The 53,614-nt window shown below is 59.9% G+C and carries 64 protein-coding genes, 1 tRNA gene and 2 pseudogenes (1 of these 67 running past the window's edge); 22 read left to right on the top strand and 45 right to left on the bottom strand.

Annotation, left to right across the window (positions count from 1 at the left end):
• The 5 genes and pseudogenes from FX982_RS24860 to FX982_RS17105 form a co-directional block, all read right to left on the bottom strand.
• Window positions 1-648 (bottom strand): annotated as a pseudogene (locus FX982_RS24860) (cache domain-containing protein) (its annotated part extends 12 nt beyond the left edge of the window); the annotation flags it as partial.
• A gap of 287 nt (window positions 649-935) precedes the next feature.
• Window positions 936-1,673 (bottom strand): siderophore-iron reductase FhuF, encoded by a 738-nt coding sequence (gene fhuF, locus FX982_RS17120; protein WP_172611744.1) that lies wholly within the window; start codon window positions 1,671-1,673, stop codon window positions 936-938.
• Window positions 1,674-1,715: 42 nt separating this feature from the next.
• Window positions 1,716-2,549, bottom strand: a complete 834-nt coding sequence (locus tag FX982_RS17115) for a N(5)-hydroxyornithine transformylase PvdF (protein ID WP_172611743.1) — start codon at window positions 2,547-2,549, stop codon at window positions 1,716-1,718.
• An 11-nt stretch (window positions 2,550-2,560) separates the two neighbouring features.
• Window positions 2,561-3,553: a TauD/TfdA family dioxygenase gene (locus FX982_RS17110; RefSeq protein ID WP_172611742.1), complete on the bottom strand. Its 993-nt coding sequence runs from the start codon at window positions 3,551-3,553 to the stop codon at window positions 2,561-2,563.
• Between the two features lie 37 nt (window positions 3,554-3,590).
• The gene (locus FX982_RS17105) at window positions 3,591-3,791 is read right to left on the bottom strand and encodes an MbtH family protein (RefSeq protein ID WP_122538284.1); all 201 of its coding nucleotides are present in this window, start codon (window positions 3,789-3,791) and stop codon (window positions 3,591-3,593) included.
• A gap of 345 nt (window positions 3,792-4,136) precedes the next feature.
• On the opposite strand from FX982_RS17105, the gene mltA reads away from it, so the two are divergent.
• Both mltA and FX982_RS17095 read left to right on the top strand, forming a co-directional pair.
• Window positions 4,137-5,294, top strand: a complete 1,158-nt coding sequence (mltA, locus tag FX982_RS17100; RefSeq protein WP_122538282.1) for a murein transglycosylase A — start codon at window positions 4,137-4,139, stop codon at window positions 5,292-5,294.
• Window positions 5,295-5,413: 119 nt separating this feature from the next.
• On the top strand, window positions 5,414-6,625 hold the full coding sequence (locus tag FX982_RS17095) for an MFS transporter (protein ID WP_172611741.1): 1,212 nt from the start codon (window positions 5,414-5,416) through the stop codon (window positions 6,623-6,625).
• A 75-nt stretch (window positions 6,626-6,700) separates the two neighbouring features.
• On the opposite strand, the gene FX982_RS24560 is transcribed toward FX982_RS17095, so the two are convergent.
• Both FX982_RS24560 and FX982_RS17085 read right to left on the bottom strand, forming a co-directional pair.
• Window positions 6,701-7,099 (bottom strand): DUF2934 domain-containing protein, encoded by a 399-nt coding sequence (locus FX982_RS24560; RefSeq protein ID WP_240356686.1) that lies wholly within the window; start codon window positions 7,097-7,099, stop codon window positions 6,701-6,703.
• Between the two features lie 10 nt (window positions 7,100-7,109).
• Window positions 7,110-7,442 (bottom strand): DUF883 family protein, encoded by a 333-nt coding sequence (locus tag FX982_RS17085; protein WP_172611740.1) that lies wholly within the window; start codon window positions 7,440-7,442, stop codon window positions 7,110-7,112.
• Between the two features lie 169 nt (window positions 7,443-7,611).
• Between FX982_RS17085 and pseH the strand changes: the two genes are divergently transcribed.
• Window positions 7,612-8,166, top strand: a complete 555-nt coding sequence (gene pseH, locus FX982_RS17080; protein ID WP_172611739.1) for a UDP-4-amino-4,6-dideoxy-N-acetyl-beta-L-altrosamine N-acetyltransferase — start codon at window positions 7,612-7,614, stop codon at window positions 8,164-8,166.
• Window positions 8,167-8,225: 59 nt separating this feature from the next.
• Here pseH and FX982_RS17075 read toward each other — a convergent pair whose 3' ends face one another.
• The 5 genes from FX982_RS17075 to FX982_RS17055 all read right to left on the bottom strand — a co-directional run bounded on the left by FX982_RS17075 (window position 8,226) and on the right by FX982_RS17055 (window position 10,238).
• Window positions 8,226-8,444 (bottom strand): hypothetical protein, encoded by a 219-nt coding sequence (locus FX982_RS17075; protein ID WP_122538275.1) that lies wholly within the window; start codon window positions 8,442-8,444, stop codon window positions 8,226-8,228.
• Window positions 8,445-8,591: 147 nt separating this feature from the next.
• Complete coding sequence (locus FX982_RS17070; protein ID WP_172611738.1) at window positions 8,592-8,813, bottom strand: hypothetical protein; 222 nt, start codon at window positions 8,811-8,813, stop codon at window positions 8,592-8,594.
• 63 nt (window positions 8,814-8,876) lie between these two features.
• The gene (locus tag FX982_RS17065) at window positions 8,877-9,167 is read right to left on the bottom strand and encodes a hypothetical protein (RefSeq protein ID WP_172611737.1); all 291 of its coding nucleotides are present in this window, start codon (window positions 9,165-9,167) and stop codon (window positions 8,877-8,879) included.
• A gap of 614 nt (window positions 9,168-9,781) precedes the next feature.
• Window positions 9,782-9,958, bottom strand: coding sequence for a hypothetical protein (locus tag FX982_RS17060; protein ID WP_163023176.1), 177 nt, complete (start codon window positions 9,956-9,958; stop codon window positions 9,782-9,784).
• Window positions 9,959-10,040: 82 nt separating this feature from the next.
• Window positions 10,041-10,238: a hypothetical protein gene (locus FX982_RS17055; protein WP_172611736.1), complete on the bottom strand. Its 198-nt coding sequence runs from the start codon at window positions 10,236-10,238 to the stop codon at window positions 10,041-10,043.
• Window positions 10,239-10,747: 509 nt separating this feature from the next.
• On the opposite strand from FX982_RS17055, the gene FX982_RS17050 reads away from it, so the two are divergent.
• Window positions 10,748-11,020, top strand: coding sequence for a hypothetical protein (locus FX982_RS17050; RefSeq protein ID WP_254074813.1), 273 nt, complete (start codon window positions 10,748-10,750; stop codon window positions 11,018-11,020).
• An 862-nt stretch (window positions 11,021-11,882) separates the two neighbouring features.
• Window positions 11,883-12,203 (top strand): annotated as a pseudogene (locus FX982_RS17045) (integrase); the annotation flags it as partial.
• A gap of 88 nt (window positions 12,204-12,291) precedes the next feature.
• Here FX982_RS17045 and FX982_RS17040 read toward each other — a convergent pair.
• The 9 genes from FX982_RS17040 to thrS all read right to left on the bottom strand — a co-directional run bounded on the left by FX982_RS17040 (window position 12,292) and on the right by thrS (window position 19,764).
• A tRNA-Pro gene (locus FX982_RS17040) sits at window positions 12,292-12,368 on the bottom strand.
• A gap of 107 nt (window positions 12,369-12,475) precedes the next feature.
• A complete protein-coding gene (locus FX982_RS17035) occupies window positions 12,476-12,832 on the bottom strand; it encodes a MerR family transcriptional regulator (RefSeq protein WP_172611735.1) in 357 nt (118 codons plus the stop codon).
• Window positions 12,813-13,115 (bottom strand): integration host factor subunit alpha, encoded by a 303-nt coding sequence (gene ihfA, locus FX982_RS17030; RefSeq protein ID WP_002553164.1) that lies wholly within the window; start codon window positions 13,113-13,115, stop codon window positions 12,813-12,815. The genes FX982_RS17035 and ihfA overlap by 20 nt, the downstream gene beginning before the upstream one ends.
• Before the next feature lie 3 nt (window positions 13,116-13,118).
• Complete coding sequence (gene pheT / locus FX982_RS17025; protein WP_172611734.1) at window positions 13,119-15,497, bottom strand: phenylalanine--tRNA ligase subunit beta; 2,379 nt, start codon at window positions 15,495-15,497, stop codon at window positions 13,119-13,121.
• Between the two features lie 32 nt (window positions 15,498-15,529).
• Window positions 15,530-16,546 carry a phenylalanine--tRNA ligase subunit alpha gene (pheS, locus tag FX982_RS17020; protein WP_172611733.1) on the bottom strand — a complete coding sequence of 339 codons (1,017 nt, stop codon included), beginning with the start codon at window positions 16,544-16,546 and terminating at the stop codon, window positions 15,530-15,532.
• Window positions 16,547-16,650: 104 nt separating this feature from the next.
• Window positions 16,651-17,007, bottom strand: a complete 357-nt coding sequence (rplT, locus tag FX982_RS17015; RefSeq protein ID WP_007905879.1) for a 50S ribosomal protein L20 — start codon at window positions 17,005-17,007, stop codon at window positions 16,651-16,653.
• A 28-nt stretch (window positions 17,008-17,035) separates the two neighbouring features.
• On the bottom strand, window positions 17,036-17,230 hold the full coding sequence (gene rpmI / locus FX982_RS17010) for a 50S ribosomal protein L35 (protein ID WP_003442181.1): 195 nt from the start codon (window positions 17,228-17,230) through the stop codon (window positions 17,036-17,038).
• Window positions 17,231-17,290: 60 nt separating this feature from the next.
• A complete protein-coding gene (infC, locus tag FX982_RS17005; RefSeq protein WP_172613086.1) occupies window positions 17,291-17,842 on the bottom strand; it encodes a translation initiation factor IF-3 in 552 nt (183 codons plus the stop codon).
• On the bottom strand, window positions 17,842-19,764 hold the full coding sequence (gene thrS / locus FX982_RS17000) for a threonine--tRNA ligase (protein WP_122538259.1): 1,923 nt from the start codon (window positions 19,762-19,764) through the stop codon (window positions 17,842-17,844). Before thrS ends, infC begins: the two co-directional genes overlap by 1 nt.
• Before the next feature lie 389 nt (window positions 19,765-20,153).
• Between thrS and FX982_RS16995 the strand changes: the two genes are divergently transcribed.
• Window positions 20,154-20,468, top strand: a complete 315-nt coding sequence (locus FX982_RS16995; RefSeq protein ID WP_172611732.1) for a hypothetical protein — start codon at window positions 20,154-20,156, stop codon at window positions 20,466-20,468.
• Between the two features lie 297 nt (window positions 20,469-20,765).
• Window positions 20,766-20,978, top strand: coding sequence for a cold-shock protein (locus tag FX982_RS16990; RefSeq protein WP_065991529.1), 213 nt, complete (start codon window positions 20,766-20,768; stop codon window positions 20,976-20,978).
• A gap of 71 nt (window positions 20,979-21,049) precedes the next feature.
• Here FX982_RS16990 and FX982_RS16985 read toward each other — a convergent pair whose 3' ends face one another.
• The 10 genes from FX982_RS16985 to FX982_RS16940 all read right to left on the bottom strand — a co-directional run bounded on the left by FX982_RS16985 (window position 21,050) and on the right by FX982_RS16940 (window position 29,556).
• The gene (locus tag FX982_RS16985; protein WP_172611731.1) at window positions 21,050-21,388 is read right to left on the bottom strand and encodes an I78 family peptidase inhibitor; all 339 of its coding nucleotides are present in this window, start codon (window positions 21,386-21,388) and stop codon (window positions 21,050-21,052) included.
• A 207-nt stretch (window positions 21,389-21,595) separates the two neighbouring features.
• Window positions 21,596-21,901 carry a hypothetical protein gene (locus FX982_RS16980; RefSeq protein WP_172611730.1) on the bottom strand — a complete coding sequence of 102 codons (306 nt, stop codon included), beginning with the start codon at window positions 21,899-21,901 and terminating at the stop codon, window positions 21,596-21,598.
• A gap of 63 nt (window positions 21,902-21,964) precedes the next feature.
• Window positions 21,965-22,993 (bottom strand): nucleoside hydrolase, encoded by a 1,029-nt coding sequence (locus FX982_RS16975; protein WP_172611729.1) that lies wholly within the window; start codon window positions 22,991-22,993, stop codon window positions 21,965-21,967.
• Window positions 22,994-23,035: 42 nt separating this feature from the next.
• Window positions 23,036-23,440 (bottom strand): D-ribose pyranase, encoded by a 405-nt coding sequence (gene rbsD, locus FX982_RS16970; RefSeq protein ID WP_172611728.1) that lies wholly within the window; start codon window positions 23,438-23,440, stop codon window positions 23,036-23,038.
• A complete protein-coding gene (gene rbsK / locus FX982_RS16965) occupies window positions 23,437-24,381 on the bottom strand; it encodes a ribokinase (protein WP_172611727.1) in 945 nt (314 codons plus the stop codon). Before rbsK ends, rbsD begins: the two co-directional genes overlap by 4 nt.
• A gap of 47 nt (window positions 24,382-24,428) precedes the next feature.
• On the bottom strand, window positions 24,429-25,451 hold the full coding sequence (locus FX982_RS16960) for a LacI family DNA-binding transcriptional regulator (RefSeq protein ID WP_172611726.1): 1,023 nt from the start codon (window positions 25,449-25,451) through the stop codon (window positions 24,429-24,431).
• A gap of 1 nt (window position 25,452) precedes the next feature.
• A complete protein-coding gene (locus FX982_RS16955; protein ID WP_122538241.1) occupies window positions 25,453-26,448 on the bottom strand; it encodes an ABC transporter permease in 996 nt (331 codons plus the stop codon).
• Entirely contained in the window at window positions 26,448-27,998 is a 1,551-nt protein-coding gene (locus FX982_RS16950) for a sugar ABC transporter ATP-binding protein (RefSeq protein WP_172611725.1), read from the bottom strand. The genes FX982_RS16955 and FX982_RS16950 overlap by 1 nt, the downstream gene beginning before the upstream one ends.
• 91 nt (window positions 27,999-28,089) lie before the next feature.
• Window positions 28,090-29,049 (bottom strand): sugar ABC transporter substrate-binding protein, encoded by a 960-nt coding sequence (locus FX982_RS16945; RefSeq protein ID WP_172611724.1) that lies wholly within the window; start codon window positions 29,047-29,049, stop codon window positions 28,090-28,092.
• Between the two features lie 243 nt (window positions 29,050-29,292).
• Complete coding sequence (locus FX982_RS16940; RefSeq protein WP_172611723.1) at window positions 29,293-29,556, bottom strand: DUF1652 domain-containing protein; 264 nt, start codon at window positions 29,554-29,556, stop codon at window positions 29,293-29,295.
• A 372-nt stretch (window positions 29,557-29,928) separates the two neighbouring features.
• Here FX982_RS16940 and FX982_RS16935 point away from each other — a divergent pair, with 372 nt between their 5' ends.
• A complete protein-coding gene (locus FX982_RS16935) occupies window positions 29,929-30,600 on the top strand; it encodes a lipopolysaccharide kinase InaA family protein (RefSeq protein WP_172611722.1) in 672 nt (223 codons plus the stop codon).
• Window positions 30,601-30,668: 68 nt separating this feature from the next.
• On the opposite strand, the gene FX982_RS16930 is transcribed toward FX982_RS16935, so the two are convergent.
• Window positions 30,669-33,290, bottom strand: a complete 2,622-nt coding sequence (locus FX982_RS16930; RefSeq protein ID WP_172611721.1) for a PAS domain-containing protein — start codon at window positions 33,288-33,290, stop codon at window positions 30,669-30,671.
• Between the two features lie 138 nt (window positions 33,291-33,428).
• Window positions 33,429-33,653: a YgdI/YgdR family lipoprotein gene (locus FX982_RS16925; protein WP_037010898.1), complete on the bottom strand. Its 225-nt coding sequence runs from the start codon at window positions 33,651-33,653 to the stop codon at window positions 33,429-33,431.
• Between the two features lie 268 nt (window positions 33,654-33,921).
• Between FX982_RS16925 and FX982_RS16920 the strand changes: the two genes are divergently transcribed.
• The 4 genes from FX982_RS16920 to FX982_RS16905 all read left to right on the top strand — a co-directional run bounded on the left by FX982_RS16920 (window position 33,922) and on the right by FX982_RS16905 (window position 36,314).
• Window positions 33,922-34,122 (top strand): DUF1654 domain-containing protein, encoded by a 201-nt coding sequence (locus FX982_RS16920; protein ID WP_074887522.1) that lies wholly within the window; start codon window positions 33,922-33,924, stop codon window positions 34,120-34,122.
• A 46-nt stretch (window positions 34,123-34,168) separates the two neighbouring features.
• Window positions 34,169-35,245 (top strand): endonuclease/exonuclease/phosphatase family protein, encoded by a 1,077-nt coding sequence (locus tag FX982_RS16915; protein WP_172611720.1) that lies wholly within the window; start codon window positions 34,169-34,171, stop codon window positions 35,243-35,245.
• 491 nt (window positions 35,246-35,736) lie between these two features.
• Window positions 35,737-35,961, top strand: a complete 225-nt coding sequence (locus FX982_RS16910) for a DUF6555 family protein (RefSeq protein ID WP_172611719.1) — start codon at window positions 35,737-35,739, stop codon at window positions 35,959-35,961.
• An 83-nt stretch (window positions 35,962-36,044) separates the two neighbouring features.
• Complete coding sequence (locus FX982_RS16905) at window positions 36,045-36,314, top strand: hypothetical protein (protein ID WP_122538689.1); 270 nt, start codon at window positions 36,045-36,047, stop codon at window positions 36,312-36,314.
• A gap of 229 nt (window positions 36,315-36,543) precedes the next feature.
• Here FX982_RS16905 and map read toward each other — a convergent pair whose 3' ends face one another.
• The 5 genes from map to FX982_RS16880 all read right to left on the bottom strand — a co-directional run bounded on the left by map (window position 36,544) and on the right by FX982_RS16880 (window position 39,848).
• Entirely contained in the window at window positions 36,544-37,329 is a 786-nt protein-coding gene (map, locus tag FX982_RS16900) for a type I methionyl aminopeptidase (protein WP_172611718.1), read from the bottom strand.
• On the bottom strand, window positions 37,326-37,580 hold the full coding sequence (locus FX982_RS16895; protein ID WP_172611717.1) for a ParD-like family protein: 255 nt from the start codon (window positions 37,578-37,580) through the stop codon (window positions 37,326-37,328). Before FX982_RS16895 ends, map begins: the two co-directional genes overlap by 4 nt.
• Before the next feature lie 85 nt (window positions 37,581-37,665).
• Window positions 37,666-38,016 carry a helix-turn-helix domain-containing protein gene (locus FX982_RS16890; protein WP_122538217.1) on the bottom strand — a complete coding sequence of 117 codons (351 nt, stop codon included), beginning with the start codon at window positions 38,014-38,016 and terminating at the stop codon, window positions 37,666-37,668.
• Window positions 38,017-38,405: 389 nt separating this feature from the next.
• On the bottom strand, window positions 38,406-38,771 hold the full coding sequence (locus FX982_RS16885; protein ID WP_172609165.1) for a hypothetical protein: 366 nt from the start codon (window positions 38,769-38,771) through the stop codon (window positions 38,406-38,408).
• Window positions 38,772-38,816: 45 nt separating this feature from the next.
• On the bottom strand, window positions 38,817-39,848 hold the full coding sequence (locus tag FX982_RS16880) for an Ldh family oxidoreductase (protein ID WP_172611716.1): 1,032 nt from the start codon (window positions 39,846-39,848) through the stop codon (window positions 38,817-38,819).
• Between the two features lie 169 nt (window positions 39,849-40,017).
• Here FX982_RS16880 and FX982_RS16875 point away from each other — a divergent pair, with 169 nt between their 5' ends.
• The gene (locus FX982_RS16875) at window positions 40,018-41,256 is read left to right on the top strand and encodes an NAD(P)/FAD-dependent oxidoreductase (protein WP_172613084.1); all 1,239 of its coding nucleotides are present in this window, start codon (window positions 40,018-40,020) and stop codon (window positions 41,254-41,256) included.
• 18 nt (window positions 41,257-41,274) lie between these two features.
• On the opposite strand, the gene FX982_RS16870 is transcribed toward FX982_RS16875, so the two are convergent.
• From FX982_RS16870 to FX982_RS16860, 3 genes are all read right to left on the bottom strand, one after another.
• Window positions 41,275-41,706 carry a GNAT family N-acetyltransferase gene (locus FX982_RS16870; RefSeq protein ID WP_172611715.1) on the bottom strand — a complete coding sequence of 144 codons (432 nt, stop codon included), beginning with the start codon at window positions 41,704-41,706 and terminating at the stop codon, window positions 41,275-41,277.
• A gap of 166 nt (window positions 41,707-41,872) precedes the next feature.
• Window positions 41,873-42,139, bottom strand: a complete 267-nt coding sequence (locus FX982_RS16865; protein ID WP_037010913.1) for a PepSY domain-containing protein — start codon at window positions 42,137-42,139, stop codon at window positions 41,873-41,875.
• Window positions 42,140-42,289: 150 nt separating this feature from the next.
• The gene (locus FX982_RS16860; protein WP_065991502.1) at window positions 42,290-42,478 is read right to left on the bottom strand and encodes a hypothetical protein; all 189 of its coding nucleotides are present in this window, start codon (window positions 42,476-42,478) and stop codon (window positions 42,290-42,292) included.
• A gap of 274 nt (window positions 42,479-42,752) precedes the next feature.
• On the opposite strand from FX982_RS16860, the gene FX982_RS16855 reads away from it, so the two are divergent.
• On the top strand, window positions 42,753-44,585 hold the full coding sequence (locus tag FX982_RS16855) for a monovalent cation:proton antiporter-2 (CPA2) family protein (RefSeq protein ID WP_172611714.1): 1,833 nt from the start codon (window positions 42,753-42,755) through the stop codon (window positions 44,583-44,585).
• A 38-nt stretch (window positions 44,586-44,623) separates the two neighbouring features.
• Here the strand turns inward: FX982_RS16855 and FX982_RS16850 are convergent, their stop codons facing one another.
• Window positions 44,624-45,838 carry a molybdopterin molybdotransferase MoeA gene (locus tag FX982_RS16850; RefSeq protein ID WP_254074812.1) on the bottom strand — a complete coding sequence of 405 codons (1,215 nt, stop codon included), beginning with the start codon at window positions 45,836-45,838 and terminating at the stop codon, window positions 44,624-44,626.
• Window positions 45,839-45,844: 6 nt separating this feature from the next.
• Entirely contained in the window at window positions 45,845-46,384 is a 540-nt protein-coding gene (moaB, locus tag FX982_RS16845) for a molybdenum cofactor biosynthesis protein B (RefSeq protein WP_172611713.1), read from the bottom strand.
• A 78-nt stretch (window positions 46,385-46,462) separates the two neighbouring features.
• Between moaB and mobA the strand changes: the two genes are divergently transcribed.
• A complete protein-coding gene (gene mobA / locus FX982_RS16840) occupies window positions 46,463-47,053 on the top strand; it encodes a molybdenum cofactor guanylyltransferase MobA (protein WP_172611712.1) in 591 nt (196 codons plus the stop codon).
• A gap of 83 nt (window positions 47,054-47,136) precedes the next feature.
• Window positions 47,137-47,361 carry a YgdI/YgdR family lipoprotein gene (locus FX982_RS16835; RefSeq protein WP_122538201.1) on the top strand — a complete coding sequence of 75 codons (225 nt, stop codon included), beginning with the start codon at window positions 47,137-47,139 and terminating at the stop codon, window positions 47,359-47,361.
• A gap of 109 nt (window positions 47,362-47,470) precedes the next feature.
• Here FX982_RS16835 and FX982_RS16830 read toward each other — a convergent pair whose 3' ends face one another.
• Entirely contained in the window at window positions 47,471-48,361 is an 891-nt protein-coding gene (locus tag FX982_RS16830) for a pseudouridine synthase (protein ID WP_172611711.1), read from the bottom strand.
• A gap of 409 nt (window positions 48,362-48,770) precedes the next feature.
• On the opposite strand from FX982_RS16830, the gene FX982_RS16825 reads away from it, so the two are divergent.
• Window positions 48,771-49,037: a hypothetical protein gene (locus FX982_RS16825; protein WP_172611710.1), complete on the top strand. Its 267-nt coding sequence runs from the start codon at window positions 48,771-48,773 to the stop codon at window positions 49,035-49,037.
• A 43-nt stretch (window positions 49,038-49,080) separates the two neighbouring features.
• On the opposite strand, the gene FX982_RS16820 is transcribed toward FX982_RS16825, so the two are convergent.
• Window positions 49,081-49,320 (bottom strand): glutaredoxin family protein, encoded by a 240-nt coding sequence (locus FX982_RS16820; RefSeq protein WP_172611709.1) that lies wholly within the window; start codon window positions 49,318-49,320, stop codon window positions 49,081-49,083.
• Between the two features lie 261 nt (window positions 49,321-49,581).
• Here FX982_RS16820 and FX982_RS16815 point away from each other — a divergent pair, with 261 nt between their 5' ends.
• From FX982_RS16815 to FX982_RS16795, 5 genes are all read left to right on the top strand, one after another.
• Window positions 49,582-49,896, top strand: a complete 315-nt coding sequence (locus FX982_RS16815) for a DUF883 family protein (RefSeq protein ID WP_122538194.1) — start codon at window positions 49,582-49,584, stop codon at window positions 49,894-49,896.
• 5 nt (window positions 49,897-49,901) lie between these two features.
• Window positions 49,902-50,288 carry a phage holin family protein gene (locus FX982_RS16810; RefSeq protein WP_122624202.1) on the top strand — a complete coding sequence of 129 codons (387 nt, stop codon included), beginning with the start codon at window positions 49,902-49,904 and terminating at the stop codon, window positions 50,286-50,288.
• Window positions 50,285-50,626, top strand: coding sequence for a hypothetical protein (locus FX982_RS16805; RefSeq protein WP_065991490.1), 342 nt, complete (start codon window positions 50,285-50,287; stop codon window positions 50,624-50,626). The genes FX982_RS16810 and FX982_RS16805 overlap by 4 nt, the downstream gene beginning before the upstream one ends.
• Before the next feature lie 143 nt (window positions 50,627-50,769).
• On the top strand, window positions 50,770-51,933 hold the full coding sequence (locus tag FX982_RS16800) for an EAL domain-containing protein (protein ID WP_172611708.1): 1,164 nt from the start codon (window positions 50,770-50,772) through the stop codon (window positions 51,931-51,933).
• Between the two features lie 95 nt (window positions 51,934-52,028).
• Complete coding sequence (locus tag FX982_RS16795) at window positions 52,029-53,360, top strand: deoxyguanosinetriphosphate triphosphohydrolase (RefSeq protein WP_122538188.1); 1,332 nt, start codon at window positions 52,029-52,031, stop codon at window positions 53,358-53,360.
• Window positions 53,361-53,614 lie beyond the last annotated feature (254 nt).

Here is a 53,614-nt window from a genome sequence, read left to right as displayed (position 1 = left end):
ACGGTGGGTCAGGTCACCGTCGCCGGCAGCGATGTCGTCCAGATTGCTTTTGAGAATGCGCAGGGGCCGGACGATCCCGTTGGCGGTCCAGAGGCCGGCCGCCGCCGTGAGCAGCAGCAAGACCAGGGTCACCACAAAGACGCTGCCGAGAATGTTGCGGCTGCGGCTGGTGACGGCGGCCTGCTCCAGGACCATGGCGGCGTCAATGTCGTCCATGTTGATCGCGCTGCCCAGCACCATGTCCCACTTTTCCAGGTACACGGTGTAACCGAGCTTGGGCACCTGCACCGCTTCATCGCCGGGTTTGGGCGCAGCGTAATCGACGTAATGTTTCCCGTTTTTCGCCACTTCCACGAAGGTCTGGTAATGGTAAGTGCCGTCAGGGTCGCGGGTGTCCCAGAAGCTTTTGCCGACGCCCGCCGCGCTGTCGCCGCGAAAAACCCGCACACCCTTGGTGTCATACCCGAAGAAGTACCCGTCTTCGCCGTATGTCATTGGCTTGAGCAACGCCAGGGCCCTGTCTCGTGCGGCCATGTCGCCGGGTGCGGAGGCGTCGTGCAAAGGCTTGATGGTGGTGAGCGCCACGTCGACGTAGTTCTTGAGAACGTCGCGATTGCGCTCGACGAGCTTTTCACGGGTTTCCTGCATTTCCTGATCCGCGCTGCGCTGTAGCACCCAGGCGGCGACGCCGCTGAGAATCAGTGCAAACAACAGGGCAGGAATGATGGCAAGACAGAGCAGCTTGCTCTTGACGGTAAGCTTCATGGGACGGGTCACCTCCTGGTCGTTAGTCCCCCACTATCGGCCAGAGATCGTACAACTTAAAGATTTTGATAGCGATTTGACCTCACACTTATGGCGACCACCTATGCATATGGATATGCCAAAAGCCACAGCCCAGAGACCGCGCGGCTTTTGGACCGACCAGTCAGGAGTCAACTTGTGAGATCGGGTCTGCGATGGAGCAACGGACAGTTGTCACACAACTCTACTCCGCTGACTCGATAACGAATGCAGCAGATACGGCGTTGGCGTTTCAGCTCGGGTCGCCCGTCGACCTCGATATACCGCACGGGCTGGAAGAGCGGGTTACGACGTCCGTCAGGCAAATGTCCGGCGTTGAGCAGCTGGTGACCATGGGTCAGATCGGCGTGAGACATGGCGTTCGCCAGCACGCCCAAGAGCCACTCGAAATAGTTGCCAGCGTTGCTCCACAGCACGTTTGGGGACAAGCGCACGGTGCGGGCGATGGCATCAATGAAGGGCCGGAGGTGGTGTTCAACCACGTCGTCGAAACGCGCAAAGGCGTCCACCGGGGCAGGCGTCCAGTGCTGGCCTGGGTCAGGCAGCTTGAAGGCCGCAGGCAGGCCATTGTCATCGAGGATCAATTGCAGATGATCGAGGTGCAGTGGCAAGCGGTGGTCGAGGATCAGCGACGCGGCAACCACCGGAGGAATCAGCTTGATGAAGTAGTGCTTGCTCCACAGCGACGCCAGTCCTCGAGGGTCGCTGGGCGGATAGGCGCTGCCGAATCGCGTGAGCACGTCGCTTAAACCGTCGCCGGTCAGAATCGTACGCAGCGGCACGCTGGCGCGGGGATCGTCGGGCAGCACCAGGACATCGCGATAGTGCTGGAAATCGGCAATTAATAAAGGCGCCAGCGCAGGAATCATGGAACGACTCGCTGCGCCGACGACCTGTTCAACCGCGTACGATCAATAAGACCGCTGCCGCGCCAGCACCCACAACCCCTGCTCCAGCGCCGGAAACAGGCTGTTGTTAAAGTTGTTCCAACGCAGTTCGAGGATGGTGTCGTCCGCCGCGATGGGCGTGTCGAGCACATCGAACACCACTTCACCGGAGTCGATGCCGGTGTCGACGAAATGGAAGGACGCGCCGGTCATGTTCACCACCGGAATGTCGATCATCTCCCGCGTGTTCCAGTCGACCACTTTCTTGCCCCGGGCGCCGTACAGCGCGTCAAGGGTGGCGTACGCGCCGCGCCGCTCGTAAGGCGATTCCAGGCGCGTGATGCCCGGGTGCACGTTGAAGATGCGGCGATGGAAATCAGCGCCTTCACGCACCAGTTCATCGAGGATCACCAGCAGCCCGTCGAGCACCACGATGTCGGCGCCCAGCGCGTGCAGGCGCTCGCCGAGACGTCGCTCGAAATCCGACTTGCCGGCCGGCCGCGCGCTGTCGCCCAAAGGCAAGGCGCGGTAGCTCGACGGCACGTTTTCAAGCAGGTCATCGACCTTGCGTCCCTGAACCGCCAGGCCCGGCGGGTAGAACCAGTGGGCGCCCTGCCCCGGCGCGAAACCGTAATCCTTGATGCTCTCGCGATCCCGTGCCGACTCGGAGTTCTCGTCGTAGATGATCGCTTCCAGGGAATAGTGATCGCCGAGGGCAGTCTCATTGAGCGCCTTGACCAGGTACTCCAGTGGCGAGGTCATGTAACGCTGTTCGCCGTGGTAATCGACGTATTGACCGGCCTTGTCCGCCGCTGCGTTACGCAACGACCAGACGTAAACAAGCTTGGTTTTCTGCATGAATATCGGACTCAGGAAAGGGTGTGCAGGGTGTTGCCACTGACGCCTTCGGCCATGGCAACCACGACTTTGCGCTCACCGCTGAACGGCTTGCGCGAGTGCGCCGTGAGCATGTTGTCGAGCATCAGCACGTCGCCGGTCTGCCACGGGAAGACCACTTCGCATTCGCTCAGCACGCCACGAATTTCCGCCAGCGCGTCGGCCTCCAGCGGGCTGCCGTCGCCGTAATAGACGTTGCGTGGCAGGCCTTCTTCGCCAACGGTGTCGAGGAGGATTTCCTGCATTTCTTCATCCAGGTTCGACAGGTGAAACAGGTGTGCCTGATTGAACCAGACCCAGTCTCTGGTACGCGGATGCTGGGCGACGCCTTGCACCAACTGCCGGGTGCGCAGGTCGCCGTCCTCGTTCCAGTCGCACTGGATACCCCGGCTGCGGCAGTAATCCTCGACGTCGCTGTGACGGTCGGTGTTGAAGACCTGCTGCCAGGTCAGGTCGAGGCCGTTGCCATAGTTGCGCACGTACATAAGCCGCTTCTCTTCGAAGCGTTTGCGCAGGGCCGGACTGATGCGCTGGAACACGCGGCGGCTGTCGGCAATCGGCGTTTCGCCTCCGCTAACAGCGGCTTTGGCGCAGTAGAAGAAGATGCGCATGGGCCATTCGGTGGTGTAGGCCTGTTCGTTGTGCAGGGGGATCGAGCGGTGGGCCGGGTATTCGGTGGAGGTGTAGACGCCTTTGCCATCGACCTGGCTGCGCGGGGTGGAGCCGAATTCGTAGTTGAGCAACGGATGGCCGAAGGAGGCGGCAAATCGCTGGAAGCCTTCGACCCCTTCAGGGGTGAATCCGCTGAAGAGGATGGCGCCGTCGCGCTCCAGGGAGTGGTTGACGATGCTGCGCAGGGCGTCGATTTCGGCGGCCAGGGAAACCCCGGCCTGGCCGGGCTGGACGCGCAGGGGAAAGCCGGCTTCGAGGCGCAGGCGTTCGGGGGTGAGCATGCGCATGTTCATGGGCGGTACGCTCCTGATGTGGCTGAAGGGGGTGGATTCAGGCCATGGCCTTGCGCAGGCTGAGGGGACGCATGTCGGTCCAGACGCTTTCGATGTGGTTGAGGCAGGTCTGTTTGTCGCCTTCGACGCCGACGCTTTTCCAGCCGTCCGGGATGGCTTTGTAGTCGGGCCAGATGGAGTACTGTTCTTCGTGGTTGATGACGACCCGGAACTGTGTGCTTTCGCTGTCGAAGCTCATGTGTAAACCCTCATGGTGTTGGAACGGCGCAGGTAAGCGCGCCTTACCTGAAAGACGAATGAGGGGACGAAGTGGTTAGTCTTTTTTTAAAAACCTTCAAAGCTGATCAAGCGCGGATGAGGTGCGACGGACACGGTGAAGCGAATGTGTCCACCTAGGGGTCGGTACACCCACCGAATATCGGGGTTTGAGATAAAGCATTCGCGCGCAAATCCGCCGCGCATTCAAGGCGCTGGCGCCGCCACGTGAGCTTTCATGCAAATCATTCCCTCATCCATTTGACGCAGCCCTCGGCTTTCACCAAGCTAGCCGCCTTCGCATGATTCTCAGGAAACACCCCGCGTGATGACCACAAGCCTGCACTGGCGCCGTTTCGTATTCTGCCTCGCTCCATTGATCGCTCTGCTCGCTGCCTGCGACGGCGGCGCGCCAAAGACCAAGCCTTCCGAAGCGACGACCTACGTCAGCGTCGAGTGGGACAAACTGCCGGCGGTGAACGACACCGACCTGATGGCCGGCTACAACAGCTGGTTCTCGGCGTGCAAGCGTCTGGCCAAGGACCCGGTCTGGGGCGGCACCTGCGCCCTCGCCGCCCAGGTGCCGCAGAACCCGGCTGCCGTGCGCGACTTTCTCAAGAATCAACTCCAGGTCTACAGCCTGCGCTCCTCCGAGCACGGCGCCAACGGGCTGATCACCGGCTATTACGAACCGATCTACAAAGGCAGCGAGCAACGCAACGACGCACACCCGGTGGCGGTGTACGGCGTGCCCGATGACCTGATCATCGTCAACCTCGACAGCATCTATCCCGAACTCAAGGGCAAACGCCTGCGCGGACGCCTAGATGGCCGTGTGCTGCGTCCCTACGACGATGCCGCAACCATCGGCAACAAAGGCGCCAATGCCCCCGTACTGGCCTGGCTGGAAAACCCCATCGACCTGCAGTTCCTGCAAATCCAGGGTTCGGGTCGGGTTCAGCTGGAGAATGGCCGTCAGTTGCGCATCGCCTACGCCGATCAAAATGGCTACCCCTACAAGCCGATCGGCCGATGGCTGGTGGAGCAAGGGCAATTGACCAAGGACGAAGTGTCGATGGGCCGCATCCGCGACTGGGCGATCGCGCACCCCGAACGCGTGAATGAACTGCTGGGCAGCAACCCGAGCTATGTGTTCTTCACCCTGCGCCCGGACAGCACCGAAGGGCCGCGCGGCTCGCTGAATGTGCCGCTGACCGCTGGCTACAGCGTGGCGATTGATCGCAAGGTCATCCCCCTCGGCAGCCTGTTATGGCTGTCCTCGACCCGCCCCGACGGCACGCCGCTGGTGCGCCCGGTCGCGGCGCAGGACACCGGCGGCGCCATCGCCGGCGAAGTCCGCGCTGACATGTTCTGGGGCACCGGCGATGCGGCTGGCGAGCTGGCGGGCAACATGAAGCAGCAAGGCCAGATCTGGATGCTGTGGCCCAAGGGCGCCGCCCTGCCCGATGCCAAACCGAAGGACTGATCAAGCTAAACCGCCGACTGATGCGCCACCCGCATCAGCCGGCGTGTATCGCGGGTTGAACTGAAATCGGTTTCAAGCATCACAGCATGCTTCTTCCCGGAAACCCTCCTCGATCTCCCATGACTACTTCCCACACTCCCCCGGCCTTCAATATGGGCTGGCTGCTGTTCGCCCTTGCCATGGGCGCGTTTGCCATCGGCACCTCCGAATTCGCGTCAATGACCTTGCTGCCTTTTATCGCCAATGACTTTCAGGTGACCCAGCCCCTCGCCGGGCATGCCATCAGCGCCTACGCGCTGGGCGTGGTCATTGGTTCGCCGGTGATCATGGTCCTCGGTGTGCGCCTGCCCCGTCGCGCCTTGCTGGTGGCGCTCGCCGCCTTCATCGGAATCGCCAACGCGCTGAGTGCCATTGCGCCTTCGCTCCCATGGCTGGTGTTCTTCCGCTTTCTCAGCGGCTTTCCCCATGGCGCGTATTTCGGCGTGGCCATGCTGCTGGCCGCGTCGCTGGTGCCGAAGAACCGTCGCGCCCAGGCGGTCTCCCGCGTGTTCCTGGGGCTGACCATCGCCACTATCATCGGCGTGCCGTTCGCCACTTGGATCGGCCAGACCCTCGGCTGGCGCTGGGGTTTGGCCATTGTCGCCGGACTCGCCGCGATCACGGCGGTGCTGATCCGCTGCCTCGCGCCCGCGTCGCCTGCCGAAGCTGACGCCAGCCCGTTGCGCGAACTCAACGCGCTGCGCTCGCGGCAAGTCTGGCTGACCCTGGGCATCGCCGGCATCGGCTTCGGCGGGATCTTCTGCGTGTACACCTATCTGGCGGCCACGCTGATCGAGGTCACCCACGCTTCCGATTTCATGATCCCGGTGGTGATGGCCGTGTTCGGCGTGGGCACCACGGTGGGAAACCTCATCTGCGGATGGGCCGCCGACCGCGCAACCATGCTCGCCGCAGGCGTCTCGCTGGGCTTCACCGCGCTGGTGCTGGCGCTCTACCCGTCGGCCACCGATAACCTGTGGCTGCTCATTCCGCTGGTGTTTTTCATCGGGTGCGGTGTGGGCCTGGCAGCGATTCTGCAAACCCGCCTGATGGACGTTGCCCCCCACGCGCAATCCCTGGCGGGCGCACTGGTGCAAAGCGCATTCAACGTGGCCAACGCCATCGGGCCACTGGTGGGTGGCTTGGTGATTGCGGCCGGTTACGGTCTGCCGGCCACGGGCTATGCGGCAGCGGCGCTGACCCTTGGCGGGTTGGGCATGTGGTATTGGGCACTGATGGATGCGCGGCACGCGGAGCGCCGCGTTGTCAGGCATCCGACCGGGTCAGTTTGAACGCAGAGCGCTGCCTGATCGCCACGTTGATCCGAGCGTCGCCCTGACACTGCGCCCGGGCGCGCTCTGGACCTCTCATGCGTCGGGGCCTGACTCGTCGGGCGACGGGAACAAGGTATCGACCTTGTGCTTGCTGGAAGTGCGGACCGGCGCCATGGCAGCGGACTCCGCCAGGCGCGTGGCCATTTCCCAGTGACGGGATTCCTGCCCTTCCGGCTTGCCTTCGGTCTCCCAGATCAACTGGGCCAACTGACGAACAGTGTCTTCGTCGACATTCATGCGTATCCCCCATTTATGCTTGCGCAAGACATTGGCCGGCGCCAAAGCGGTGCCGAATCCATCGTCCGCTACGGTACCCGCCATGAACAGTACCAGCCGGTAACGAGGGTAAATGACGGGCGTGCAGAGGCCGGCGAACGCCAGCCGGCCGCTGGTCGGACTTAACGGATCCACCGGAAATCGACGGCGAACCACAATGGCCTCCTCAATCCCTGTTGCGTTTGAGCAGCAGGCTGGCCACCAGGCCCAGTCCCGCAGCCACACTGACGGCCGCCCATGGATGGGTCGTCACGTAGGACTTGGCAGTGCCCACCGCTCGGGTCAGCGCGGGTTGGGCGTCCATTTCGATTTCGGTCACCGCAGTGGTGCCACGGGCAAGGAAATCCTTGAGCCGCTCATGGGCCTGAGTGGTGCGATCCTCGTTCAAGGCATCCCCTGCCGCCAGCAAGGCATTGGTCTCATCGAGAAAAGTGTTCAGCTCGGAACGCGTTTTCTGATAAAGATCTTCACGCAGTTGTTCAGTGATATCGCTTGCCATAATAATTCTGCCTCCTGGGGTGTGAGAAAGGTTGACTGAAGCGCGAATCGATTCGTTCCAGTGACTTTTAAAAAACCGCCTTTCGCAACGCCTGGCGTGATGAGCATCGCTCGCCGACCGGCATGGGGCGGGACTCAATAGCCTTATGATCTGTTTAGAAAGAGACTCCATGAACATCGTGCCGATCCTCGAGCTGCCCGTTGACCAGCAAGCCCACGTCCGGCAACTGCGCAATCAACCCGACGTGCGTAAGTTCATGTACACGGACCATGAGATCAGCGAGGCCGAGCATCTGAGCTGGCTAGAAACGCTTCGTGCCAGTTCGCGGCAGCAAGTCTTCGTCGTGCTGATTGAGGGCGCGGCGGCAGGCGTTGTCTCGCTGAGCGCCATCAACACCACCCACCGCACAGCAGATTGGGCCTTCTATCTCGACACCACGCTGCAGGGCAAAGGCCTTGGCAGTCAGGTGGAGTTATGGATGCTCGACCACGCGTTCGGCGCCGTGGCGCTGGAGAAACTCAACTGCGAAGTGCTGGAGATCAATCCGGCAGTGATCAAGATGCATCAGAAATTCGGTTTTGTGATCGAGGGCGTTCGACGTGAAAACATCATTCGCGATGGCAAACGCGTCGGCGTGGTGCTGTTGGGCATCACCAAAACCGAATGGCAAACACAGCGGCCCAAGGTGCTGGCTGCAGTTGAGCGTATTGCCGGGCGTCGGTAGAGAGTCGCCCGAGCTGCGCAGCTAAGAGCGAGCAGGATCGCCCAGCAGAAAGGCGCGCGTCAGGCGATATTCATCAGCCGGACAGCGGGACGTTCATCAGCCTTGCAGTACAAATAGTCGCGCCACTTTCTGAAGGCGCTCTGCTGCCTGACAAACGCCTCTTCCCACTGCGTTCCTCCGACGTGCTCAACAGGGATAGACATCATTTGCTCGGTAGCCTGATCCAGCTCGCTGATCAGGTCGAGGGCGTTAGGAATATCGAAAGTCTGAGGTCGCATAATCGATCCGTTTTTTTTTGGCTACTGAATGGAGTAGCCAACGCGTTGATAGTGCGCGCATCCCGACGAGTGGCTCATTTATGTTACACATTGGCCGTCATGAAAGAAAAACCCCACGCGGAGTGGGGTTTGGTGCGACGTCAGGCGCTAGCTGTTGCCAAGAGAGGGCTCTTCGTCCTCGTCGACGGGAGGATTCTCAGGGATTTCCATCTCATCCAGCCCTTTGTTACGGGCGGCGATGGCTGCGTCCTCTTCATTGTCGATGCCTTCAGCCGAATCAGCACTTGCGTCGGGATAGACCTCTTCTTCGCTACCCGGCTCGGCAGGGCCTGGATACGCGTTCTCTGGCCCGTTGTCTTCAATACCCATGATGACCTCCAGTACGAGACGCAGGAAATCTGCGCTTATAGGACAGAGGTGGGTTGAGGGGAATTAGTGCCGGGTGATTGATGAGCGGTTTGTCGGCGTGCTGTTTGACCGGTGCTGAAATACAGGGTCTTTTCTGATGTACAGCAGCCACGCGGCAAATGCAGCTTGCTGACGACGATGCGCCAGCTGCCATTGCTCACGCCCGAAAGCGGCACTGTCCATGGACATCAGCTCTGCCGTGGCTCGGTTGAGCTCATCCAGCAGGCGCCCGCTATCTTCGGCGATCATATCTGAGGCAAGCATATCTTTGCTCGTTACGAAGGGATAACTCTGACCCCGTAATTGACGCTTCATTGCGAAACGCCACGAAGGCCGGACGGGCGGTAGCCATTGGCTGTCATTTGAGGGCGAGTATGGCGGTGAGTTGAGAAGTTTGGTCAGGGATTCGACCATGTACGCTGGAATGTTGTAGTAATAGGGCTTCAACGACTTCGTCGGGACGGGGTGATTCGAACACTATACCCCTAGCACCCCCATGCTCCGATATTTCCAAGCTGTTGATTCGCTGGGCGGTGGGAATCAATCAACGGCGCCGACGCGTGGGATGCGAACTCATGGGTACGGGTCGTCGAGTTCAAACGGATAAGGGCATTTGCGGACCAGGTGGGATGAGGCTCAGTCCCCTTCGCCTCTGCGCCGGTCCGCAATCTTTGCACCTCCGAGAAGCACGAATACAAATGCGGCCTTCATTGCGATACCCGGCATCTTCGACAGGTCCCAAAATAACGCAGCCGTAAGGTCGGCGACAAAGACAGCAACTAAGAACCACTTCGCGATTTGAATATCGCGCTTCCTCAAAAGAAACACTGGTCGACTCCATCCATAGATTTCATGCTCTGGAATCTACCATGCCGTCCAGGCTCAGCCACCCCTTCCCATCTATCCACATGCCTGCCGACATACAGCTTTTACTTATTGCGCTGCATCCACCCTATCAGCATGAAGACCAAGCCAGGTATCAGCAGGCCCGGCGCCATATCGGCAAAGGTTCTCTCGGTGATTAGCCCGTTGATGCCGAAACAGAATCCGCAGACTGCTAGCGGTATACCCGTTACAAACAGCGGTTGCTTGAAAGCCTTTTCCATAAAACCTCCTTCCTACTAATCACAACATTTAACCACATGCCTGCCGGTGTACGGCCGGGTAGAGAGCTTGGCGCACCGGTCCTCAGAGCCAGCCCCTCAAAATTATTTTCAAAGACTCGTACCAACTTACGAAGCGGAAATTACCGGCGCGACCGTAGAAAATGCTTGGCCAAATCATAGCCAGGCCGAAAAGGAACAGGGCTGCTGCTGAACCCTCCAGGTCAAGTGACAGCAAGTAGATAGCCATCGCCCATAGCGCAACTCCCAGCAGCACGAACATCGCAACCCACCGAATTCAATTACGTTTCTGACGGTAGTGCATTGTCACCGCCGCCGTCCACCCCTCCACATTGAAGCCAGCCTGCATACGGCGGGCGAGGAATTCCATGCTCGAAATAAACGGAGGCTACGGCCACGCTACTCATGTCAGCACGCCGCAGTGGATTGAGCTGCTCACCCTTGACCAGATGCGTCGAGCTGATGAGCGAAAAGATAACCGCCGCCGAGGTCCAGCCCAAGCGAGTGATCTGGCGGGTATGTCGCGGCGGAATTTGCCTCGCCAATTATCGCGAGGATTGATACGAGGCAGCCGCCGACCACTTCCAACGCATCTACAAAGAGTCGTTCATGGAGGAAGCCATGCTGACGCGAGGAGTGCGACTGAAGCGCCGCCATTCATGAGCAAGGCGGTTTTCAGGGCGTTTTGAACTGACTGGATGGCAGTTCCGAACATTTCAAGGCTTGATAGGTGGTTGCAAGGCGAACAAGGTAGCCGCGATCGGTCGGCTGGTGAGTCGCATCTCATCGCCAGGTCCGCAGCTGTTCAATTATAAGGCGCTGACGGCTTGGGCCATCCTGAAGCTCAGAGGCGCCCAGGCTGGCAAGCGCTCCACGGACATGATCGTGCTGCCCGCCGAGTTCTACGAAATGAACACCCCGGAGCGTACCCGCCGCAATTGGAAAGGCGGCATCCACAAGCGCCTTGAACAGCTGGAAGAGTCGGCAGTCATTCATGCGACCCACATCTTCGACGCCGAACAAATATTCATCGATGCCGCTTGACCATGATGGCCGGTTGGCCGTAATTTGGCCCCATCATGTCGATCTTGCGTGCGGTGATACGCAGCGACCAACGACATACAACCCGACCATCTCGTCGGGTTTTTTTTAGAGTTCGGAAAACATAAGGACATGGGCATGCGGCTGGTCATTTTCGCAAGTTTTATAGCTGGGGCACTTTCCGGCTGCTCTGGAATACCCTCAGTCCCCTACGACGAACCCTCTCAAACTGAGAACTTGGCTCGAGTTCGGGTCATCACTAACTCAGATGCGTTTGGTGATAGCGTCATCGGCAGTTGCGCTCCCGCTATCCGTCATGAAATGGCTCGGGCCGGGCGTTTTGGGCGTGACGGACAGCCCAGCATCAATTATGTGCAATACCCGTTAAACCCGAAAAAAATAGGGATACCCGGAAGAGTTGCTCCCGACCTTGCTGAGTACGTTCCTGCAACTCGAATGGCTGAAGGCGTCCACAAGGAGGTCGTGACCGAGTATCGGGTCAGGGCTGATCTGCCGTTCCAGCTTGCAACTAGGGGCGCAACTTTTGGTAATAATGGCCGCTCTTTCTCGTCATGCCCTGGCCAGGCCCTCATTTACCATCTGGAGCCTGGGAAGGACTACGAAGCGTTGATAGGGCTCCGGTTCAGCATTAATGCAAACGGAGCGCCAGCTCCTACTTGTGTATTCGGAATTGCCGAGCTCGTATCTCTCCCTGGTACTAAGATCGTGATACCTAAAAGAATGGAGCCTGACGCGCCTCCGCAGACGCTTTGCAAGAAGTGACAGCTTAGCCAGCAATGGGATTCGTAGATATTTTGGGTGGTTTGCAAGCCATCGGTTTCGATGTGTCGCTTTGTGTCCGGGCAGACCTGATCGGAAGAGGCAAAAGCAGGCTGAGACCAAAGAGCACTGGACCAAGAAGGTTGAGGAGCGTTACCTGACGCTCGCATTTAGCGACGCCAGGGAGGCGGCGGATTGCTACAACGGATGGAAAGAAGAAGAGATGCCAGGCTTCCACGAAGTCAGGGCACTTTCACAGCACCTGTACAAGAAAGCCGGGAAAGATGGGCAGAAGATCGCCGGGCACGCAAGCGAGGAGATGACCAAAAACTATCAGAAGGAGCACGCCGAGGTGATCTGGTCAGAGGCCATTCCGGACCTCGATATCAGCGAAATCGCCGGATAGTTTTGCGCCAGTTTTGCGCGGTTTTTGCGCACGCCAGAAATGAAAAAGGGAATCAAGCCGGTAAGTGGCTGATTCCCTTTACAAAATATGGTCGGGACGGAGTGATTCGAACACTCGACCCCTAGCACCCCATGCTAGTGCGCTACCGGACTGCGCTACGCCCCGACTAGGCGTTACTCTGTGCTGCTTCTTCGTCGCTTCTCTTGCGAGAGCGTCGAGGAATATACCCTAAGCTTTTGAATGATGGAAGTATTTCGACGCACCGCGCGATCTCACTTGCGCAGCACGACCAGCACATCTTCCAGCTCGACAATCATCTGTTTGATCAGGTGCTTGTACTGCAGCGAATCATCCTTGACCTCATCGCTGGACATGCGCAAACGCGCGCCGCCAATGGTGAAGCCCTGATCGTAAAGCAGCGCGCGAATCTGGCGGATCATCAGCACGTCCTGTCGCTGATAATACCGGCGGTTTCCGCGGCGCTTGACCGGGTTGAGTTGAGGAAACTCCTGCTCCCAATAACGCAGAACGTGCGGTTTGACCGCGCAGAGCTCGCTAACTTCACCAATGGTGAAGTAGCGTTTGCCGGGGATAGGCGGTAGCTCGTCGTTATGACTTGGTTCCAGCATAAGCCTCAACTCGGGCCTTCAGTTTCTGCCCTGGGCGAAAGGTGACCACACGGCGAGCGGTAATCGGGATTTCTTCCCCTGTCTTGGGATTCCGGCCCGGTCGCTGGCGTTTATCGCGCAGATCAAAATTGCCGAATCCGGACAACTTGACCTGCTCGTTATCTTCCAGAGCGTGCCTGATTTCCTCAAAGAACAGCTCGACCAGTTCCTTGGCTTCTCGTTTATTCAGGCCTAGCTCTTCGTACAGACGTTCGGCCATCTCAGCTTTCGTCAGAGCCCCCATACGCTACATCCTTAACGTGGCGTTTAACCTTGCCTCTAGCGAGGTGAGAATTTGCTGCGTCGAAGCGTTTACCTCATCGTCGGTAAGAGTGCGCGATGGATGTTGCCAGGTCAAGCCGACTGCAAGGCTTTTTCTAAGCGGATCAATGCCTTTACCCTGGTAAACATCAAACAGCCTGAGGTCTGTGAGCCATTCCCCTGCATTCTCTCGAATAACGTCCAGCACGGCAGTCGCCGAAACATCACGAACGGTCAGCAGCGCCAGGTCGCGACGCACTTCCGGGAAGCGAGAAAGCTCATGGAATTTCGGCAGGCGGCCTGTCGCAACTTCAGCCAGAACCAGCTCGAAGACGAACACGGGACGATCAAGGCCCAGGGTTTTCGACAGTTCCGGGTGGAGTGCGCCGATGTAGCCGACTTCACGCCCGTCACGCTCGATACGTGCGGTCTGACCCGGGTGCAACGCGGGATGGCTACCGGGTACGAAACGGAAGTCATCCTGCGCACCGGCGAAGCCCAGTACTGCCTCGACGTCGGCCTTGACGTCGAAGAAGTCGACGACATCACGGCCCTGCGCCCAGCCTTCCGGCAGACGGCTGCCACAGATCACACCGGCCAGCATCGGCTCTTGCTTCAAGCCTTCCAGTTGACCGACGAAGCGCAGGCCACTCTCGAACAGGCGCACGCGGTCCTGCTGTCGATTGAGGTTGTGTTGCAGCGACTTCACCAGGCCCGGCCACAGGGACGAACGCATCGCCGACATGTCAGCCGAAATCGGATTGGCCAGCAACAGCGGCTCAACGCCAGGGCTGAACAGCTCAAACCATTTCTGGTCGATGAAGCTGTAGGTAATTGCTTCCTGATAACCGCGAGCCACCAGCAGACGACGCAACGCTGGCAGATCACTCCGAGCCTCGGCACGCGGTTGCGGTGCCAGACGCGCCTGCGGGTAGCGAACCGGCAAACGGTTGTAACCGTGAAGGCGGGCCAGCTCTTCGATCAAGTCGACTTCGAGGGTGATATCGAAGCGGTGGCTCGGCACTTCGACGCGCCACTGCTCGCTGGCGTGAGGCGCGACGGTGAGGTCGAGCGCTGTGAGCAGACGCTCGATTTCCGCTGCGTCCATCTTCATGCCCAGCATCTGCTCGATACGCTCGGCACGCAGGATGATCGGCTCAACGGAGGGCAAATGCTGGTCACTGACAGTCTCGATGACCGGACCGGCTTCGCCACCGATGATTTCCAGAAGCAGGCCAGTGGCGCGCTCCATGGCTTCGCGGGCCAGCTGCCAGTCAACGCCACGCTCGTAGCGATGGGAAGCGTCAGTGTGCAGGCCATACGAACGGGCCTTGCCGGCAACGGCGATCTGATCGAAAAAAGCGCTTTCGAGGAAGATATCGCGGGTCGTTGCAGACACACCGCTGTGCTCGCCACCCATGACACCGGCGATGGCCAGGGCACGCTGGTGGTCGGCAATGACTAGGGTATCGGCGCGCAGGCTGACTTCCTGACCGTCCAGCAAGACGAGCTTCTCGCCCTCCTCCGCCATGCGCACACGAATGCCGCCATTGATTTCGGCAAGGTCGAACGCGTGCAGCGGCTGACCCAGTTCAAGCATCACGTAGTTGGTAATATCGACTGCGGCGTCGATACTGCGAACGTCCGAGCGACGTAGGCGCTCAACCATCCACAAAGGTGTAGGGCGTGACAGGTCCACGTTACGCATGACGCGACCCAGATAACGAGGGCACGCCGCAGGCGCGAGCACTTCAACCGGACGCACTTCATCGTGCACGGCCGGAACCACGGCAACCTGAGGACGCGTGACGACTGCATCATAGAGCGCGCTCACTTCACGGGCCAAACCAGCCACCGACAGGCAGTCACCACGGTTGGGCGTCAGGTCGACTTCGATGCTCGCGTCGTCCAGTTCCAGATACACGCGCACATCCTGGCCCACCGGCGCGTCGGCCGGCAGCTCCATCAAGCCGTCGTTGCCCTCGCCCACCTGCAACTCGGCTTGCGAGCACAGCATGCCGTTGGACTCGACGCCCCGCAGCTTGGCTTTCTTGATCTTGAAATCGCTCGGCAACTCGGCGCCGATCATGGCAAACGGGATCTTCAGACCGGGGCGCACGTTCGGCGCGCCGCACACAACCTGAAAGGTCTCAGCGCCATTACTGACCTGGCAAACGCGCAGCTTGTCAGCGTCCGGGTGCTGTTCGGTGCTCAGCACCTCACCCACCACAACACCTCTGAAAACGCCCGCTGCCGGGGTGACGCTGTCTACTTCAAGGCCAGCCATCGACAGACGAGCAACCAGCTCGTCGCGGGACACTTGCGGGCTAACCCAGCCGCGCAGCCATTGTTCACTGAATTTCATCCTGCTCTCCTAAAGAATTCGTTACGGGCGACCTAGCGAAATTGCGCGAGGAACCGCAAGTCGTTGTCGAAGAACAGGCGCAAGTCGTTGACGCCATAGCGCAGCATCGCCAGACGTTCTACGCCCATGCCGAAGGCGAAGCCCTGGAATTCTTCCGGATCGATGCCCGACATGCGCAGCACGTTCGGGTGGACCATGCCGCAGCCCATGACTTCAAGCCAGCCGGTCTGTTTGCACACGCGGCAGCCTTTGCCACTGCACATCACGCACTCCATGTCGACTTCGGCCGAAGGCTCGGTGAACGGGAAATACGAAGGACGGAAACGCACTGCCAGCTCTTTTTCAAAGAACACGCGCAGGAACTCCTCGATGGTGCCTTTCAGGTCGGCGAAGTTGATATCGCGGTCGACCAGCAGGCCTTCGACCTGGTGGAACATCGGGGAATGGGTGATATCGGAGTCACTTCGATACACACGGCCGGGGCAGACGATGCGGACCGGAGGCTTCTGCGATTCCATGGTGCGGACCTGAACCGGCGAGGTATGGGTGCGCAGCAACATGTTCGCATTGAAATAGAAAGTGTCGTGCATCGACCGGGCCGGGTGATGGCCTGGGATGTTGAGCGCTTCGAAGTTGTGGTAATCGTCTTCCACCTCAGGGCCTTCGGCGATGCCGTAGCCGATGTGGGTGAAGAATTGCTCGATTCGTTCCAGAGTGCGGGTAACCGGATGCAGACCGCCAGTGGTCTGGCCACGGCCAGGCAGGGTCACGTCAATGGATTCGGCCGCGAGCTTGGCCGCAAGATCGGCCTCCTCAAACGATGCCTTCCGCGCATTGAGAACCTCTGTGACACGTTCCTTGGCTTCGTTGATCAGCGCGCCGACTTTCGGACGCTCATCGGCAGGCAGATTCCCCAGGGTCTTCATCACCTGAGTCAATTCGCCTTTCTTGCCAAGGTACAGAACCCGGATTTGCTCCAGGGCATTGATATCTTCAGCGCTTTGCACAGCCTCAAGTGCTTGAGAGACCAGCGCGTCCAGGTTTTCCATGTACAGACTCCAGATACAAAATAGGGGAAGAGCTTACAAGGCTCTTCCCCTATTTATGACGTTTAACACCAGACCCCGAGCGGGGTCCGGTGATTGCCGGGGACTTAGGCCAAAGTGGCTTTAGCTTTCTCGACAATCGCAGCAAACGCCGCTTTTTCGTTCACTGCCAGATCAGCCAGAACCTTACGGTCGATCTCGATCGACGCTTTTTTCAGGCCAGCGATGAAACGGCTGTAGGACAGACCGTTGATACGCGCACCAGCGTTGATACGAGCGATCCACAGAGCGCGGAACTGACGTTTTTTCTGACGACGGTCACGGTAGGCGTATTGGCCAGCCTTGATTACCGCTTGCTTGGCAACACGGAATACGCGTGAACGCGCGCCGTAGTAGCCTTTAGCAAGTTTCAGAATTTTTTTGTGACGCTTACGGGCAATGACGCCACGCTTTACACGAGCCATGAGTTAATTCCTCTGTTCTTGATCAAAATTAGCAAAGGCGCAGCATGCGCTTGACTTTTGCCACGTCGGACGGATGCAGCAAGCTGCTTCCACGCAATTGACGCTTACGCTTTGTCGACATTTTGGTCAGGATGTGGCTCTTGAAAGCGTGCTTGTGCTTGATGCCATTCGCGGTTTTCAGAAACCGTTTAGCTGCACCACTTTTAGTCTTCATCTTTGGCATGTTCGGATACTCCGCATTCAGTTGATAAACATAACCGCAAGGCCTGCCGTGCCCTGGTGGTTATTTCTTCTTTTTCGGGGCGATGACCATGATCAGCTGGCGTCCTTCCATCTTAGGATGCTGTTCGACCGAGCCGTATTCGAGCAGGTCAGCTTCAACCCGCTTCAACAGCTCCATCCCCAGCTCCTGGTGGGCCATCTCACGACCGCGAAATCTCAAGGAAATCTTGGCCCTGTCCCCGTCACTCAGGAAACGTACCAGGTTGCGTAGTTTTACCTGGTAATCCCCTTCCTCCGTCCCTGGACGAAACTTGATTTCTTTTACCTGGATCTGCTTCTGATTCTTCTTGGCGGCAGCAACCTGTTTCTTCTTCTCGAAGATCGATTTGCCGTAGTCCATCAGTTTGCAAACAGGGGGTACTGCATCGGCGGAAATTTCCACCAGATCCAGTTTGGCCTCTTCAGCCTTAAGAAGCGCGTCTTCAATTGACACAATCCCAAGCTGCTCACCCTCAGCCCCAATTAAACGAACCTCACGTGCCGAGATATTCTCGTTGATCGGGGCTTTCGGTGCAGCTCGTTTATCTTGTCTCATTTCACGCTTAATAATAATTACTCCGAATCTTGGCGACCACGCCGGGAAACCGCTTGTGCAAGGAACTCCGAGAACTGGGCGACCGGCATCGAGCCAAGGTCTGCGCCTTCACGTGTACGCACAGCGACAGTTTGTGTTTCAACCTCCCGATCCCCAATCACGAGGAGATACGGAATTTTGAGCAACGTATGCTCGCGGATTTTAAAGCCGATCTTTTCATTTCTCAAGTCGGACTTGGCACGGAATCCGCTTTGCGCCAATGTTTTTTCCACCTCAAGGGCAAAATCAGCCTGTTTGTCAGTGATATTCATGATCACTGCTTGAGTTGGAGCCAGCCACGCAGGAAACGCGCCTTCGTAATGCTCGATCAGGATTCCGATGAAGCGCTCGAAGGAGCCAAGAATTGCGCGGTGCAACATGACCGGGTGCTTGCGACCGTTGTCTTCCGACACGAATTCGGCGCCCAGACGGATCGGCAGGTTGAAATCGAGCTGCAGAGTACCGCATTGCCAGACGCGACCCAAGCAATCCTTGAGAGAAAATTCGATCTTCGGACCGTAGAACGCACCCTCGCCCGGTTGCAGATCGTACGGCAGGCCAGCACTGTCAAGGGCTGCAGCGAGTGCGGACTCGGCGCGATCCCATAACTCGTCGGAGCCGACACGTTTCTCCGGCCGGGTCGACAGCTTCATTTCGATGTCTTTGAACCCGAAATCGGCGTAGACGGCCATGGTCAGCTTGATGAACGCGGCGGATTCAGCCTGCATTTGTTCTTCGGTGCAGAAGATATGCGCGTCGTCCTGAGTGAACGCTCGAACACGCATGATGCCGTGCAGTGCGCCCGAAGGTTCGTTGCGGTGGCAAGCGCCGAATTCGGCCAGACGCATCGGCAACTCGCGGTAGCTTTTCAGGCCCTGATTGAACACCTGCACGTGGCAAGGGCAGTTCATCGGCTTGATGGCGTAGTCGCGGTTTTCCGACTCGGTGGTGAACATGTTCTCGGCGTAGTTCGCCCAGTGCCCGGACTTCTCCCACAGGGAGCGGTCGACGACCTGAGGCGTTTTGATCTCCAGGTAGCCGTTCTCGCGCTGGGTCTTGCGCATGTACTGCTCGAGAACCTGGTAGAGCGTCCAGCCGTTCGGGTGCCAGAAGACCATGCCCGGCGCTTCTTCCTGGGTATGGAACAGGCCCAGACGCTTGCCGATCTTGCGGTGATCGCGCTTTTCGGCTTCTTCGATGCGCTGAATGTAAGCCGCCAGCTGCTTCTTGTCGGCCCAGGCCGTGCCGTAAACGCGCTGCAATTGCTCGTTTTTGGCATCGCCGCGCCAGTAGGCGCCGGACAGCTTGGTCAATTTGAATGACTTCAGAAAACGGGTGTTCGGCACATGCGGACCGCGGCACATGTCGACGTATTCTTCGTGGTAGTACAGGCCCATGGCCTGCTCGTTTGGCATGTCTTCGACCAGACGCAGCTTGTAGTCTTCGCCACGGGCCGTAAACACGTCGATCACTTCCGCGCGCGGCGTGACTTTTTTGATGACGTCGTAATCCTTTTCGATCAGCTGTTGCATGCGCTGCTCGATCGCCGCCATGTCGTCCGGCGTGAAAGGACGCTCATAGGCGATATCGTAATAGAAGCCATCATCGATGACCGGGCCGATCACCATCTTTGCAGTCGGATAGAGCTGCTTGACGGCGTGGCCAACCAGGTGCGCGCAGGAGTGACGAATGATCTCCAGGCCTTCCTGATCCTTGGGGGTGATGATTTGCAGGCTCGCATCGGTGTCGATGATGTCGCTGGCATCAACCAGTTGACCGTTGACCTTGCCGGCCACGGTGGCTTTGGCCAGGCCCGCACCAATGGATGCTGCGACCTCGGCAACGGATACCGGGTGATCGAAAGAACGTTGACTGCCGTCGGGAAGAGTAATAGTTGGCATGGCGCCTCCTCTCCTAGTGGTGACCCCTACCAAAGGTCACGTGGGTGGGATAGAGCCAGTACGCGATTCGGTGGTATGCCTGCCTCACAGTGGCAGGAGCCCGAAGGCCAACGTGAAGACCGAACCAGAGTGACTGGAACTTACGAAATCGACAGAACTTGCAGCAGGGCACCGGGGCCCCGCGAGACGCGAGCTAATCTGCAGGCGCGCATGCTATCACAGCGTTACGGCAGGGTCAGCTAAACGGTGGTTGGCGTCGCACGCGGATCACCAATTGCACCAAGCCGCAGCAGCGCCACGGAACTGGTGCGCTTCAAGGACCTCAGATTATCCGTAGTACATGTTCAAGGCCTGACACCTCGACGGCCACCGACAAAAAGGAAATCACCATGAAGCTTCTACGCGTTGCCGCCCTTCTCGCCCCGCTGGCCCTGACACTGCCCCTCAGCGCTCACGCCGCGATGGATGCGAAAACCAAGACCAGCTACATGAACGAATGCACCACCGCAGCCACCCAGAGCAATCCATCGATGGACGCCAGTGCAGTCAAAGCGCACTGCGAGTGCGGCGCTCAACAGATCAACAAGAACTTCTCCGACAAGGAGATTGCGTCGCTGAATGACAAAACGACGCCTCCCAGTACCGATATGACCTCTCGCCTGCAGGCTGCGGTGAGCAAAAATTGCCTGAACGGCAAAAAATAAAAAATTTACATTTCCTTGATGCCCCACACCGGGGCGTAAAGAAACGGGTCAAGGCTGACACGCTGAAGGCCACGAATTCTGCGGGTTTCAGGCATACCAGAAGGGTTTGCCGATGCACCCGTTGATGATGGAAAACAGGCCTCTGGAGCGCCTTTGGGGCGTTATATCGAGGATGCTGACGCAAAGTTCTAATCGAAAAAGTCCAGCATTCACACAATTCGACTATGATAGCGCTCGTGTGCCCAGTTGGCCTGAGCAACACAGCACTACTGAAAATTATGTTCCTGGAGATACACCATGTCTAATCGCCAATCCGGCACCGTAAAATGGTTCAACGATGAAAAAGGCTTCGGCTTCATCACCCCACAGGGTGGCGGCGACGACCTTTTTGTACATTTCAAAGCCATTGAATCCGACGGTTTCAAGAGCTTGAAAGAAGGCCAGACTGTTTCCTTCGTGGCTGAGAAAGGCCAAAAGGGCATGCAAGCTGCTCAGGTTCGCGCGGAGTAATCCCAGCGATCTGAAAAAACCCCGTCACTGACGGGGTTTTTTTATGCCTGCGATTCGGTCATGGGGAAAGGTTATCCGCAATTGACGCGGCTGACCTTGCCTGAATCATCGGTATTCAGGTTAAGACGGTCCGAGCGGTATTCCAGTGTCACGATGTCATGGGGCCCGAGCACTCTGGCGGTCTGCGCGCCGGCCTTGGCCTTCGCCTGATCCAGCAATGCCGCTGAAGCCGGCTTGCCAACAGCGAACTGCACCGCTGCCGCGTCACAACGGGCATAACCACCAGCGGAACTGGCCGGGGAACTGGCGACGCTCTCCTCAGGCTGGCTCGTAGACTCCGACGTGCTGCTGCAACCGGCCAGCAGCGCTGCGGCGAGCACCAGACCTGATGATGCGTATTTCCAGGGCATACAACCTCCTAACGTTTAACTAAAACAGAACCTCTGCGACAGCGGTCGAGCGGCTTCGTTTCGCCACGGGTAAACCAGGGCAAGCAAACCTCCCCTGTCGAGGACAGCGCAGGAGTCTGCCCCAAGCGTCACTCGCCCGGCGCATTCAATCGTGACAAAACGTTTAAAAAAGCGCCCGCAGGACCCATTGAGCGGGATGGGCGCGGCTCAGTAGACGTCCACGTAATCCGTGGTGGGGTTGGCCCAGTTGTCGCGAAGGGCATTGTAGATCTGCGTCACCCATACGGCATCGCTGGCCGCCACCGGGCCCACGCAACCGGAACCGGCCGCCCAGGTCTCCAGACGAAACAGCAGTCCCCCAATGTCCACGCCACCCACCGCGTCGCTGGAAATCCACGCGCGACCGTCACGGCTGACGCGCAACTGGTTATGCACGCCATCCTGCGCAGCCGCGATCATTTGCCGGACGGCGTCGAGGGTGAGGGAATCGGGATTATTGAGATCGATAGACACGGTTTTGCACCTTGATTGCTCTGCGCCGAGCATCGGGATGCCACACGGCGCAGCACGGCGGATTTACTTCAAAAGACCCAGGCGCTGAGTCAACAAATCAAAAAAGCCCTGGGCATCACCGTTTTCCACCCAGAACACATTTTTGTTCTGGGCAAGGGTGTCGTACCAGTCGGCGATGGTCTGGCCGTGGGTCACACCCTCACGGTTATCGATCACCAGATTGACCTGCCTGCCGCTGAACAGCTCCGGCTTGATCAGCCAGGCAATCACGCTCGCATCATGCACCGGCCCGCCGGGCAGGCCGTAATGGACCATGTCAGCCTTGACGTACTCGTTGAGGATACCGCTGACCAGCTTGCCGGCCTGATTGTTCAAGCCATCGATCTGCTTGATACGCGCTTCGCTGGTGAGGATCTTGTGGGTGACGTCCAGCGGCACGTAGGTCAGCTTCACACCGCTGGCCAGGACAACCTTCGCCGCGTCGGGGTCGGCGTAGATATTGAATTCGGCCACCGGGGTGATGTTGCCACCGTTGAAGTGGGCGCCGCCCATGACCACGACTTCCTTGATGCCCTGGGTGATTTCCGGCGCCTGAATCAGCGCGAGCGCCAGGTTGGTCTGCGGCCCGAGCATGGCGATGGTGATGCTGTGGGGCGCAGCTTTCTTCAGGGTATCGACCAGGTACTGCACGGCATTGCCTTCAGCCAACGGCTTCTTCGGCTCATGCACTTCCACGCCCGGCAGTCCTTCCTTGCCGTGAATGTTTTCGGCGTAGATCGGCGTGCGCACCAGCGGTTTGCCCGCACCGGCGTACACCGGCACTTCTTCGCGGCCGGCCCATTCCCGAGCCAGCCGGGCATTGCGGGAGGTCTTGTCGATGCGCACGTTGCCCGCCACGGTGGTGATCGCCATGACGTTGAGTTCTTGCGGCGACGCCAGCGCCAGGAGCAGTGCGACGACGTCGTCGGCGCCCGGGTCGGTGTCGATGATCACGTCGCGCTTCTCGGCGGCATGCACGGACGTGGCGGATAACATGGCCAACAGCGCGGCACTCCTGATCAGTCCGGTGAAAAAATGTCGGGTTGTGTTCATGGGAACTCCTTGTTCCTGACGGCTAGAGATGAAAAAACGGCGTTAAAAAACCACGCCCGCCACCAACGCAATGTTGGTGTATGGCTGGCATTCGCCGGTGCGGATGATAGCCCGAGCACCACGGCTCAGCTGTTTCAATGCGTCATGACTCACCAGGCGTTGCTCACCGAGGCCGCCCGAGGCATGCAAGCTCGAAACGGTGGCCAACGCTGGCGGTTGTTTCGACAGCATCTCTTCGGCGAGGACATGGCTCTCGACCTGCATTTCAGTCAGCACCACATTCAGCACGCTTAGGAAATCGGGCACACCGTGGGTCAGGGCCAGATCGATCAGCTCAACGCCCGCCGGCACAGGCATGCCCGCATCTACGATCATCAGGATGTCACCGTGCCCCAGGGACGCGATGGCGCGGGACAAGGCGATGTTAAGCAGCGGTGTTTTTTTCATGATTGATGCCCCTGTGCGGCGGAGTGTGCCGCGGAGGCCTGAACCTCGGCGAACGTCGGAATGGAAGGCTGGGCGCCGGAACGGGTAACGGAGAGCGCCGCTGCAACCTGACCGAAGCGAATGGCGTCCGACTCGGACTTGTCATCGGCCAGCGCCGCCGCGAAGCCGCCGACAAAGGTATCGCCTGCCGCCGTGGTGTCAACGGGCTGGACCTTTGGCGCCGGGAAGTGCTCGGAGCGCGACGCGCTGGCGAACAAGGCGCCCTGCTCGCCCAGCGTGACGATTACCTTGCTGACGCCGGCTTTCAGCAATGCTGATGCAGCGGCGTCCGCGCTGGCGGTGCTGTCGACTGGCAAACCGGTCAGCGCGGTGGCCTCGCTTTCATTCGGGATCAGGTAATCGACCCAGGCGAACCACTCGGCCGGCAGCGGGCCACTGGCCGGCGCCGGGTTGAGGATGACGGTCTTGCCCAGTTCGTGGCCGCGCTTGAGCACGTGGCCCACGGTGTCGAGCGGCACTTCAAGCTGGCAGATGATGACGTCGGCACCGGACAGCAGCGCATCGAAGCTGTCCACCACGGACGCGGTGACGTGGCCGTTGCCGCCGGCCACGATCACGATAGCGTTCTGGCTGCTGTCATCGACGACGATCAGCGCAACGCCGGTGGACTCGCCGGAGACCGGGGTCACTGCCTGGCAATCGATGCCTTCGGCCAGCAGCGCGGTGCGAAGTTGTTCGCCGTAGGCATCATCGCCGACGCAACCGATCATGGCGACACTGGCGCCCAGTCGCGCCGCCGCCACCGCCTGATTGGCGCCCTTGCCGCCCGGCACGGTGACGAACGACTGCCCGGCCAGTGTTTCTCCGGCCCGGGGCAAACGCGGCGCGCGCGTCACCAGGTCCATGTTCAGGCTGCCCACTATCACTACTTTTGCTTGCATGACGTCTACTCTTCAGAACACTTTTCAGACCGGGCGGAGCGCTCGGCTTAACGAAATTCGGTAAATACCTGGGGTGGAGGCGCTGTGGATTCGCGCAGCACAATACTCGGCGCAACAACCAGGTGTTCGACAGCGGTTTCGCCCCGCGCCGAGATCCGCCGCAGCAGCATCTCGGCAGCGCGCTCGCCCAGTTGCAGAATGGATTGGCCGACGGTGGTCAGGGCCGGGTAAACGTACTGGCTCATCTGGATGTCGTCGAAGCCAATGACCGACAGATCCGCCGGGACCCGCACGTTACGCTCGGCGGCGGCGCGCAATACGCCGATGCCGACCATGTCGTTGGCCGCAAAAATCGCCGTAGGCGGATCCCGCTCCAGCAGTTTCACCGCAGCCAGATAACCACTGGGCCCGGTGAAATCGCTCTCCACCACCCAGCTGTCCGGCACGTCGACCGAGGCTTCCTGCATGGCGCGGTGATACCCCGCCAGACGCATCTTCGCCACAGTGGTTTGCGCCGGGCCGCAGATACAGGCGATGTGCCGGTGGCCGAGGGACAGCAAGTGGGACGTCGCCAGATACGCACCCAGCTCATGGTCGATGCGCACCAGATCAGCCGTCACGCCGTCCAGGTCGCGGTCAACGATGACCAAAGGCGTTCGTACCGCGGACAAGCCCTCGACGAGGCTGTCTCCGCCGCCGACCGACGACACGATAAGGCCGTCGACGCGTTTTTCCAGAAGCACGCGCAGGTAGCTGCGCTGCTTGTCGGGGTTGTCATCGGAATTGCAGAGGATCACGCAGAAGCCGTTACGCTCGCAGTAATCCTCGATGCCCCGGGCCAGTTCGGCGAAGTACGGGTTGATGCCGTTGGGGATCAACAGGCCGATGGTCGCCGTGGCCTTGGCCTTGAGCGACCGCGCAACGGCGCTGGGCACGTAATCCAGCTGCACGATGGCGGCTTCGACCTTCTTGCGCACCTCTTCACTGACCGGTCGGGTGCGGTTAAGGACATGGGACACCGTGGTGTAGGAAATCCCGGCAATCGCCGCTACATCCTTGATGGTTGCCATGTCAGCCGCGCCGCCGCGCGCGGTTGCTGCGGTAAGTATCGAGGACCACCGCGACGACGATCACGGCACCAGTGATGATGCGTTTGGTCGGTTCGGTCGCGCCGATCTGTGCCAACCCTGCCGCCAGCACCGAAATGATCAGCACGCCGAAGAAGGTGCTGATCACCGAACCGCGCCCGCCCATCAGACTGGTGCCGCCAATAACCACTGCTGCAATCACTTGCAGCTCAAGGCCGGAACCGGCGTTGGGATCAGCGGCTTCAAGGCGTGAAATCTGGAACAGCGCGGCAACACCCGCCAGCAGGCCCATCAGCGAGAACACGAGGATCTTGTAGGGCTTGGGATTGATCCCCGCCAGACGCACGGCTTCCTCGTTGGTGCCGATGCCGATCAGGTAGCGGCCGAACACGGTGCGCGTCAGCACGGCCTGGGCGGCGAAGATGACGATCAGGGCAATGACAAACGAAGGCGAAATACCGAATGCGAAGGGATTGGACAGCCACGCAAAGGAGTCACCGATGTACGCGGTGCGCGAGTCGGTCAGTTGGTATGCCACGCCGCGGGCCATTTCCAGCACGCCAAGGGAGACGATGAACGAGGGAATGCGCCACGCCACGGTGATCGAGCCGGTCAGCGTACCGGCCGCCGTTGCGCAGGCGATGCCCAGCAACGCCGACGGAAACACGCCCCAGCCCCAGCCGAGCATGGCCACACTGACCGCCGAAGCAGCCAACGCGAGCACCGAACCCACCGACAGGTCAATGCCGCCGATGATGAGGATGAAGGTCATGCCGACCGCCAGCACCATCAGGTCGGGAATCTGGTTGGCCAGGGTGCTGAAGGTTTCGTACGACAGGAAATGATCGCTAAGCAACGAGAACAACACGATCATCGCCAGCAGTGCGCCTGCCAGCCCGAGGTAGGTGCCCAGGCCGAAGTAGTTGCCGCTGCGCTTGCCCGGAGACGGCAGCGCGGCAGGAGAAGTAGAAGTTTTCATCAGTCGATCCTGGGCGCAGCTTCAGACAGCAGCGCGTCACGTTTTTGATAGCCCGCGAAGGCAGCGGCAAGCAGTTCGTCCTGGGTCCAGGTGTCGCGCTCGAAGGTGTCGATCAGGCGCCCGGCAGACAGCACGCCGATGCGGTCGCAGATCAGCATCAGCTCGCGCAAATCACTGGAGACCACCACCAGCGCCCTGCCCTGACGGGTCAGTTCACCCAGCAGCGCGTATATGTCGAACTTGGCGCCGACGTCGATGCCGCGCGTGGGCTCGTCGAACAACATCACCTGGCAATCGCGCTCCAGCCAGCGGCCGATCACGACCTTCTGCTGATTGCCGCCCGACAGCTCCGACACCAGTTGCGTCGGGCTCGAACTGCGAATGCGCATGGCGCCCACCTGACGCTGAGCCAAAGCGATCTCAGAATTGCCGTTGACCACGCCGGCACTGGAAATGGCTTCCATGTTGCCCAGCGCAATGTTGGCGCTGATCGATTGCGACAGCAGCAACCCCTCGCCCTTGCGGTCTTCGGTGATCAAGGCGATGCCATGACCCACGGCGTCCACCGGCGATTTGATCTGCACGCTGCGCAGCGGGCTGCCGACTTCGATGCTGCCGCTGTCGGCCACGTCCGCGCCGTAGATCAGCCGCAGCAGCTCAGTACGCCCGGCACCGATCAGCCCGGAAATCCCGAAGATTTCACCGGCCCGGACATCGAAGGAAACATCGCGGACCTTGTCGGCGCGATTCAGGCCTTTGACCGACAGCGCCACTGCGCCAATCTTGCGCTCGCCCAGATCGATCTTCTCGCCCAGTTCACGGCCAACCATCAACGTGACCAACTGCTCGCTGTTGTAATTGGCCATGAAGTCAACGCAGACCAACTTGCCGTCGCGCAACACGGCGATGCGCTGGGCGACGCGGGCCAGTTCTTCCAGGCGGTGGGAGATGTAAATGATGGAAACGCCGCGATCCTGTAGACGGGTGATCTGCTCAAAGAGCATTTCCACCTCACGCGCCGTCAGCATCGCCGTCGGCTCATCGAGAATCAGCACGTGGCAGTCGCCGATCAGGTTGCGGGCGATTTCAACCATCTGTTGATGGCCGATGCCCAGTTCGCTGACCAGCGTGTCCGGGTCGATGGCCTCAAGGCCGACTTGCGCCATGGCCTTGATCGCATCCTCGCGCAGCTTGCGACGATTGATGAAACCGGCACGGCTGGGCAGGTTATCGAGAAACAGGTTTTCCGCCACCGACAGCGTCGGCAGCAGATTGAGTTCTTGCATGACCATGCGCACGCCGAGCTTTTCGGCCTGGGTGCGACTGGCAGGCTGGTAGGGTTGCCCCTGAAATTGCATCTGGCCGGTGGTGGGTGTGACCAGGCCGCCGATGATTTTCGACAGCGTGCTTTTACCGGCGCCATTTTCCCCGGTCAAGGCCAGCACTTCCCCGCGCATCAGCGTCAGGTCGATGTCACCGAGTACGGGTTGGGCGTAGGTTTTGCCAATACCACTGACAGATAGAACAGCGGCCTGAGCAGACGCTGACATAACGATCTCCACGCACCTGCCCTCACGGGCAGGCGGTACATATTTGGAAAACTGCGGGTTTGGAATGAGTTGGCTGAGAAACCAGGTCGGCTTATTGCGGCTTGGTCACCAGCTCGACCGGGGTTTCGATCACGCCGTTGGTGATCTCGAGCTTCTCGCCCTTGACCATTTTCAGGGCGGTGTCGATACCGAATACAGCCTGACGCGCCGCGAACTGGTCAGCGGTGGCCAGAATGCGGCCGTCCTTCAGCATCGGCTTGATGGCGTTGATGTTGTCGTAACCGACGACCTGAACCTTGCCCGCCTTGCCTGCCGCACGTACTGCCGAGACAGCGCCCAGCGCCATGCTGTCGTTACCGGCCAGCAGCGCTTTCAGGTTCGGGTATTCGTTGAGCATGGCGGACGCAACGGCGTTGCCCTTGTCGATTTCCCAGTTACCGGACTGCGTGGAAACGATCTTCATCTGCGCAGCGTCCATCGCGTCCTTGAAGCCCGCGGTGCGTTGCTGCGCGTTGGTGGTGGTCGGCACGCCTTCGATGATGCCGACTTCAGCACCCGCCGTCAGTTGCTTGGCCAGGTAGTCACCCACCAGCTTGGCGCCCTTGCGGTTGTTCGGGCCTACGAAAGGCACTTCCATGCCTTTGCTTTTCAACACCTCGGCGTCCAGCTGGTTGTCGATGTTGACGACTTTGATGCCCGCGTCCATGGCCTTTTTCAGCACCGACGCCAAGGCCTTGGAATCGGCCGGGGCGATGACCAGCGCGTCGACTTTCTTGACGATCATCTGGTTGACGATGTCGATCTGGGCGGCCGTGTCGGACTCGTTCTTGATGCCGTTGGAAATCAGGTCAAAGTCAGCGGAATGCTCTTTTTGATACACCTTGGCGCCGTCTTCCATGGTCAGGAAGAATTCATTGGCCAGGGATTTCATCACCAGCGCAACGGTCGGCTTTTTCGCGTCGTCGGCAAAGGCAGATGATAGAGGCAGGGATGCAGCAGAAGCGGTAAGCATGGCAACAGCAAGAAGACGTGCAGCGAATGGCAGCTTCATGGATCACTCCGACATTATGATTGTTGTTATCGGCAGCGTTTACGCGTCAAGGACAGCTCGACGGAATCGCAAACGTTTGCGTGACCGAAACTATGGGAAGCGCCGGGGCGTTTGTCAACTCAGTAAAGCAGGAATTTTAGAGCGGGCCATGTATCGCCCTGCTCCTCCGATTGCCGTCGCAACGCGCATGGCCTGCGGCCTGAATCGGAGGATAGAAAGGAAGGGTGAATCATGCAGCTAAGCTTAAGCACGTTCCTGATAAGCGGTCGAACGGCGGCCAACAGCATGCTTTTCCAGGTCGTGTTTAAGGGTGGTAACCAGATTGGCGATAGCCCGACTGGAATTGAGCGAGCTGACCGGAATACCCGCAGCAAGCAGATCTGCGTGGCCCCTCTCGCGATCGAATATCTGCACCATTAATTGATCGTTGGCATCGATGGTGCACTTGCACTTGGCAGGCAGGAAGCCTGATTCGACGATATGGCAGAGTTCAAGTGTGGAGATCATGGCAAATTTCCTTATTTAGTTATGCACGGTGGATGTCGACCGGTGCCAGCAATTCCACGAGTTTGTCATTAATGGGACGAACGGACATAACGCAGGTCACCGGGTACGCGTCCCCTCAATTCTCAGGAGTATTGCCGTTGCAACAACGCATCGTTGAGCGCTGCGGTTTCAGCCGCTTGGATGGCGTAAATGGCGCGGGTTTGACGGGGTCATGCAGGAAACAAATCAGTAAGCTGAGCGGCCCGGAAGTGGCCATTAGCCAATAACCTTGCGCGGCAGTGAACTAATCACGCGCGCGGCGGCCAGAGGGGCTCGCACTGCAACATGGCAGTCGCTGCACAAGCAAGCTTTCTACAGTATTTGGAGCGCAAGATGGGTCGGGGCAACAACGAGTTTGAGTTCTGGTGGGGCACGTCAGGCCCGTGGGTCGAGCCTCCGAATGTACGCCGCAGCGGGACCAGCGGCGTGCAGCGCGTGGTTCACGATGGCAAGACGTTCTACGTCAAACGCCAGACCGGCCATCTGTTTCGCAGTTTGCGCTACCCTACCGGGCGCCCGACTGCACTGCGTGAAGGCATCGCGCTGACAAAACTTGAAGAGCTCGGCATCAACGCGCCACGTCCTGTGTTTTATGGCGCTCGCAAGGTTGCCGGCGTGTGGCAAGGCGTTCTGGTCACGAAGGATCTGGGTGGCTTCATCGATCTCGACACCTGGTATGCACAGGGCGGCGCCGCCACTCTGAGCACCGAGCAACATCAGCGACTCTTCAAGCGTCTGGCTGAAACGCTGGCGAAAATGCACCTGGGCAAGTGGCAGCACGGCTGCATGCGCTCCAAGCACATTTTCATCAGGGCGACCGTCACTGACACGCGCTTTGACTTCGAACTGGCGCTGCTGGATCTGGAAAAATCCCACGGGCGAATCACCGCGATGGGTGCCGCCCGTCACGACATTCCGCAGCTCAGAAGGCATTCATTCTGGGATGAGTCCCAATGGCAGTACTTTCTGTCGTGCTACGAGCAGGCGATGGGCCGAGCCGTCTAGACGACGCAGCCGCCCTTCATGCCATGCGACACGCGGTATGAAGGGCTCACAGCGAAGGGCTCAACCCATCAAGAGGCGTGACCGGCCTGCTCCCTGATCAACGCCGGCACCCGCCGATCGCTGATCGCCTGCGCCACTTTTGTCGCGATATCGGCGCGGCTGAACGGCTTGGCCAGCATCTCGAAACCGGCAATCTGCTTCGACGACTCGCTGGTGTAACCCGTGACAATCAGCACCGGCAGCGCAGGCAGGACTTCGCGCAGACTCAGGGCGAGCTGCGTGCCGCTTTTCTCCGCCATCAGCTGATCGGTGACAAGTACGTCCGGCCGCAAGCCTGCGCTGACCATCTGTTCGGCAGCAGAGGGCGACGCCGCTTCGGTCACCCGATAGCCCAAGTCACGCAGTTGCAGTGCAACGGTGTAGCGGACCAGTTCTTCGTCATCCACCACCAGCACGTGAAAAGGGTGATCCGTGCCAGGCGCCGGGTCTGCGTCGACATCGGCGCCCGCCGGTGTCTGCACGTCGGCGCTGGAAATCGGCAGCCAGATGTCGACCCGCGTACCAAGACCCGGCGCCGACTGAATGTCAAAACCACCGCCCGATTGAAGGGCCAGCCCTTGCACCATCGACAACCCCAGGCCGGTGCCCTTGCCGACGCCTTTGGTTGAATAGAACGGCTCAACGCAGCGCTGCAATATGTCCTCGCTCATGCCGCTGCCGTTATCCGTCACTGTCAGCCTGACGTAGCAACCCTGCCCCGGCGCCGGACCCAGCCCCGGACCGTCGGCCACCACCTCGGAGCAGGCACTGATCTTCAGGTAGCCGCGTTCGGCGATTGCGTCACGCGCATTGACCGCGAGATTGAGCACGCCCAACTCAAGCTGATGGGGATCAATGAGGATGTTCGGCAATCCTGGCGGAATCTCGACGATGACTTCAATGGTCGGCCCCAGCGAGCGCTGGATGAGGTCGCGCATATCGTTGACCAGGCTGTCCAGCGCCACGACTTGAGGTTTGAGTGTCTGCCTGCGGGCAAAGGTCAGCAGACGACCTACCAGGATTCGCGCGCGATCCGCCGCTTGCAGCGCAGCGTCGATCAGCCGATGGGAGCGGTCGTTGCTGACTGGCTGGCGTCGCAGCAACTCCAGCGACGTCATGATCGGCGTCAGCAGGTTATTGAAGTCATGGGCGATGCCGCCGCCCAACTGACCCACCATTTCGATCTTGCGCGACTCGTGCAGCAGAGAAATGGCCGCCTCGCGCTCGGCCACCATGGTGGCGACGCGCTGTTCGAGACTCTCGTTGAGTTCGATCAACTGATGTTCAGCGCCAACCCGCGCGGTGATGTCGACGCAAACAAACAGCAAGCCGCTGAGGTGTTGTTGCGCGTCGAGCAGCGGCGTCACATGGGTCTGCACCCAGACGACGGAGCCGTCTGCGAGGACATGGTGCTGGGTCAGCTCAAAGGGCGCTTCGGCGGTCAGGAATGTCTCGTAGAACATCGGCTGCGAATTGGCTGGCAAGTCTTTCTGTAACTCGAGGATCGAGCGGCCGGCAATCGCCTGACGTTGCAGCCCCATGATCTCGCAGTAGCGATCATTGACTTGCTGGAAGACGCCTCGGTGATCACACAGCGCAATCCCGGCGCCCGCCTGCTCGAACATTCCGGCAAGTTGCGCGGAGCTGGCGTGTAGCGCCGCTTCGGACCGCATGTGGTTGATCCACTGCCAGCCCAGCTTGGCCGCTTCTTCGATGATATGGATGTCATGAGGGCTGCATACCCGCAGCCCTTCGAACTCGACCGTAAACACCCCGGCCAACGTGTCATGGCGCATCAGCGGGACATGCACGACCAGACTCGCCGTGCCGTCTGGCTGAAGTGCGCCGGCGTACGAGTTGGCCAGAACAGGATCGGCATTTGCCGCCGCTTGCACGGTGGCACCCTGACGCAACGCAGAACAGGTGTCATCGCCGACAGAGATCAGCCCTGATCGAGCCGTCACCTCACCTTGCCGGTATTCACGGCGTAGGCCGAACTCACCGACCTCGTCAGCCTCTGCGATATGGACACGGGCGGCGCCCAGCTCGCCACCGATACGCCGTATGAGGTCCGCTTCGATCTGCTCGGGGTCGTGAATGGACGGAAAAGCCTGGCCCAGCTCAAGCAGCAGCGCCTGACGACGCTCGAAATGAACGCGCTCGGTGGTTTCAGTGACAATGCAAAGCACACCGCCGACGGATCCATCGTTCTGGTGCACCGCAGAATAAGAAACGTCAAAGTAGACGGTCTCACCGTAACCGTGCCGCTCGATATAGAACGCGCGATCTTTGGCAGCAAAGGTTTGCCCGGTTTCCCGTACGCCACGCAGCAGCGGCTCGAGGTCGTCCCATAGCTCGCGCCAATTCTCGATGGCGGGACGGCCGAGGGCGCGGGGATGTTTCTCGCCAATGCTCGGCGCATAGGCGTCGTTATACAGCGCCACGAATTCGGGCCCCCAGAAGAGCACGATCTGCGCCTGCACAGGAAGAATCGTGCCCATCAGGGCTTTTAGACTGTCCGGCCAGTCAGAGGGCAGGCCGAGGGGCGAGCCGTCCAGCAATGAGGACTGAAGCAGATCTCCGACCGCACCGCCGTTGGCAAGGAAACGCAGGGGTGCTGCGCTGAACCCGGTGTTGGGTGGGGTATCCATAATTAGGGCCTGACAGGAAATATCGTGAGCAGATAGCCTCGTTTAGAGCGACGTTAATGCGAATATGTTCCACTCAGATTGGCACGACTTTGCATAGAGCCGGGCCCGGTGGCCATGCCAGCCGGGCCTTGGCGTGGCTCAATCCTCTTCTTTGACGGTGGCTACCTCGTCAGCGCGAACGCGGATGGTTTTGCCGGAGATGTCTTCGAACTCATAAAAGCCGTCTTTGCTCTTGGTCTTCGGCGCATCCTTGGTCACGTACTGCGTACCGTTTTGCAGGGTGACCACGGTGGACGTGGAGCAACCTGCCAATGCTGCACAGCAGGCGAACGCGACCGGCATCAGCAATGATTGAATCTTCATAAAGCCTCCTGGTTTGCATGACTCGTGCGCAGTGCGATTGAGCGCTGAATCGTCGTGTAGCAGATCAGATCAGCCGGATCGACTTTGGTTCGCGGCCCGAACAATCAGCCGAAAATTCAGCGACTTGAGTCAATCACGGTTTTTGTCTGATCCGTAGTTGCGAAACGTCCGACACTCAAATACTGTATGCGCATACAGCGAACAGGAGGGTCACTTCGTGTCTGACACCCATGCAGCAACCGCAGCATCGCCAGGGCACTACGAGCGCATGGCCGTGCGGGTGCAGAAAATCATCAATTCCCAGAGCGCGCAGAAAGCCCGCGCGGCACTGATTTTTCGGCTGGCGGACGAGCTTGAGGACGACTGGAAACAGTTGCTGGAAGAGATCGACGAGAACGACAACGTGACCCTGGCCTGGCGAGACGACGGCGGTGTGCAGATTTTCTGGACAGTGCCCAAGGAAGATTGACCTGCAAACCGCCCTACCCCCTTGATGAACTACCCAGTTGGAAAACATGCTTAGATTTTGTGTCGCACTGCTTTGGGCTTTTACCTTCCTGCAAACCGCTTCCGCTGACGTCAACATTGGCACCTGGAACCTGGAGCACTTGAGCGTGCGCCCGAACAAGGACTTCCAGGGCATTGCCAAGGTCGCGCAGCAGGTCGATTTTCTCGCCGTTCAGGAACTGATGAGCGAAGACGCGCTGGAGGCGCTGGCCAAGGAGCTGACCCGGCAGACGGGCAAGCACTGGAGTTCGATGGCATCCCACGCCGTCGGCCGCTCTTCCTACAAGGAAATGTACGGATTCGTCTGGCGGGATGACGCCGTTGCCTATGAGGACGGCGCCGTGAGCTACCTCGACCGCAGCGACACCTTCGAGCGCGAGCCCTACTCTGCGCAGTTCCGCTCACTCAAGGACGGCAAGACCTTTGTCGTGGCCACCGTGCACATCCTGTATGGCAAGAACCAGGCGGACCGTTCTTCGGAAATCGTCGCCCTGTCCAATTACTGGACCTGGCTGCAGGAAACCTACCCGGGCAACAACCAGATCATGTTGATGGGCGACTTCAACACCCCGCCCAACTCGCCCGCGTGGGACAAGCTCGACGGCAGCGCCAGGCCGCTGGTACTTGATGGCGCCAGCACGCTGTCGACCAAGGATGGCAAATTCGCCAACCTTTACGACAACATCTTCATCAGCAAGCAGTCGGCGATCCGGGTGAACAAGGTCGAGGTGTTCGATTACCCGAAATTCCTCGGCCTGACACACGCCAAGGGCCGTGACAGCGTGTCCGACCACGCACCGATTTTTCTCAGCGCCAGCTTGAGCGGCGGCCACGGGGCGACCAGCGCGTCTGCCATCACCGCGCAGGCCCGGCCCATTGCGAGCAATTCAACGAAGCCCGTTGCGAGTGCCGGCGGTAGCGCAGCTGACCTGACGCTGGCGATTCGCGGCAACAAGAAGACCCTGGTCTACCACCGTCCGGACTGCCCTTCGTACAACGCAATCGCCGAGAAAAATCGGGTTGAGTTCAAAAGCCCGGCGGCAGCTGAAGCGAAGCATTACCACTTGGCCGGCAACTGCCATTGATCCGCAGCGGCAGACACGAGTCCACGTTTCCGTCGCCTGGCACACAGTGGCAGGCGACGGATAGCTGTTCGAAAACCGAATGACCGCTTGAGTCATTCACGCATCGGATTGCAGGATCCAGCCCTCGTGCAAGCTCTTCATCAGATGGGTAAATTCAGGCTTCGAGGGGACTCATTTTATTCATTCAACGCTTTTGGATGCATGGCCAATATCCATATCGATATGGCACATCGCCGCCCATCGGCGAGCGATTTTAAACGCTCACAAAGGTGTGTAATTCTCTGGCGGGCCAGCCGCTCCGCAGCCTGTTGGCGGACGTCCCGCCCCGATCAAGAGGCCTTAAGATTCAATGCCATCTGGACTTGGTCAGCCTGTATCGATCTTGAAGTGAAGTGACGGTAACGACGATGCAGTCGACCTCCATGCTGTCAGGTACATGAAGGAAGTACTCACTCAACCGGCGTCACTGCGCCCCCCACAGGCTGAGACAAATGAATGACTATAAGGATTTTGAAATTCATTACTGGTTTCAAGGTGAGTTGCGGCGTTTCAACCACAAGGGAAACCATCTTTGCGAAAGTGACGCGCTGCATTTCGCGACTTTGCACGCAGGGGTGGGCGCAGTCGAGGGCCACATCTGCGCGGGCCCGTTGAAACGCGCACTGCTTTACGCCGAAGGCCTGGGCGTCACACAGGTGCAATGGAAACGCACCTGATCGAGGAAAACAGCAAACAAACGCGGATTCACGTGGTCGGAATTTACAAGCAGCGCTCATTACACCAGCAAAGCGAGGTAAACATGACCATCGATAACGCACTCAAGCAGGAAGTCCTGACCCGATTGCTGCATGCCCACCCGGCAGGCCTGGGTAAGGAAATTCTGGACAACTACCGAGGGGAGAACGCCGTTGCAGACACCCTTGAGCATTTGCAACAGGCCGGGTTGATTCATGACGGTTGCGTTAACCGCCCTGCCGACGGCGATCGCACGTTGAAATACCCCGTAAAACTGAGTTCCTCCGGAGTCGTGGCTGCCAAGCAACTGGAAGCTGAGCCTTCTAAACAGTAAGTTTTGCGCAGGCAACAAAAAAACCGGCCAAGGCCGGTTTTTTCAGGTGTTCGATAAAGTGGTGTTCTCCCCTGGCGCTACCTGCACTGATCATCCTAAGCCTGTCAGGAAGCAGCACCACAGGGGAACGAGAACAAGCCTACAAGCCAGGTCTTGTTTTCGTCACGCCCGCTTTTGTGACTTCATGCGTCCAGACCCTGTCGCCTGGTTTTGCACCCAACGCCTGCGCTCAGACTGCCGGATAATCGCCTGTGCCGTCCGGCCATGGGGTCAGCAGCTCGAAGCCGGTCTCGGTCACCACCACCATGTGTTCCCATTGCGCCGACAATGACTGATCCCGGGTGAGCACTGTCCACCCGTCTTCCAGCACATAAGTGCCCGGCTTGCCGGCGTTGATCATCGGCTCGATGGTGAAGACCATGCCGGTTTTGAGTTTCAGCCCCTTGCCCGCTGCGCCGTAGTGCAGCACTTGAGGTTCTTCGTGGTATTTGCGACCGATGCCATGCCCGCAGTATTCGCGCACCACGCTGAAGCCTTCGCGGTATGCCACGCTCTGAATGGCGTGACCGATGTCGCCCAACGTCGCACCGGGTTTCACTGCGTGTATCCCTGCCAGCGTGGCCTCGTAGGTGGTTTCGACCAGACGCCGGGCGAGCGGGCTGACCTCGCCGACGTAGTACATACGGCTGGTGTCGCCGTACCAGCCATCCTTGATGACCGCGACGTCGATATTGACGATGTCGCCCTCCTTGAGCACGTCATCCGCCGAAGGAATGCCGTGACAGACGACCGTGTTGGGCGAGATGCAGGTAGTTTTGGTGAACCCGTGGTAGCCGACGTTGGCAGGGATCACTTTCAGCTCGTTGACGATGTAGGCGTTGCAAATGTCATCCAGCGCCTCGGTGCTTATGCCCGGCTTGACGTGCTCTGCGATCATCGCCAACACATCTGCGGCCAGACGCCCTGCCACACGCAGCCCGACCAGGTCGGCTTCAGTCTTGATAGTGATGCTCACTGGGACACCGCCCTGGCGGGAGCCAGATCCGGTACGAGGTCGCAGGGCTGAAGGATCAACACGGCGCCGCCGGACGTCTCAGCACGAATCAGCAACTGGCAGATCTCGCTGTAATTCAGGCCGGGGTGCAGCTCGGCCAACATGCCCACCCGCATCCAGTGTTCGGCCTGAGCATTGATCGAGCGGCTCAGGGCCGCGCTGGCGCAGCGAATGTTGGCGTGCATCTGTTCGGAAATTTTTACCAGTCCCATAGCGACCTCGCGAAGAATATACGGAGCATATACGTTTCATATATTTTCACGCAACCGCTGCGGGAATCTCTTGAGACAAACGTCCTTACGCTGAGCGGGATTGGGAGAACTCGGTCGCGCACTCGGAAAGCGACGTGGCTAATTGCGAAATCGCCTCGCGGTCGTCTTCGCTAAGCGCCCGGTAATGAGTAATGACCGCCCGCTCTGCCTCGTTGAGTGTATCGGTGGCGATGGGCGTCCGCTCACCCGACAACACGTACATGACGTCGATGCCTTTTTTGCCAAGCGCCGCCAGGTAATCGGAGCGCGGAATGCGTTCACCGCTCTCGTACTTGCCTTGGGCATTGGCCTCTACGCCACCGATGGAGCCAAAGTCCTGTTGCGACAGCCCGAGCCGTTTGCGTTCTTCTTTCAGACGTGAGCCGAGATCTTTCATAAACGAGGGTCCTGAAATTGACTATGTTCAAAGAGCAAGACCCCATTGGTCCGAGGGAGTTGCGCCCTTGGGCCCATTTGGTCAATCTTCCGAGTTGACGGCTCAAGGAATCTCCTTCGTGGCCGATAGGTTCTGATGTACCGCTATTCTTTTCGAATGGCAGCCCGATTTCTGTAGTTCGGAGAACCAGACAATGATTTCTTTCTTACTGGGTTGGTCGGCGCTATCGGCCGTGGGCACTTTGATTGCGCTGGCCATGATTCGCACCGGTAAATCGCGCCAGCCTGACGCAGACGATACAGTGAGTGGTCAAACGCCCGTCCCGGTTCTGGTGCGATTCAAGCCCTGAATCGATTCCGGCTGTCTTGCCGGAAGCACGCGCCCTCACATCACTCCCCCGCAAGCCGACCCTGCTCTGTTCCATAGCTACTTGTGTGGCCCGTTGCATAGCCTGTCGCGTATCCAGCGCTAGATGGCGCGAATGCCAGGTCGGCCTGACTGGCGCTGAATTGGCGAAGCCCTGATGCCAGGGCAAGAAAATCCTCACGCTGCATCTCGTTGCCCCAGACGCTGCTGAACGACGACTCGTTTTTCTGCGCAGCGAATTCCGGAGTGGTGTTGGATTGATTGGTTTGCATGAGCGCTCTCTTCTTCTCGATACTGTTTAAACATACAGTATTTTCAACGAACCCCGAGCGCAAGTCCTGTCGCGACGAATGGTCGTGGCGATCAGGCTCGACAGTGTGATCACTCATACCTGCCTTCTTGGCGCCACGCGGGCCGAACCTGAAGCCAGACGCTTAGACGCGTGCCAGCGCCTCGAGCCGCTCAAGGTCATCTGCCGACAACACAATCCCCTCCTTCAATGACTGTTCACGCTGACGGTAGCGGCGATCACCCGGCATGCGCTGCTGGCCGACGCCGTGCATCTGCCGGACCAGTTCTTCGCTGCGTTCGGCGAAAGCCTGACCACTGCCCTTGTCCGGATCGATGACGATGATGACCTGGCCGGTCCACGGGGTTTGCGCGCCGGGCGACGTGGACATGTCGAACTCGAACGAGAAATTGCCGCCCGTGAGTGCAGCTGACAGCAGCTCCACCATCATCGACAGCGCGGAACCCTTGTAACCTCCGAACGGCAGCAACGCGCCACCGTCGAGGATGGCTTTCGGGTCTTTGGTCGGCATGCCGTTGCGATCGACGCCCATTCCCGGCGCAAGCATGCGCCCCTCTCTGGCAGCAATCTGCACATCGCCATGGGCGATGGCGCTGGTGGCCATATCGAACACGATGGGCTGACCATCAGCGCGTGGCGCGGCGAAGGCGATGGGGTTGGTGCCAAACAAGGGTTTTTGCGCACCGTGGGGCACGACGCAGGTCATGCTGTTCACCACGCTCAAGGCCACCAGCCCTTCCTGAGCAAACGGCTCGACGTCCGGCCACAGCGCGGCGAAGTGATGGGAGTTGCGGATGGCCAGAATGGCGATCCCGGCGTTCCGCGCTTTTTCGATCACCAGGGCTTTCGCCGCCTGCATCGCCGGCTGGGCAAAGCCGCCCATGGCATCGACGCGCACAAACGCCGCCCCGACATCTTCGACCTTTGGCTCAGCCTGACCATCGACCCAGCCCGCCGCCAGCGACGACAGATAACCCTTGATGCGGAAGATGCCATGGCTGTGGGACCCGTCGCGCTCGGCGGCCGCGCAATTGGCGGCCAGTACCCGCGCCACCTCGGGCGAGGTGCCATGGCGCACGAAGATCTGCCGCAGCAGCTCTGTCAGATCGGCAAAGGAAATTGTCCGGGTGGTCTGGCTGTCGTGCATCGAAGGCATCTGAAGCTCCTTTGTGATTATTGGATGTGGAAGCGGAACAGAAAAGACAGGTGTCTGGCGACGCTCGTCTGAAGAGTAATGCCCAGCGACAACCCGGTAAACTGCGGGCCTGCTGCACTGGCTGCCCTGCCCTCAACCGAACAAGGATCTCACCATGGATTTCCCAACCATTGATTGCCAGACCGTCGTCCTCGGCGCCGGTATCATCGGCGTCTGTTCTGCGCTGCACCTGCAAGCGGCAGGCCAGCGGGTGGTCTTGCTGGACCGCGATGAACCCGGCGCTGGTACCAGCCACGGCAATGCCGGCCTGATCGAACGGTCCAGCATCGTCCCGTACGCCTTTCCCCGTGAATGGTCGCGGCTGGCGCGTTATGCGCTGAACCGGCAATCCTCCATGCGTTTCAGCCCGGCTTGGCTGCCGAAGATCGCCCCTTGGCTGTTTCAGTACTGGCAGAACTCTTCGCCCGCCAACCTGGCCAGCGCAAGCCGCGCAATGCTGCCGCTGATCGAGCGTTGCGTCAGCGAGCATGACCGGCTTGCCGAGGCCTCAGGCATGACCTCGCTGATCCGCGCCAAGGGCTGGATCGAGTTCTATCGCGACCAGGCTGAATTTGATCTGGCAGTGGCTGACGCCCGATCCTACGACCGTCACGGGCTGCGTTACGAGGTGCTTGATGCAAGCCAGCTGCGCGATCGCGAGCCGCATCTGAGCGGGGCAATGGGCGCCATCCACTGGCTCGACCCGAAAAGCGTGATCGATCCCGGTGCACTGGTCCGCGGTTATGCGGCGTTGTTCGTTGAGCGCGGCGGCCTGTTGCTCAAGGGTGACGCGCGCAGTCTTTGTCAGCACGACGACAGCTGGCAGGTAGAGACCCGCGAGGGGCTGGTGCGGGCGCAAAACGCAGTGGTGGCGTTGGGGCCGCAATCAACGGAGGTGACCGCCCGCTTTGGATACCGCATTCCCCTGGGGATCAAGCGCGGCTATCACATGCATTACGCAGCAAACCCGGATGAGCCGTTGCAGCACTCGATCATCGATGCCCAGGCGGGGTATGTACTGGCGCCCATGGCGCGGGGTATCCGACTGACCACAGGCGTCGAGTTAGCCGCACCCGACGCGCCCATCAACGAGATCCAGCTGCGCCGCTGCGAGGCCATCGCCCGAACGCTTTATCCGTTGGGCGAGCGGCTGGATGCCGAACCGTGGCTGGGGCGTCGGCCCTGTTTGCCGGACATGCGCCCGGTCATTGGACCGGCGACGTCGCACAAAGGGCTGTGGTTCAACTTTGGGCACGCGCACCACGGTCTGACCCTAGGCCCGGTGACCGGTCGATTGCTGGCGGAGATGATGAGCGACGCCAAGCCCTTTACCGATCCCGCGCCTTACAGCCCGGACCGATTCGGGTAAACCTCGGCGCGCCGCTGACTATTGCGCCTGCAACCGCTTATGAAAGAACAAGCGCTGGTGCCCGGGCGGATAGTCATCCAGCTGACCAAACTGTTCATAGCCATGCTTGCGGTAGAACTCCGGCGCCTGGAAATCAAAGGTGTCGAGCCAGACGCCAACGCAGCCCCGCTCGCGGGCGAGGTCTTCGGCCATCGCCATCAACTGGCTGCCCATGCGCTGGCCCCGCGCCTGTTCAGGTACCACGAGCAGTTCGATGAACAGCCAGCTGTAGAGAATGCGGCCGTGGAGGCCGCCGAGTACGGCATCGGTCTGTTCGTCGCGGACAAACAAAGCAAATTTTTCGGCCTTGCCATCCCCCGCCGCAGCCGCGTTATAGGCCCTCAGTGGTTCAAGGATCTGCAGGCGTTCTTCTTCGGAGGGGTTGGATTTGAATTCGATACGGACACTCATGCGTCGCTTCCTGCTGACGGAAATGGGGACGCCAAGGTTGTCGGATATGCGGAAGGGAGTAAAGCTGCGAAAGGTTAAAGCAACGAAAGCAACGGAGTAGAGGGAATCAGTGAGAAGGGATGTGGAAGCCCCGGGGGCCTCCACACGCGCTATAGCGCTGGCTCGATCAGTCCTTCTGGTCGCGCAGGACGTTACCGGAAGTGCCGTCGATACGGAATTCGTAGGTCAGGCTGTCAGCTTTGCGGCCTTCGCCTTCCCAGTAGCCATTGTCGTCGGCTTCGATCTTGTAGATCTCGGTGTAACCCGCCGACTTGGCTTTTTCGATCGCTTTTTCGATGGTGATCCAGCCAGCGCCCGGCTTGTCCGCCAGGGCGAACTGTGCGGTGGTCAGGGCAGCGGTGGCGAGAACGGCAGCGGTAAGTTTCTTGATCATGATTGAACTCCATTTCCCTTTGCGGGCTTTTTGAATGCGAAATTTTGGAGTTCGTCACCGGAAAATAAGTTCATCCGAGGTTTTGTAACCGCTTGATGCTGCCGAATGAATACCACCGCAGACAGCGGTTTAAAGCTGCACCAACGCGGATCAGCGCTTGACCTTGCGACGCAGCACACCGTTCAACACCACCACGACAACAGCAACGAAGATCGCGATGTATTGAAAGGTCTTCTCGCTGAGCACGCCGGTGTTCTGTAAATGGGACAGCCCAAGCATGATCGCCAGAACGCTCAAGGCGATGATGATCGAATAAATCAGACGCTGTTTGTTGGTCATTACGGGATTCCTGAAAACCGGTCGAGATGTGGGGCGCAGTGCAAATGTGCGGACATGGTACCTGCTCGGGTCGGCGCTGGCACGCCACCGCCTGCGCCGGGGATGTGTCAGGGCCACGTCACCGCTGCGGCGAAGCGTCTCGGCCGCTGATTTCCGTCACTTTCACGTGGTTTAATACGCGCACTTTTTAGTCGCTGAAGCATTTCAGGGCTGTAGGAAGTGTCTGCCAACAACGCAGACTTTTCCTCCCCCCTCTTTAAACAAGGAGTCCCCAATGCCCCATGAAGGCAGCCTGTTGCAGGCCGCAGTCGTGTTCCTGCTCGCCGCCGTTCTCACGGTTCCTCTGGCCAAACGTCTGCAACTGGGCGCCGTGATCGGCTACCTGATCGCGGGTGTGATCATTGGCCCGTCTTGCCTCGGCCTGATCGGCGACCCGCAGAGCGTCGCGCACATCTCCGAGCTGGGCGTGGTGCTGTTGTTGTTCATCATTGGCCTGGAGTTGTCGCCGCGACGCCTCTGGACCATGCGCAAATCGGTGTTCGGTGTCGGCATGGCACAGGTGCTGCTAACGGGGGTCGTCATTGGCGCGGTCGCGTTGCTGGGCTTCAATCAGCCGCTGAACAGCGCCGTGGTACTCGGCCTGGGGCTGGCGTTGTCATCGACCGCCTTCGGTCTGCAAAGCCTGGCCGAACGCAAGGAGCTCAACGCACCCCACGGTCGCCTGGCCTTCGCCATTCTGCTGTTCCAGGACATCGCGGCCATTCCGCTGATCGCATTGGTGCCGATGCTGGCAGGCGGTTCTCACGATGCCGGTTCCGGCGATTCCCTGCGTCACGGCCTGCAAGTGCTCGGCGGCATCGCCATTGTCGTGGTCGGCGGTCGTTACCTGCTGCGGCCGGTGTTTCGCATCGTCGCCAAAACCAAATTGCAGGAAGTCTCCACGGCGACCGCTCTGCTGGTGGTGATCGGCACGGCGTGGCTGATGGACCTGGTGGGCGTGTCCATGGCGCTGGGAGCATTTCTTGCTGGCCTGCTGCTGGCGGATTCCGAATACCGTCATGAGCTGGAAGCGCAGATCGAACCGTTCAAAGGCCTGCTGCTGGGGCTGTTTTTCATCAGCGTCGGCATGGGCGCCAACATCGGCCTGCTGATCAACTCGCCGCTGACGGTGCTGGGCCTGACGCTACTGCTGATCGGCTTGAAGTTGCCGTTGCTGTTCTTCGTCGGACGTCTGGCGGGCGGGCTCGGCAAGCAAAGTGCGCTGCGCCTGGGGCTGGTCCTGGCCGCGGGCGGTGAATTTGCGTTTGTGGTGTTCAAGATCGGCCGCGACCAGGGCCTGTTCGATGCCGCGTTGTACGACACGCTGGTGTTGACGATCACCTTGTCGATGGCGCTGACGCCATTGCTGCTGCTGGCCCTGTCGCGCTGGCTCAAGCCAAAGCCCGTGATCAAGGAAGTGCCGGCAGAGTACAAGGAAATCGAATCGGACAACCCGCGCGTGGTCATCGCGGGCATGGGCCGGATGGGGCAGATCGTTGCGCGTATTCTGCGCGCGCAGAACATCCCTTTCATTGCGCTGGACACCTCGGTGGAAACCATCGAGTTCACCCGCAGTTTCGGTAATGTGCCGGTGTTCTACGGCGACCCGCTGCGTCCGGAAATCCTGCGCGCCGCGAAGGTCGACCAGGCCGAATATTTCGTCATCGCCACGGACGACCCGGACACCAACATCAAGACCGCCGAACTGGTGCGCAGGCTCTACCCGCACATGAAGATCATTGCTCGCGCCCGTAACCGCCAGCACGTTCACCGCTTGCTGGACCTGGATGCCGAGGCGGTGCGGGAAACCTTCTATTCAAGCCTGGAAATGACGCGGCGCACGCTGATCGGCCTGGGCCTGAGTGAAACCCAGGCGGCCGCGCGCATTGATCGGTTCAAGCGCCACGACGAACAAGTGCTGAATCGCCAGCACCTGATCTACGATGATGCCGCGAAGGTCATGCAAAGCGCGCTGGAAGCCCGGACTGAATTGTCCGAGCTGTTCGAATCCGACCGGATCGATGAGGAAGCGAGTGACGCGCAGCCTGCAGTGAAGGCTAAAAAATAGCGGCCTAGGGCTGAGCCTTCTTGCGAAGGCTCAGCCTCTCAGCCCATGACCTCGCTCAGCGGAATGAAGTTGAGCAGGTCGCCCTCCGCCACCGTCTTGCCTTCCACGATCTCGATCAGCCCGTCGGCCCAGGCGGCGCTGCGCAGCACACCCGAGCTCTGATTGCGGTAGGCAACCAGCCTGCCCTGTTCAAGGCGTCCGCGCAAGTACTCGCGCCGGCTCCCCGGTTTGGTCCAGACGAATGCAGCAGGCACCTGGAACTGCAGCGGTTTGACGGCCTGCACGCCGAGGCGTCTGAGCAAATAGGGTCGGGCCAGCAGCGCGAAGGTCACCAGCGTGGATGCCGGATTGCCCGGAAGGCCGATCACCGGCACGCCACGGAAATGGCCGAACGTCAGCGGCTTGCCAGGTTTGATCGCCAGTTTCCAAAGAGCGATCTCGCCCTCTTCACGCAGTGCGTGACCGAGAAAATCCGCTTCGCCGACGGACACGCCGCCCGTGGAGAGGATCAGGTCGACGTCGTTGAGGCTGCCCAGCGCCGCGCGGGTTTTCTCGAGGTTGTCGGGAAGGATGCCCGCATCGACCACTTCGCAGCCCAGTCGCGCCAGCCAACTGCACAGCAACACGCGATTGCTGTTGTAGATCTGCCCCGGACCCAACGGCTGCCCCGGCTCGATCAACTCATCGCCGGTGGACAGCACGGCCACCCGGGCGCGGCGCACAACCTGCACCTGACCAAAACCCATGGTCGCAGCGAGGCCCAGTTCGATCGGGTTCAGGACCGTGCCCGCATCCAGCACCTTGTCGCCGACGGTGGTTTCCTGGCCTTTGGGGCGGATGTTCTGACCGGTGCTCAACGGTTCGAGAAAGCGCACGGTCGCGTCGGCTTGAACCTCGGCGTTTTCCTGCATCTCGACGCAGTCAGCCCCTTCAGGAACCGGCGCGCCGGTGAAGATTCGCGCGCAAGTGCCCGGCTGTAACGGTTCGGGCGCTTGCCCGGCGAAGATCCGCTGGCTCACTGGCAACGGTTCGCCGGTCCAGTCCGCCACGCGCATCGCGTATCCGTCCATGGCGCTGTTGGGCCACGGCGGCAAATCCAGCGTCGAAATCAGATCCTCAGCCAGCACGCGCCCCTGGGCATCGGCCAGCGCCACGGTTTCACGCTCGCTGATCGGCGCGTTGGCGGCCAGATCCATCAACCGCTGCATGGCCTCTTCGACCGGCATCAGGCGACTCATTTCAATTGCGCTCATGGAGGCTCACCCGCGGGTCGCGCAGGGTTCGGCCTTCTTCAGATGCGGCACGAAATTGCACGGGCGGAAGCTGTTGTTCAACTGATCGGCGAGGATGCCGTCCCAGCCGGTGCGCACCGCGTTGGTCGAGCCCGGCAGGCAGCACACCAGCGTGCCGTTGGCCAGACCGGCAAGGGCGCGGGATTGGATGGTCGAGCTACCGATGTCAGGGACGGAAATCTGGCGGAACAGCTCGCCAAAACCGTCCACTTGCTTGTCCAGCAGGCACGCCACGGCTTCCGGGGTGCTGTCGCGACCGGTGAAGCCAGTGCCGCCGGTGATCAGCACGACTTGCACTTCGTCGTCGGCGATCCAGGTCGCGACCTGGGCGCGGATCTTGTACAGGTCATCCTTGAGCAGCACGCGCTCGATCAGGCCATGACCTGCAGCGGTCAGGCGGTCGACGAACATCTGGCCGGAAGTATCGGTTTCAAAAGTACGGGTGTCACTGACCGTCAGAACAGCGATGTTCAGGGGTACGAAAGGCGAGTCTGCCTTGGCTTTCATGGCGAGGTCCGGTTGTAGAGGAAACAGGGCGGTGTTATATCACAGCACCTGCTTTTTTCCGCGCCAACCGAGCTGATCATGACCCCTTCCGAAGCCCTCCCGCCCTGCTCTGTCCTGCTGCTTGCCGGAGGCCAGGGTCGGCGCATGGGCGGGCGTGATAAAGGCCTGATCACGTGGCGCAACAAGCCTTTTATCGAGCACTTATACGGGTTGGTGCGACCGCTCACGGACGATGTGATCGTGTCGTGCAACCGCAACTGCGAGCAGTACGCGCGCTACGCCGACCAACTGGTGGAGGATGAGCAACAGGACTTCCCCGGCCCTTACGCGGGTATTCGCGCCGGCCTTGCCGTCGCCAGACATGACTACCTGCTGGTCATCCCCTGTGACATGCCGCTGCTGGATCGTGAGATTCTCGACGGCCTGCGCCAGAGCGCGGCCACTTCAGGAACGCCAGTTATGGTCCGCCAGGGCGAGCAGTGGGAACCGCTTCTGTGTTGCATTCCCACCTGCCACGCACAGGTGTTCGAACAGCATTGGCGGGAAGGACAGCGCAGCCCGCGCCGGACCCTGGCAGAGTTGCGCGCCGTCGGGTTGCAGTGCGAGGCCGACGACCCGCGCCTCGCCAACCTTAATACGCCGGATCTGTTGACCGAGATCAAGGCCTGAGCGCAGCGGGCAGGTTTCATGGAACTTTGCCGTTACACTCTGCGTCAGACACATCACTAAATAAAATTCCCGGAGACACAGCAATGAAACAACGGACTCTTCCTGCCGCCTTTCTGCTCGCGCTGAGCCTTGCCGGTCTTGCCGGTTGCTCGTCGCCCACCGTGATCACGCTGAACGACGGCCGTGAAATCCAGGCAACCGACGAGCCGAAGTTCGATGAAGAGTCGGGCTTCTACGAGTTCAAGCAGCTGGACGGCAAAGAAACCCGCATCAACAAGGATCAGGTTCGTACCGTTAAAGAACTGTGATGCCGGCTTGATCGCGAGGGTTTGAACACACCGTCGCAGAGAGCAAAAGACCCGCCAATCGAGCGGGTCTTTTTTTGCCTTCAATAAACCCGCAGCCCCATCCAGCGCGCTACCAATCCAACGTGATCCGGCTTTCGAAAACCCGCTCCTGCCCCGTCACCGGGTCAACAAAGCGCAAACCCTGGGCAAGGAGTTTCAGCGGGTTGGAGTAGTCGTCCACGGCGTCCTTGAGCACGTCGGGATAGAACGGGTCATTGCAGATGCCAGCGCCCAGGGCGGCCATATGCACGCGCAGCTGGTGTTTTTTCCCCGTCACCGGATAAAGCGCGTACCGCCAGAGCCCGCCCTTTTTTTCGCTGACCACAACTCGGGTTTCCGTGTTGCTCGGGCCCTCGCCCTCTTGCATGCGAAAGAAGGGTTCGCCATCGACCAGGCGGCTTTTGTGAACACGCGGAAACGCCATGTCCGGGAGCGCAGGCGCTATCGCCTCGTAGCGCTTTTCAATCTGCCGGGTCGGAAACAACGCCTGATACGCCGACCGCGTCTGCTTGTTGGCCGAGAACAGCACCAGCCCCGCCGTGTGCCGGTCGATGCGGTGCAAAGGCACCAGCTCGGGATTGTCGAGGGTACGGATCACCCGTCGCAGCAGGGTCTGCTCGACGTACTCGCCCGCCGGAGTGACGGGCAGAAAATGCGGCTTGTCGGCGACCACAAGATGCTCGTCGGCATACAGGATGGACTCCAGCACCGGAATCGGCGTCTCGTTGGGCACTTCACGAAAGTAATGGATGCGCAGGCCTTCGCGGTACGCAAGGTCCACGGCGATCGGCTGGCCGTCGGCATCAAGCACTTTGCCCCGAGCGATCCGGTCAAGCCACTGCTCGCGGCTGATGGCACTGAAGCGCTCGCACAGGCAATCGAGCACCGTCAGCCACGGTCCGGGCGGCAGATACAACGTGCTGGCTTGACGGTGGGCAGCGGTAAATACAGGTGCGGACATAAACAGCTCAGAATAAAAGTAGTGATAGCAGCAAGGCTGGCATTATCTACGCCGACGAACCTTTGCGCGACCGCGCATATAACGGTTTTGCCGGAAGGCTCTGGCCCGGGCGTTACAGAAGTGCGCGACGTTATGCCGCACGGAAAACCGGCGCCAGTTGTCTGACAACCACGATCCCGCGCTGGATGCGCAAAATGATTTGTCCTAAAATGTTTCGAAATCGGCAAGCAGGCGCGAATCCGAGCGGACACGAACGTCTTCGTGACTGAAATCGAAAACGCCTGCCAGACCTGAAACCCATAAAAAGAAAGCCCGTCATCGACGGGCTTTTTTCGTTTTCAGCGTTTGTGTCGCGCGTCGAGCGCCAGTGCCCACGACTTTTCTTTCGCCACTTTTTGAGGTTACGCCCATGCTGATTCAATTCTTCCAATGGATCAAACGTCTCTCCACCGGGACTTCTTCGCAGAACGACGAAAACTACTCCCAGTCGTTTTCCAACGAGGACCATGACGTGGGTCGCTGGACGTTCATGTCGGTGTTCATCGTACTCACCCTGAGCCTGTACATCGTCGCCGGCCTTGGCTACTACGCCAAAGTGCACGTCTGGGACGGCATGACCGACGAGCAGAAAGCCGCCGTCGCTCAAGCCATGGTGGTCGACACGCAATACCTCTGAAGCCAGTCAAGACGCGCGCGGTTATGCATTCGTCCCATGCGCGTCAGTCGCTCAGAAACAGCACGACCTGATCGGTGTCGAACGGCCAGTCCAGTTCGGCACCGGTGTCTGCCCGCCTCAGCACGGGAATCCTCAGGCTATAGGTTTCGTAGCACGCCTCGCTCTCGGCGATGTCGACCAGCTCCACCATCAAGCCGTGCTCCACCAGCGGCATCAGTTCGGCTTCGGCCACCTCGCACACATGACACCCCAACGTTCCAAACAGCTGACATTCCGGTGACATGGCCAGGCCCCTCTGTGGCTGTGATTCCAAGGGTTTGATCTGGAAGTCTAGAGCTGGCCGCGAACACCGTCGAGCCTGCGCAGGCTTCCTTACCGTCCTCCCGTCGCCCACCCACACTGGAGCGCGACGTCCGGCGGGCGCACCGGAACAGCGCAAAAAACGCTTCAGGCGAAACGGCAGTCCTGTTCACGCGATTGGAATGAACCTTCAGGAATGCGCCATACTCGAAACCCCATATCGTCATCCCCTAAGGAGAAAACCATGGCTCGACCTACAGCAGACAAAGCCCAGGACATATTGATGTCTGACTTCCAGACGCTGGTTGCCGATACGGAAAAATTGCTGGCGCACACGGCCTCTCTGGCCGGTGAACAGGCCGACGAACTGCGCGAGCAGATTCGCGAAAGCCTGGTCCGTGCACGCGAAACCCTCAAGCTGACCGAAGAAACCCTCCGCGCCCGCGGCAAGGAAGCGGTCATCGTCACCGAGGACTATGTGCAGAACAACCCATGGCAATCGGTAGGCATCGCAGCTGGCGTCGGCTTCCTGCTGGGCCTGTTGGCCACCCGGCGCTAACGGCCATGACGCAGCCGACAGGTCCAACCGGGACCGATCAATCCTCTTCGCCACGGCGGCTGGGTGCGGCTTTTCTGGGGCTGTTGCACACCCATGTCGAACTGTTCGGCATCGAGCTTCAGGAACAGAAAGCGCGTACGGTCAGGCTCTTGCTGTTCGCAGGCCTGGCGCTGGTTTTCGCGTTGCTGCTGCTCATCGGCCTGTCCGCTTTGCTGCTGATTCTGGTCTGGGACAGCTATCGCCTGTACGGAATCATCGGTCTGTGCGGGTTATACACCCTAGCGGCACTGTTCTGTGCAATGCGCCTGAAGGCAGCTGTTTTCGATGAGTCTTCACCCTTCCATTCGACACTGGAAGAACTGGCAAACGACCGCGAGCGACTGATGCCATGAGCGCACCTCAATTGCCCCAGACCCACAATCGTCGCGAGTTGCGCAAGGCGCTGATCCGCCTGCGCATGGAGATGCACCGACAAGAGATCCGTCAGGAATCCTCGCGCTTGATGCATCCCCTGCAACGCATGCGCGGCATGGCTTCCGACCTGCCTGGCTCCCTCGGCATCAAGCACGGGCCGCTGTGGGGCGTCGGTGCTGTCACCCTGCTGGGATTTCTCACCGGCAAGGGCACGCGCAGTAAAAAAACCGGCAGCGTCACGCGCCTGATCAAATTCAGCGCAACTGTTCTGCCGTTAATCAAAATGGCCCTGCAGAACTCATCCCGCCGTCGCTAAAAGCCTTCTGGCTGCATTCTTGCTAACAATCCGCGCCTTGCCCGATATTCGTATCGGGCAAGGCGTCGGTGTTTGTCGAGCGAAAATCCCACAGCCAAGCCTTCGCCACCACCGCTTCAATCAATCGTCACTAAGGAGGCCCCGTGTTCGATGGGCAACCGCTCGCCTGTTTTCAGCCGTTCATCGACACCGCGACAGGCCGCATTGCCGGCGTTGAAGCACTGGGCCGCCTGCGCCAGGCAGACGGCAGCCTGCAATCGGTCGGTCCGTTGTTTGCGGATCCGCGGCGCCCGGCCGTGCAACTGCGTCGGCTGGATCGTCAGATTCGCGACAATGCCCTGAGCCGGTTGCATGAAGCGCCCAGCGACTGGTTCCTGAGCCTGAACATCTCGCCTCGGTGGATCACCTGCCTGCGCCACGATGAATCGCCGCCCAGCCTCAAACAACTGCAGCCCTATGGCATTCCTGCAGAACGTATCGTCTTTGAAATCACCGAACTGAGCGGCGACGGCCAGCGCTTGAAGGACGTCGTGGCTCGTTACCGCGACGCCGGGGCACGCATTGCCATCGATGATTTCGGCGCCGGCTATTCGCAGCTGGACCGGGTGCTTGCGCTGCAACCCGACATCCTCAAACTCGACATGCGTCTGTTTCAAGCCGCAGCTCGGGGCGGCCCCAGCAGCGATGTGGTCAAAGCCCTCGCCCAGATGGCCGAAAAAACCGGCTGCTGGATCATCGCTGAAGGTGTCGAGACCGAAGCCGAACTGGACTTCGCCCTTGAATGCGGCTCGCGCTACGTTCAGGGCTATCTGTTTGCGCCGGCGCAGTTGGCTTTCTTCGAGGCCGATGCGTTCGTCGAGCGCTTCGCTGCCCTGCGCGATCGTTACGTGATGAAAAAAGTGGCCGAGCGTGAACGGCTGATGACGCTGCGCAGGCAGGTCACGCAACTGATGTCCCGGCTGCAGAGCTGGGCAGAGAACGATGCGTCGCTGAGCGACTTGCCTCAAGTCACGGAATTCCCGTGGCTGCTGCGCTTTTATCAGTGCGACCGCCACGGCACGCAGCTGACGCCCAATCTGGAATGGCGCAACGGCGCGTGGAGCCCGGATGCTCGGTATCTGGGCCATAACTGGTCCTGGCGGCCCTATTTCTATCACTTGCTGGCCGAGGGCTGGCACGAGCGGCGCCTGACGCTGTCGAGCACCTACCGCGACGCCACCAGCAATCAGTACTGCCTGACGGCCGGGCAGTTCTTCGACAACGGCGAGCGACTGTTGCTGATCGATGTCGACGCGGCCGGGTTTTGAGGCTGTCTGTGGATACCATTTGGGCGATCTTGTGCTTGCAGCGTGCGGGGTGAACCGGGAAGCTAGCGTGGTAATCATTCGACGGAGTACCGGCCTTGGATTGGCAAACCCTGCTCACCCGCGAGCGCCTTGGCAAGACCCTCCACAGCCCTGAGGAACTGGGGCGCAGTCCCTTCCACAAGGACCACGACCGGATCATCTTCTCCGGTGCTTTTCGCCGGCTTGGCCGCAAGACTCAAGTTCACCCGGTCACCAGCAATGACCATATTCACACGCGCCTGACCCACTCGCTGGAGGTCAGCTGCGTCGGCCGCTCGCTAGGCATGCGCGTCGGCGAGACCCTGCGCAGTGCCCTGCCCGACTGGTGTGACCCCAGCGATCTGGGCATGGTCGTGCAATCGGCCTGCCTGGCCCACGACATCGGCAACCCGCCGTTCGGACACTCTGGGGAAGACGCCATTCGCAACTGGTTCAAACAGGCGGCAGGCCGTGGCTGGCTGGACGCGATGAGCGAGGTCGAGCGCAATGACTTCCTCAATTTCGAAGGCAATGCCCAGGGTTTTCGCGTCCTCACCCAACTGGAATACCACCAGTTCGAGGGTGGCACGCGGCTGACCTACGCCACCCTCGGCACTTACCTGAAATACCCGTGGACGGCCCGTCACGCCGACTCGCTGGGCTACAAGAAGCACAAGTTCGGCTGCTACCAGAGCGAGCTGCCGATCCTGGAGCAGATCGCCGGCAAACTCGGCCTTCCGCAGATCGAGGACCAACGCTGGGCACGTCATCCGCTGGTTTACCTGATGGAGGCTGCGGACGACATCTGCTACGCGCTGATCGATCTCGAAGACGGCCTGGAAATGGAGTTGCTCACCTACGACGAAGTGGAGTCGCTGCTGCTGGGTCTGGTGGGCGATGACCTGCCGGAGACCTACCGCCAGCTGGGCCCCAACGACTCGCGCCGTCGCAAGCTGGCGATTCTGCGTGGCAAGGCCATCGAACACCTGACCAACGCCGCCGCGCGCGCTTTCGTTGAACAGCAGGACGCGCTGCTGGCGGGCACGCTGCAGGGCGATCTGGTCGAACACATGCACGGGCCGGCCAAGCGCTGCGTGCTCAACGCCAAGGACATGGCGCGCAAGAAGATCTTTCAGGACAAGCGCAAGACGCTGCATGAAATCGGTGCCTACACCACGCTGGAGATTTTGCTCAACGCCTTCTGCGGCGCGGCGCTGGAACAGTTCGGCGGGCATGAGCCGTCGTTCAAGAGCCGACGGATTCTCGATCTGCTGGGCAATAACGCACCCGACCCGAGCTGGCCGCTGCACACGTCCTTTCTCAGGGTCATCGATTTCATCGCCGGCATGACCGACAGCTACGCCAGCGAAATGGCCCGTGAAATGACCGGTCATTCCAACCCTGTCTAGCGGCGCCTTTTAGCCGTCGCGCCTTTTCGAAGGCCCTGGCAAAAGCCCGAACCCGGCCCTGAATCAGGGCCCGGATTCGGGTTTTTCACGTTGGGGCTTCAGGCAATCCAACAGCAACTTCGGATATTTCCTACACAACCGTCGGAATGCCCTTATCGCTGGTCGTACATCCCTGCCGAATAATCCGCGCCTTCCGAGCCTTGGGACAACTCGACCCATTACCTCCCGAAGACACCGCCCGCCCTGCGAGCGCG

Origin of the sequence: Pseudomonas graminis, assembly GCF_013201545.1 — a bacterium.
Lineage (GTDB): Bacteria > Pseudomonadota > Gammaproteobacteria > Pseudomonadales > Pseudomonadaceae > Aquipseudomonas.
Note: the sequence above shows the minus strand (reverse complement) of the source record. Positions and strands in the feature narration are given on the sequence as shown.

Excerpts from the sequence above, each read along its gene's own strand:
- FX982_RS16885 (WP_172609165.1), bottom strand. The coding sequence starts at position 38,771 with ATGAGTGATCACACTGTCGAGCCTGATCGCCACGACCATTCGTCGCGA.
- rbsK (WP_172611727.1), bottom strand. The coding sequence starts at position 24,381 with ATGCAAGCAAAAGTAGTGATAGTGGGCAGCCTGAACATGGACCTGGTG.
- FX982_RS17065 (WP_172611737.1), bottom strand. The coding sequence starts at position 9,167 with ATGAAGCGTCAATTACGGGGTCAGAGTTATCCCTTCGTAACGAGCAAA.
- FX982_RS17055 (WP_172611736.1), bottom strand. The coding sequence starts at position 10,238 with ATGTTCGTGCTGCTGGGAGTTGCGCTATGGGCGATGGCTATCTACTTG.
- FX982_RS16975 (WP_172611729.1), bottom strand. The coding sequence starts at position 22,993 with ATGAACACAACCCGACATTTTTTCACCGGACTGATCAGGAGTGCCGCG.
- FX982_RS16865 (WP_037010913.1), bottom strand. The coding sequence starts at position 42,139 with ATGATCAAGAAACTTACCGCTGCCGTTCTCGCCACCGCTGCCCTGACC.
- pheT (WP_172611734.1), bottom strand. The coding sequence starts at position 15,497 with ATGAAATTCAGTGAACAATGGCTGCGCGGCTGGGTTAGCCCGCAAGTG.
- FX982_RS16940 (WP_172611723.1), bottom strand. The coding sequence starts at position 29,556 with ATGATCTCCACACTTGAACTCTGCCATATCGTCGAATCAGGCTTCCTG.
- FX982_RS16880 (WP_172611716.1), bottom strand. The coding sequence starts at position 39,848 with ATGCCTTCGATGCACGACAGCCAGACCACCCGGACAATTTCCTTTGCC.
- FX982_RS16810 (WP_122624202.1), top strand. The coding sequence starts at position 49,902 with ATGACGCAGCCGACAGGTCCAACCGGGACCGATCAATCCTCTTCGCCA.
- pseH (WP_172611739.1), top strand. The coding sequence starts at position 7,612 with ATGAACATCGTGCCGATCCTCGAGCTGCCCGTTGACCAGCAAGCCCAC.
- rpmI (WP_003442181.1), bottom strand. The coding sequence starts at position 17,230 with ATGCCAAAGATGAAGACTAAAAGTGGTGCAGCTAAACGGTTTCTGAAA.
- FX982_RS16860 (WP_065991502.1), bottom strand. The coding sequence starts at position 42,478 with ATGACCAACAAACAGCGTCTGATTTATTCGATCATCATCGCCTTGAGC.
- FX982_RS16915 (WP_172611720.1), top strand. The coding sequence starts at position 34,169 with ATGCTTAGATTTTGTGTCGCACTGCTTTGGGCTTTTACCTTCCTGCAA.
- FX982_RS16820 (WP_172611709.1), bottom strand. The coding sequence starts at position 49,320 with ATGTCACCGGAATGTCAGCTGTTTGGAACGTTGGGGTGTCATGTGTGC.
- FX982_RS16990 (WP_065991529.1), top strand. The coding sequence starts at position 20,766 with ATGTCTAATCGCCAATCCGGCACCGTAAAATGGTTCAACGATGAAAAA.
- ihfA (WP_002553164.1), bottom strand. The coding sequence starts at position 13,115 with ATGGGGGCTCTGACGAAAGCTGAGATGGCCGAACGTCTGTACGAAGAG.
- FX982_RS16870 (WP_172611715.1), bottom strand. The coding sequence starts at position 41,706 with ATGAGTGTCCGTATCGAATTCAAATCCAACCCCTCCGAAGAAGAACGC.
- FX982_RS16905 (WP_122538689.1), top strand. The coding sequence starts at position 36,045 with ATGACCATCGATAACGCACTCAAGCAGGAAGTCCTGACCCGATTGCTG.
- FX982_RS17105 (WP_122538284.1), bottom strand. The coding sequence starts at position 3,791 with ATGAGCTTCGACAGCGAAAGCACACAGTTCCGGGTCGTCATCAACCAC.
- rplT (WP_007905879.1), bottom strand. The coding sequence starts at position 17,007 with ATGGCTCGTGTAAAGCGTGGCGTCATTGCCCGTAAGCGTCACAAAAAA.
- mltA (WP_122538282.1), top strand. The coding sequence starts at position 4,137 with ATGACCACAAGCCTGCACTGGCGCCGTTTCGTATTCTGCCTCGCTCCA.
- FX982_RS16925 (WP_037010898.1), bottom strand. The coding sequence starts at position 33,653 with ATGAAGATTCAATCATTGCTGATGCCGGTCGCGTTCGCCTGCTGTGCA.
- FX982_RS17115 (WP_172611743.1), bottom strand. The coding sequence starts at position 2,549 with ATGCAGAAAACCAAGCTTGTTTACGTCTGGTCGTTGCGTAACGCAGCG.
- moaB (WP_172611713.1), bottom strand. The coding sequence starts at position 46,384 with ATGAAAGCCAAGGCAGACTCGCCTTTCGTACCCCTGAACATCGCTGTT.
- mobA (WP_172611712.1), top strand. The coding sequence starts at position 46,463 with ATGACCCCTTCCGAAGCCCTCCCGCCCTGCTCTGTCCTGCTGCTTGCC.
- FX982_RS16910 (WP_172611719.1), top strand. The coding sequence starts at position 35,737 with ATGAATGACTATAAGGATTTTGAAATTCATTACTGGTTTCAAGGTGAG.
- FX982_RS16945 (WP_172611724.1), bottom strand. The coding sequence starts at position 29,049 with ATGAAGCTGCCATTCGCTGCACGTCTTCTTGCTGTTGCCATGCTTACC.
- FX982_RS16855 (WP_172611714.1), top strand. The coding sequence starts at position 42,753 with ATGCCCCATGAAGGCAGCCTGTTGCAGGCCGCAGTCGTGTTCCTGCTC.
- FX982_RS16995 (WP_172611732.1), top strand. The coding sequence starts at position 20,154 with ATGAAGCTTCTACGCGTTGCCGCCCTTCTCGCCCCGCTGGCCCTGACA.
- FX982_RS16830 (WP_172611711.1), bottom strand. The coding sequence starts at position 48,361 with ATGTCCGCACCTGTATTTACCGCTGCCCACCGTCAAGCCAGCACGTTG.
- FX982_RS17075 (WP_122538275.1), bottom strand. The coding sequence starts at position 8,444 with ATGCGACCTCAGACTTTCGATATTCCTAACGCCCTCGACCTGATCAGC.
- FX982_RS16805 (WP_065991490.1), top strand. The coding sequence starts at position 50,285 with ATGAGCGCACCTCAATTGCCCCAGACCCACAATCGTCGCGAGTTGCGC.
- FX982_RS16960 (WP_172611726.1), bottom strand. The coding sequence starts at position 25,451 with ATGGCAACCATCAAGGATGTAGCGGCGATTGCCGGGATTTCCTACACC.
- FX982_RS16935 (WP_172611722.1), top strand. The coding sequence starts at position 29,929 with ATGGGTCGGGGCAACAACGAGTTTGAGTTCTGGTGGGGCACGTCAGGC.
- pheS (WP_172611733.1), bottom strand. The coding sequence starts at position 16,546 with ATGGAAAACCTGGACGCGCTGGTCTCTCAAGCACTTGAGGCTGTGCAA.
- FX982_RS17060 (WP_163023176.1), bottom strand. The coding sequence starts at position 9,958 with ATGGAAAAGGCTTTCAAGCAACCGCTGTTTGTAACGGGTATACCGCTA.
- FX982_RS16985 (WP_172611731.1), bottom strand. The coding sequence starts at position 21,388 with ATGCCCTGGAAATACGCATCATCAGGTCTGGTGCTCGCCGCAGCGCTG.
- FX982_RS17085 (WP_172611740.1), bottom strand. The coding sequence starts at position 7,442 with ATGGCAAGCGATATCACTGAACAACTGCGTGAAGATCTTTATCAGAAA.
- FX982_RS17070 (WP_172611738.1), bottom strand. The coding sequence starts at position 8,813 with ATGGGTATTGAAGACAACGGGCCAGAGAACGCGTATCCAGGCCCTGCC.
- fhuF (WP_172611744.1), bottom strand. The coding sequence starts at position 1,673 with ATGATTCCTGCGCTGGCGCCTTTATTAATTGCCGATTTCCAGCACTAT.
- FX982_RS16955 (WP_122538241.1), bottom strand. The coding sequence starts at position 26,448 with ATGAAAACTTCTACTTCTCCTGCCGCGCTGCCGTCTCCGGGCAAGCGC.
- FX982_RS17035 (WP_172611735.1), bottom strand. The coding sequence starts at position 12,832 with ATGCTGGAACCAAGTCATAACGACGAGCTACCGCCTATCCCCGGCAAA.
- FX982_RS16950 (WP_172611725.1), bottom strand. The coding sequence starts at position 27,998 with ATGTCAGCGTCTGCTCAGGCCGCTGTTCTATCTGTCAGTGGTATTGGC.
- FX982_RS16930 (WP_172611721.1), bottom strand. The coding sequence starts at position 33,290 with ATGGATACCCCACCCAACACCGGGTTCAGCGCAGCACCCCTGCGTTTC.
- FX982_RS17110 (WP_172611742.1), bottom strand. The coding sequence starts at position 3,553 with ATGAACATGCGCATGCTCACCCCCGAACGCCTGCGCCTCGAAGCCGGC.
- FX982_RS16920 (WP_074887522.1), top strand. The coding sequence starts at position 33,922 with ATGGCCGTGCGGGTGCAGAAAATCATCAATTCCCAGAGCGCGCAGAAA.
- FX982_RS16825 (WP_172611710.1), top strand. The coding sequence starts at position 48,771 with ATGCTGATTCAATTCTTCCAATGGATCAAACGTCTCTCCACCGGGACT.
- FX982_RS16815 (WP_122538194.1), top strand. The coding sequence starts at position 49,582 with ATGGCTCGACCTACAGCAGACAAAGCCCAGGACATATTGATGTCTGAC.
- FX982_RS16890 (WP_122538217.1), bottom strand. The coding sequence starts at position 38,016 with ATGAAAGATCTCGGCTCACGTCTGAAAGAAGAACGCAAACGGCTCGGG.
- FX982_RS16895 (WP_172611717.1), bottom strand. The coding sequence starts at position 37,580 with ATGGGACTGGTAAAAATTTCCGAACAGATGCACGCCAACATTCGCTGC.
- FX982_RS16835 (WP_122538201.1), top strand. The coding sequence starts at position 47,137 with ATGAAACAACGGACTCTTCCTGCCGCCTTTCTGCTCGCGCTGAGCCTT.
- rbsD (WP_172611728.1), bottom strand. The coding sequence starts at position 23,440 with ATGAAAAAAACACCGCTGCTTAACATCGCCTTGTCCCGCGCCATCGCG.
- FX982_RS16850 (WP_254074812.1), bottom strand. The coding sequence starts at position 45,838 with ATGAGCGCAATTGAAATGAGTCGCCTGATGCCGGTCGAAGAGGCCATG.
- thrS (WP_122538259.1), bottom strand. The coding sequence starts at position 19,764 with ATGCCAACTATTACTCTTCCCGACGGCAGTCAACGTTCTTTCGATCAC.
- FX982_RS17095 (WP_172611741.1), top strand. The coding sequence starts at position 5,414 with ATGACTACTTCCCACACTCCCCCGGCCTTCAATATGGGCTGGCTGCTG.